The organism is Methylocystis sp. IM3, assembly GCF_038070105.1.
Lineage (GTDB): Bacteria > Pseudomonadota > Alphaproteobacteria > Rhizobiales > Beijerinckiaceae > Methylocystis.
This window is the reverse complement of sequence record NZ_JBBPBZ010000006.1, coordinates 1-56,490: the sequence shown is the minus strand read 5'-3', so window position 1 is coordinate 56,490 and position 56,490 is coordinate 1. Positions and strand designations below refer to the sequence as shown.

The 56,490-nt window shown below is 67.2% G+C and carries 50 protein-coding genes and 2 pseudogenes (1 of these 52 only partly in view); 28 read left to right on the top strand and 24 right to left on the bottom strand.

What is annotated here, in order from left to right:
• Positions 1-88 (bottom strand): annotated as a pseudogene (locus tag WOC76_RS23710) (SAM-dependent methyltransferase); its annotated part reaches 224 nt to the left of the window's first position; the annotation flags it as partial.
• Positions 89-121: 33 nt separating this feature from the next.
• Positions 122-601: a hypothetical protein gene (locus WOC76_RS23705; protein WP_341431632.1), complete on the bottom strand. Its 480-nt coding sequence runs from the start codon at positions 599-601 to the stop codon at positions 122-124.
• A gap of 228 nt (positions 602-829) precedes the next feature.
• On the opposite strand from WOC76_RS23705, the gene WOC76_RS23700 reads away from it, so the two are divergent.
• From WOC76_RS23700 to WOC76_RS23660, 9 genes are all read left to right on the top strand, one after another.
• Entirely contained in the window at positions 830-2,497 is a 1,668-nt protein-coding gene (locus WOC76_RS23700) for a hypothetical protein (RefSeq protein WP_341387424.1), read from the top strand.
• Positions 2,498-2,637: 140 nt separating this feature from the next.
• On the top strand, positions 2,638-4,221 hold the full coding sequence (locus WOC76_RS23695; protein WP_341387425.1) for a WD40/YVTN/BNR-like repeat-containing protein: 1,584 nt from the start codon (positions 2,638-2,640) through the stop codon (positions 4,219-4,221).
• Between the two features lie 140 nt (positions 4,222-4,361).
• Positions 4,362-5,843, top strand: coding sequence for a hypothetical protein (locus WOC76_RS23690; protein ID WP_341387426.1), 1,482 nt, complete (start codon positions 4,362-4,364; stop codon positions 5,841-5,843).
• Positions 5,844-5,930: 87 nt separating this feature from the next.
• Positions 5,931-6,512, top strand: coding sequence for a hypothetical protein (locus tag WOC76_RS23685; protein ID WP_341387427.1), 582 nt, complete (start codon positions 5,931-5,933; stop codon positions 6,510-6,512).
• Between the two features lie 104 nt (positions 6,513-6,616).
• A complete protein-coding gene (locus tag WOC76_RS23680; RefSeq protein ID WP_341387428.1) occupies positions 6,617-6,829 on the top strand; it encodes a hypothetical protein in 213 nt (70 codons plus the stop codon).
• Positions 6,830-6,835: 6 nt separating this feature from the next.
• Positions 6,836-8,080, top strand: coding sequence for a PqqD family peptide modification chaperone (locus WOC76_RS23675; RefSeq protein WP_341387429.1), 1,245 nt, complete (start codon positions 6,836-6,838; stop codon positions 8,078-8,080).
• The gene (locus WOC76_RS23670; RefSeq protein ID WP_341387430.1) at positions 8,077-9,159 is read left to right on the top strand and encodes a nucleotidyltransferase family protein; all 1,083 of its coding nucleotides are present in this window, start codon (positions 8,077-8,079) and stop codon (positions 9,157-9,159) included. Before WOC76_RS23675 ends, WOC76_RS23670 begins: the two co-directional genes overlap by 4 nt.
• A gap of 134 nt (positions 9,160-9,293) precedes the next feature.
• Complete coding sequence (locus WOC76_RS23665) at positions 9,294-10,445, top strand: STAS domain-containing protein (protein ID WP_341431631.1); 1,152 nt, start codon at positions 9,294-9,296, stop codon at positions 10,443-10,445.
• 52 nt (positions 10,446-10,497) lie between these two features.
• The gene (locus WOC76_RS23660; protein ID WP_341387433.1) at positions 10,498-11,073 is read left to right on the top strand and encodes a nucleoside deaminase; all 576 of its coding nucleotides are present in this window, start codon (positions 10,498-10,500) and stop codon (positions 11,071-11,073) included.
• Positions 11,074-11,220: 147 nt separating this feature from the next.
• Here the strand turns inward: WOC76_RS23660 and WOC76_RS23655 are convergent, their stop codons facing one another.
• From WOC76_RS23655 to WOC76_RS23640, 4 genes are all read right to left on the bottom strand, one after another.
• Positions 11,221-11,784 carry an SH3 domain-containing protein gene (locus WOC76_RS23655; protein WP_341387434.1) on the bottom strand — a complete coding sequence of 188 codons (564 nt, stop codon included), beginning with the start codon at positions 11,782-11,784 and terminating at the stop codon, positions 11,221-11,223.
• Positions 11,785-12,011: 227 nt separating this feature from the next.
• Positions 12,012-14,072, bottom strand: a complete 2,061-nt coding sequence (locus tag WOC76_RS23650) for an acyltransferase family protein (RefSeq protein ID WP_341431630.1) — start codon at positions 14,070-14,072, stop codon at positions 12,012-12,014.
• Positions 14,059-14,244 carry a hypothetical protein gene (locus WOC76_RS23645; protein ID WP_341387436.1) on the bottom strand — a complete coding sequence of 62 codons (186 nt, stop codon included), beginning with the start codon at positions 14,242-14,244 and terminating at the stop codon, positions 14,059-14,061. Before WOC76_RS23645 ends, WOC76_RS23650 begins: the two co-directional genes overlap by 14 nt.
• A gap of 321 nt (positions 14,245-14,565) precedes the next feature.
• A complete protein-coding gene (locus tag WOC76_RS23640; RefSeq protein ID WP_341387437.1) occupies positions 14,566-14,697 on the bottom strand; it encodes a hypothetical protein in 132 nt (43 codons plus the stop codon).
• 290 nt (positions 14,698-14,987) lie between these two features.
• Between WOC76_RS23640 and WOC76_RS23635 the strand changes: the two genes are divergently transcribed.
• On the top strand, positions 14,988-15,668 hold the full coding sequence (locus WOC76_RS23635) for a spermidine synthase (RefSeq protein ID WP_341387445.1): 681 nt from the start codon (positions 14,988-14,990) through the stop codon (positions 15,666-15,668).
• On the opposite strand, the gene WOC76_RS23630 is transcribed toward WOC76_RS23635, so the two are convergent.
• The 5 genes from WOC76_RS23630 to WOC76_RS23610 form a co-directional block, all read right to left on the bottom strand.
• Positions 15,665-17,365 carry a DEAD/DEAH box helicase gene (locus WOC76_RS23630; RefSeq protein ID WP_341431629.1) on the bottom strand — a complete coding sequence of 567 codons (1,701 nt, stop codon included), beginning with the start codon at positions 17,363-17,365 and terminating at the stop codon, positions 15,665-15,667. The genes WOC76_RS23635 and WOC76_RS23630 overlap by 4 nt on opposite strands.
• A 250-nt stretch (positions 17,366-17,615) precedes the next feature.
• A complete protein-coding gene (locus WOC76_RS23625) occupies positions 17,616-20,597 on the bottom strand; it encodes a trypsin-like peptidase domain-containing protein (protein ID WP_341387438.1) in 2,982 nt (993 codons plus the stop codon).
• Positions 20,598-20,734: 137 nt separating this feature from the next.
• Positions 20,735-22,348, bottom strand: a complete 1,614-nt coding sequence (locus tag WOC76_RS23620) for a GMC family oxidoreductase (RefSeq protein ID WP_341387439.1) — start codon at positions 22,346-22,348, stop codon at positions 20,735-20,737.
• 10 nt (positions 22,349-22,358) lie between these two features.
• Entirely contained in the window at positions 22,359-22,793 is a 435-nt protein-coding gene (locus tag WOC76_RS23615; RefSeq protein ID WP_341431628.1) for a sugar dehydrogenase complex small subunit, read from the bottom strand.
• Entirely contained in the window at positions 22,790-23,497 is a 708-nt protein-coding gene (locus tag WOC76_RS23610) for a transaldolase family protein (RefSeq protein WP_341387315.1), read from the bottom strand. The genes WOC76_RS23615 and WOC76_RS23610 overlap by 4 nt, the downstream gene beginning before the upstream one ends.
• Before the next feature lie 222 nt (positions 23,498-23,719).
• On the opposite strand from WOC76_RS23610, the gene WOC76_RS23605 reads away from it, so the two are divergent.
• From WOC76_RS23605 to WOC76_RS23570, 8 genes are all read left to right on the top strand, one after another.
• Positions 23,720-25,024, top strand: a complete 1,305-nt coding sequence (locus WOC76_RS23605; protein ID WP_341431627.1) for an urea ABC transporter substrate-binding protein — start codon at positions 23,720-23,722, stop codon at positions 25,022-25,024.
• A complete protein-coding gene (locus WOC76_RS23600) occupies positions 25,024-27,762 on the top strand; it encodes a response regulator (protein WP_341387317.1) in 2,739 nt (912 codons plus the stop codon). Before WOC76_RS23605 ends, WOC76_RS23600 begins: the two co-directional genes overlap by 1 nt.
• 17 nt (positions 27,763-27,779) lie before the next feature.
• Positions 27,780-28,154, top strand: coding sequence for a response regulator (locus WOC76_RS23595; RefSeq protein ID WP_341387318.1), 375 nt, complete (start codon positions 27,780-27,782; stop codon positions 28,152-28,154).
• Positions 28,151-29,779 carry an adenylate/guanylate cyclase domain-containing protein gene (locus WOC76_RS23590; protein WP_341387319.1) on the top strand — a complete coding sequence of 543 codons (1,629 nt, stop codon included), beginning with the start codon at positions 28,151-28,153 and terminating at the stop codon, positions 29,777-29,779. The genes WOC76_RS23595 and WOC76_RS23590 overlap by 4 nt, the downstream gene beginning before the upstream one ends.
• Positions 29,780-29,868: 89 nt before the next feature.
• Complete coding sequence (locus WOC76_RS23585) at positions 29,869-30,237, top strand: copper resistance CopC family protein (RefSeq protein WP_341387320.1); 369 nt, start codon at positions 29,869-29,871, stop codon at positions 30,235-30,237.
• Between the two features lie 2 nt (positions 30,238-30,239).
• Positions 30,240-31,865 carry a copper resistance D family protein gene (locus WOC76_RS23580; protein WP_341431626.1) on the top strand — a complete coding sequence of 542 codons (1,626 nt, stop codon included), beginning with the start codon at positions 30,240-30,242 and terminating at the stop codon, positions 31,863-31,865.
• 84 nt (positions 31,866-31,949) lie between these two features.
• Positions 31,950-33,377 (top strand): hypothetical protein, encoded by a 1,428-nt coding sequence (locus WOC76_RS23575; RefSeq protein WP_341431625.1) that lies wholly within the window; start codon positions 31,950-31,952, stop codon positions 33,375-33,377.
• A 20-nt stretch (positions 33,378-33,397) separates the two neighbouring features.
• The gene (locus tag WOC76_RS23570) at positions 33,398-33,952 is read left to right on the top strand and encodes an HD domain-containing protein (RefSeq protein ID WP_341387324.1); all 555 of its coding nucleotides are present in this window, start codon (positions 33,398-33,400) and stop codon (positions 33,950-33,952) included.
• A 33-nt stretch (positions 33,953-33,985) separates the two neighbouring features.
• On the opposite strand, the gene WOC76_RS23565 is transcribed toward WOC76_RS23570, so the two are convergent.
• The 3 genes from WOC76_RS23565 to WOC76_RS23555 form a co-directional block, all read right to left on the bottom strand.
• Positions 33,986-34,522: a c-type cytochrome gene (locus WOC76_RS23565; protein WP_341387325.1), complete on the bottom strand. Its 537-nt coding sequence runs from the start codon at positions 34,520-34,522 to the stop codon at positions 33,986-33,988.
• A 260-nt stretch (positions 34,523-34,782) separates the two neighbouring features.
• Positions 34,783-35,745: a hypothetical protein gene (locus WOC76_RS23560; RefSeq protein WP_341387326.1), complete on the bottom strand. Its 963-nt coding sequence runs from the start codon at positions 35,743-35,745 to the stop codon at positions 34,783-34,785.
• Between the two features lie 42 nt (positions 35,746-35,787).
• Positions 35,788-37,428, bottom strand: coding sequence for a formylmethanofuran dehydrogenase subunit A (locus WOC76_RS23555; RefSeq protein WP_341387327.1), 1,641 nt, complete (start codon positions 37,426-37,428; stop codon positions 35,788-35,790).
• Between the two features lie 116 nt (positions 37,429-37,544).
• Here WOC76_RS23555 and WOC76_RS23550 point away from each other — a divergent pair, with 116 nt between their 5' ends.
• On the top strand, positions 37,545-37,694 hold the full coding sequence (locus tag WOC76_RS23550; RefSeq protein WP_341431624.1) for a hypothetical protein: 150 nt from the start codon (positions 37,545-37,547) through the stop codon (positions 37,692-37,694).
• On the opposite strand, the gene WOC76_RS23545 is transcribed toward WOC76_RS23550, so the two are convergent.
• Together WOC76_RS23545 and WOC76_RS23540 are read right to left on the bottom strand one after the other, a co-directional pair.
• Positions 37,691-38,302 carry a hypothetical protein gene (locus WOC76_RS23545; RefSeq protein WP_341387329.1) on the bottom strand — a complete coding sequence of 204 codons (612 nt, stop codon included), beginning with the start codon at positions 38,300-38,302 and terminating at the stop codon, positions 37,691-37,693. The two genes, WOC76_RS23550 and WOC76_RS23545, sit on opposite strands and share 4 nt — an antisense overlap.
• Positions 38,303-38,492: 190 nt before the next feature.
• Entirely contained in the window at positions 38,493-40,754 is a 2,262-nt protein-coding gene (locus WOC76_RS23540) for a GumC family protein (RefSeq protein WP_341387330.1), read from the bottom strand.
• Positions 40,755-41,128: 374 nt separating this feature from the next.
• Here WOC76_RS23540 and WOC76_RS23535 point away from each other — a divergent pair, with 374 nt between their 5' ends.
• On the top strand, positions 41,129-42,382 hold the full coding sequence (locus WOC76_RS23535; protein WP_341387331.1) for a nucleotidyltransferase domain-containing protein: 1,254 nt from the start codon (positions 41,129-41,131) through the stop codon (positions 42,380-42,382).
• Here WOC76_RS23535 and WOC76_RS23530 read toward each other — a convergent pair.
• The 4 genes from WOC76_RS23530 to WOC76_RS23515 all read right to left on the bottom strand — a co-directional run bounded on the left by WOC76_RS23530 (position 42,282) and on the right by WOC76_RS23515 (position 45,822).
• On the bottom strand, positions 42,282-42,557 hold the full coding sequence (locus tag WOC76_RS23530; protein WP_341387332.1) for a PqqD family protein: 276 nt from the start codon (positions 42,555-42,557) through the stop codon (positions 42,282-42,284). The genes WOC76_RS23535 and WOC76_RS23530 overlap by 101 nt on opposite strands.
• An 81-nt stretch (positions 42,558-42,638) precedes the next feature.
• Positions 42,639-44,444, bottom strand: coding sequence for an asparagine synthase-related protein (locus WOC76_RS23525; RefSeq protein ID WP_341387333.1), 1,806 nt, complete (start codon positions 44,442-44,444; stop codon positions 42,639-42,641).
• Positions 44,429-44,869, bottom strand: coding sequence for a lasso peptide biosynthesis B2 protein (locus WOC76_RS23520; RefSeq protein ID WP_341387334.1), 441 nt, complete (start codon positions 44,867-44,869; stop codon positions 44,429-44,431). The genes WOC76_RS23525 and WOC76_RS23520 overlap by 16 nt, the downstream gene beginning before the upstream one ends.
• Complete coding sequence (locus WOC76_RS23515) at positions 44,866-45,822, bottom strand: hypothetical protein (RefSeq protein WP_341387335.1); 957 nt, start codon at positions 45,820-45,822, stop codon at positions 44,866-44,868. The genes WOC76_RS23520 and WOC76_RS23515 overlap by 4 nt, the downstream gene beginning before the upstream one ends.
• 111 nt (positions 45,823-45,933) lie before the next feature.
• Here WOC76_RS23515 and WOC76_RS23510 point away from each other — a divergent pair, with 111 nt between their 5' ends.
• A complete protein-coding gene (locus WOC76_RS23510; RefSeq protein ID WP_341387336.1) occupies positions 45,934-46,137 on the top strand; it encodes a hypothetical protein in 204 nt (67 codons plus the stop codon).
• 20 nt (positions 46,138-46,157) lie between these two features.
• Here WOC76_RS23510 and WOC76_RS23505 read toward each other — a convergent pair whose 3' ends face one another.
• Entirely contained in the window at positions 46,158-47,165 is a 1,008-nt protein-coding gene (locus WOC76_RS23505; RefSeq protein ID WP_341387337.1) for a radical SAM protein, read from the bottom strand.
• A 418-nt stretch (positions 47,166-47,583) separates the two neighbouring features.
• On the opposite strand from WOC76_RS23505, the gene WOC76_RS23500 reads away from it, so the two are divergent.
• Genes WOC76_RS23500 through scpB form a run of 3 tightly spaced genes read left to right on the top strand, consistent with a single transcriptional unit; the run spans position 47,584 to position 49,715 of the window.
• A complete protein-coding gene (locus tag WOC76_RS23500) occupies positions 47,584-47,880 on the top strand; it encodes a DUF2845 domain-containing protein (RefSeq protein WP_341387338.1) in 297 nt (98 codons plus the stop codon).
• 57 nt (positions 47,881-47,937) lie between these two features.
• The gene (locus WOC76_RS23495) at positions 47,938-49,029 is read left to right on the top strand and encodes a DUF1403 family protein (protein WP_341387339.1); all 1,092 of its coding nucleotides are present in this window, start codon (positions 47,938-47,940) and stop codon (positions 49,027-49,029) included.
• The gene (scpB, locus tag WOC76_RS23490) at positions 49,026-49,715 is read left to right on the top strand and encodes an SMC-Scp complex subunit ScpB (RefSeq protein ID WP_341387340.1); all 690 of its coding nucleotides are present in this window, start codon (positions 49,026-49,028) and stop codon (positions 49,713-49,715) included. The genes WOC76_RS23495 and scpB overlap by 4 nt, the downstream gene beginning before the upstream one ends.
• Positions 49,716-49,746: 31 nt before the next feature.
• On the opposite strand, the gene WOC76_RS23485 is transcribed toward scpB, so the two are convergent.
• Positions 49,747-50,160: a hypothetical protein gene (locus tag WOC76_RS23485; protein WP_341387341.1), complete on the bottom strand. Its 414-nt coding sequence runs from the start codon at positions 50,158-50,160 to the stop codon at positions 49,747-49,749.
• A gap of 4 nt (positions 50,161-50,164) precedes the next feature.
• Entirely contained in the window at positions 50,165-50,596 is a 432-nt protein-coding gene (locus tag WOC76_RS23480) for a regulator (protein WP_341387342.1), read from the bottom strand.
• A gap of 188 nt (positions 50,597-50,784) precedes the next feature.
• Here WOC76_RS23480 and WOC76_RS23475 point away from each other — a divergent pair, with 188 nt between their 5' ends.
• The 3 genes and pseudogenes from WOC76_RS23475 to WOC76_RS23465 all read left to right on the top strand — a co-directional run.
• The gene (locus WOC76_RS23475) at positions 50,785-51,351 is read left to right on the top strand and encodes a DUF4142 domain-containing protein (protein ID WP_341387343.1); all 567 of its coding nucleotides are present in this window, start codon (positions 50,785-50,787) and stop codon (positions 51,349-51,351) included.
• A gap of 49 nt (positions 51,352-51,400) precedes the next feature.
• The gene (locus tag WOC76_RS23470; RefSeq protein ID WP_341387344.1) at positions 51,401-52,951 is read left to right on the top strand and encodes an FAD-dependent monooxygenase; all 1,551 of its coding nucleotides are present in this window, start codon (positions 51,401-51,403) and stop codon (positions 52,949-52,951) included.
• Between the two features lie 469 nt (positions 52,952-53,420).
• Positions 53,421-53,888: pseudogene (locus WOC76_RS23465) on the top strand (DUF2778 domain-containing protein); the annotation flags it as partial.
• A gap of 24 nt (positions 53,889-53,912) precedes the next feature.
• On the opposite strand, the gene WOC76_RS23460 reads toward WOC76_RS23465, so the two are convergent.
• Positions 53,913-54,230, bottom strand: a complete 318-nt coding sequence (locus tag WOC76_RS23460) for a hypothetical protein (RefSeq protein WP_341387345.1) — start codon at positions 54,228-54,230, stop codon at positions 53,913-53,915.
• Positions 54,231-54,500: 270 nt separating this feature from the next.
• Here WOC76_RS23460 and WOC76_RS23455 point away from each other — a divergent pair.
• Positions 54,501-56,490, top strand: a 1,990-nt coding sequence (locus WOC76_RS23455; protein WP_341431623.1) for a copper oxidase, incomplete at its 3' end; no start/stop codon positions are given.

The following is a 56,490-nucleotide window of genomic DNA, read 5'->3' as shown; positions in this document are numbered from 1 at the left end:
GCCGCAGATCGACATGCGTCCCGCGCCCTTCCCTCGCCAGCACATCCCGTGCATGGGCGAGCTGCTCTCTCGATAGCGTCGGTCCGGTGAGGCGGGCGGGCGAGCGGTCGGCCTCATTGTCCTAGCGAAAAAACGCGAGGCCGTGCGCGCCCGCGACGGCGCCGAAGACGGTGACGAGACCTGCGGCGAGCAGCACGCGATGCATGCGCTCGATGAGCGAGAATGTGGCCTCGGGGTCGGCCTTGGCGCGGGCGTGAAACAGGCGGTGGAGAAAGAGCGGCTCGGCGACGAAGAGCATGAGCGTGAAAAGCGCCCACACGCCGACCATGGCGTGCATCCACCAGAAGGCCGGCGCGCGGAAACGGTCCCAAAGATCGAGCCGGTCGGTCATGTAGAAGCCCGTCGCGCCGGCAAGCAGCGTGGTCGCGCGGGCCTGCCAGGCGAAGCGGCGCTCGAGCGCGTCGAAGAAGCCGATGCGTTCGGCCGGTTCGACCATCGAGCGCACGGCGGGCAAGAGCACGGTGGTCACGAAGCCGACGCCGCCGATCCAGAGAACGACGGCGAGCACATGCAACCCCCTGGCGACGGCGAGTTCGTCCATGACGGTCCTTCCGATGGGCGCGGGCCGATCGTGACGGCGCGCGCCCCCGACATTCTGGGCGGGCGGGCGCGGGGACGCAACGCCCGCAAGCCGCGTCACGGGACCCGTTGCCTTTCCCCCGAATTCATGCATTTCTCGCAACAAAAAGTAACGTGTTTCTGTCCGCCCCCGCCTTTCCCCCTCTGCCGTTCCCATCCGGCGAGAATGGCCGTTCCGGAGCCCTTTTGCATGACCCGTCGCCGCACGAACGCCTCCCGCCTGCTCTGGATCGCTTCGAGGCGCGCCCTTTCGTCCTGTCTGGCGCTGTCGGCGCTGGCGGTCCTTTGCCTCATCGGCCCGCTTTCCGCCGTTTCGGCGCTCGCCGCCACGGGGACCACCTGGACCTCGAGGGCTTCGGCGAACGACTCGGCCGCCTGGTATAGCGTCGCCTATGGCAATGGTCTGTTCGTGGCGGTCGGCGCCTCGGGCGCGGTGATGACGAGCGCCGACGGCGTCACATGGACCAGCCGGACCGCCGCCGCGGCCAACAACTGGCGGTCGGTGACCTTCGGCCTCGGGCTGTTCGTCGCGGTCGGCCAAACCGGAACGGGCTCGCGGGTCATGACGAGCCCGGACGGCGTGAACTGGACGATCCGCGTATCGGCGGCCGACAACGACTGGCTCAGCGTCACTTACGGCAATGGCCTGTTCGTGGCGGTCGCCCAGAGCGGCTCCGGCAACCGGGTGATGACGAGCGAGGACGGGACGAACTGGACCAGCCGCGTCTCGGCCGCGGACTACTCCTGGTTCGACGTGACCTATGGGAATGGCCTGTTCGTGGCGGTGGCGGCAAGCGGCGCCAGCGACCGCGTGATGACCAGCCCCGACGGCGTGACCTGGACCCTCCGCACGTCGGCCTCGAACGACAACTGGTATGCCGTCACTTACGCCAGCGGGGTGTTCGTGGCGGTCGGCGGCGGCGGCGGCTCAGGCCTGCGGGTGATGACCAGCGCGAACGGGACGAGCTGGACGGGCAGAACGGCGGCGGCGGCGAATAATTGGGTGGGCGTCTCCTATGGCGCCGGCCTGTTCGTGGCGACGTCCAACTCCGGGACGGGCAACCGGGTGATGACGAGCCCGGACGGCGTGACCTGGACCAGCCGCGTCTCGGCCGCCAACAACAACTGGTTCGGCCTCGCCTATGGCAATGGCCGCTTCGTCGCGGCCGCTTCGAGCGGAACCAGCCGGGCCATGACTTCGGGCTCGGATTGCGGCGACGGCCTCGCCTATACGGCGGGGGACTGGCGGCAGTTCGCGACGCCCTGCACGGCGAGCGCCAGCCCGGCGAGCGTCGCCAGCGTGCTCGGCAACGCCCCGACCGCCAATCTTTCGGCCGCGACCTACGGTTCCCAATGGGCGCTCTACGGGCGCAACGCCACCAACAGCGGCAATACACTGCTGACCTCTTCAGCCGCGCTCGGCAGCGGCGCGGGCTACTGGATCAAGAGCTTCTCCGCGCCGGTCAATGGCGTGCTCACGGTCGCCGGCGCGGCGGCGGCGCCCACGACCGGCGTCTCCGGCTGCCAGTCGCTCGTCGGCTGTGTCGTGGTCGCGGTCGGTTCGACGACGGCGGGATCGCGGATGCTCGGCAACCCCTTCGGCTACGATGTCCCATGGTCGAAGGTCCGCATCCGCGTCGGCGGCTCTTCCGGCACGGTCTATACGCCGAGCGCCGCCGATGCGGCCGGCTATGTGAGCAAGCAGATCTGGATCTGGAACGGCAGCTCCTACGACACCTGGGACGACGCGACGACGCCCGGCAATCTGAAATATTCGCAGTCCTTCTTCATGAAGGTGCTCACGGGCGGCGCCGGCCAGACGATCGAGCTTTTGATCCCGGTCAACTCAACGATCTAGACCGCGCCGCCGATCTGGAGCGCGGGCTTGCGCCGCGACGAAACAGATTGTAACGGGACGTATCACGCCACGTCTTTCTCCGTGCGCCTTCGGCGCTGGGTCCAGCCGGGCGGGGATGCCCTCGAACCGCGAGCCTTGTCATGATTTTCCCGAGCGCATCCGGCCGGCCGCTTTTGACGAAAACGCGATGGCCGGCGCTCGTCGTCGCGGCTCTCCTTGCGCTCCTCGGCGCGTTCCCGGCGCGGGCGACGACGGGCGTCGACTGGACCGCCCGGACCGGAATCGCCGCCCCCTGGCGTGCGCTGACCTATGGCAATGGCCTGTTCGTGGCGACTGGCAGTGGCTCCACGCTGATGACGAGCCCGGACGGGGTCGTCTGGACCAGCCGCACGTTTCCCTTGAGCACCTGGTATGGCGTCACCTACGCCGCCGGCCAGTTCGTGGCGGTTGGCGCCAGCTCCACGGCGACGAGCCCGGACGGGGTCACCTGGACCAGCCGCACCGTCCCATCCAACAATTGGTACGGCGTCGCCTATGGGGCTGGCCTGTTCGTGGCGGTCGCCAGCGGCGGCGGCGTGATGACGAGCCCGGACGGGGTCACCTGGACCAGCCGCACGCCAGCTTCTGGCGGCGGCTGGCAAAGCGTCACTTACGCCGCCGGCCTGTTCGTGGCGGTTGGCGTCAGCGGCGTCGTGATGACGAGCCCCGACGGGATTTCCTGGACCAGCCGCACCTCCGCACTCAGCAGCACATGCTATGGCGTCACCTATGCCGCCGGCCTGTTCGTGGCGGTTGGAACCAACGGCGCGGTCATGACGAGCCCGGACGGGACGACCTGGACCAGCCGGAGCGGCCTCGCCTCCAGTTGGCGCTCGGTTACATACGGGAACGGCCTGTTCGTGGCGGTTGCCTACGCCGGCACCGGCCCCCGCGTGATGACGAGCCCGGACGGCGTGACCTGGACAGCCCGCACCGCGCCCGCGGCCACCACCTGGATGGGCGTCGCCTATGGCAACGGCCGCTTCGTTTCCGTCTCCTTCGATGGAACCAGCCGCGTCATGACCTCGGGCTCGGATTGCGGCGACGGCCTCGCCTATACGGCGGGGGACTGGCGGCAGTTCGCGACGCCCTGCGCGGCGAGCGCCAGCCCGGCGAGCGTCGCCAGCGTGCTCGGCAACGCCCCGACCGCCAATCTTTCGGCCGCGACCTACAACGCTCAATGGGCGCTCTACGGGCGCAACGCCACCAACAGCGGCAATACGCTGCTGACCTCTTCGGACACGCTCGGCAGCGGCGCAGGCTACTGGATCAAGAGCTTCTCCGCGCCGCTCAACGGCAAGCTCACGGTCGCCGGCGCGGCGGCGGCGCCCACGACCGGCGTCTCCGGCTGCCAGTCGCTCGTCGGCTGTGTCGTGGTCGCGGTCGGTTCGACGACGGCGGGATCGCGGATGCTCGGCAATCCCTTCGGCTACGATATCCCATGGTCGCAGGTCCGCATCCGCGTCGGGGGCGCGTCCGGCACGGTCTATACGCCGACCGCCGCCGATGCGGCCGGCTATGTGAGCAAGCAGATCTGGATCTGGAACGGCAGCTCCTACGACACCTGGGACGACGCGACGACGCCCGGCAATCTGAAATATTCGCAGTCCTTCTTCATGAAGGTGCTCACGGGCGGCGCCGGCCAGACGATCGAGCTTTTGATCCCGGTCAACTCAACGATCTAGACCGCGCCGCCGATCTGGAGCGCGGGCTTGCGCCGCGGCGAAACTGAATGTAACGGGGCGTATCACGCCACGTCTTTCTCCGTCCGGCTTCGGCGCTGGGTCCAGCCGGGCGGGACTGTCCTCGAACCGCGAGCCTTGTCATGATTTTCCCGAGCGCATCCGGCCGGCCGCTTTTGACGAAAACGCGATGGCCGGCGCTCGTCGTCGCGGCTCTCCTTGCGCTCCTCGGCGCGTTCCCGGCGCGGGCGACGACGGGCGTCGATTGGATCGGCCGGACCGCCTCGGTGAGCAATAGTTGGCGTGGGATCGCCTATGGCGCTGGCCTGTTCGTGGCGGTTGGCAGCACGAGGGCGATGACCAGCCCGGACGGGATTACCTGGACCACCCGCACGATGGCCGCATCGGTCAATTTGCAGGGCGCCGCCTATGGCAATGGCCTGTTCGTAGCGGTTGGCGGCGGCGGCCTTGCGGCGACGAGCCCGGACGGGATCACCTGGACCAGCCGCGCCGTCCCAAGCAACGGCTGGGCGAGCGTCGCCTATGGCGCTGGCCTGTTCGTGGCGGTCGGCGGCTCCGGCGCTGTGATGACGAGCCCGGACGGGATTGCCTGGACCGCCCGCACGGCGGCGGCAAGCAACAACTGGTATGGCGTCGCCTATGGCGCCGGCCTGTTCGTGGCGGTCTCGAACTCCGGGGCGGGCAACCGCGTGATGACGAGCCCCGACGGAATTGCCTGGACCAGCCGGTCCCCCGTCGACAACAACTGGAGAAGCGTCACCTATGGCGCCGGACAGTTCGTGGCGGTCGCCACCAGCGGGAGCGGCAATCGGGTGATGACGAGCCCGGACGGGATTGCCTGGACCGCCCGCACCGGGATCGCGGCCAACGTCTGGACGGGCGTCGCCTATGGCAGCGGCCGCTTCGTTTCCGTCTCGCTCGACGGAACCAACCGCGTCATGACCTCGGGAACGGACTGCGGCGACGGCCTCGCCTATACGGCGGGGGACTGGCGGCAGTTCGCGACGCCCTGCGCGGCGAGCGCCAGCCCGGCGAGCGTCGCCAGCGTGCTCGGCAACGCCCCGACCGCCAATCTTTCGGCCGCGACCTACAACGCTCAATGGGCGCTCTACGGGCGCAACGCCACCAACAGCGGCAATACGCTGCTGACCTCTTCGGACACGCTCGGCAGCGGCGCAGGCTACTGGATCAAGAGCTTCTCCGCGCCGCTCAACGGCAAGCTCACGGTCGCCGGCGCGGCGGCGGCGCCCACGACCGGCGTCTCCGGCTGCCAGTCGCTCGTCGGCTGTGTCGTGGTCGCGGTCGGTTCGACGACGGCGGGATCGCGGATGCTCGGCAATCCCTTCGGCTACGATATCCCATGGTCGCAGGTCCGCATCCGCGTCGGGGGCGCGTCCGGCACGGTCTATACGCCGACCGCCGCCGATGCGGCCGGCTATGTGAGCAAGCAGATCTGGATCTGGAACGGCAGCTCCTACGACACCTGGGACGACGCGACGACGCCCGGCAATCTGAAATATTCGCAGTCCTTCTTCATGAAGGTGCTCGCGGGCGGCGCCGGCCAGACGATCGAGCTTTTGATCCCGGTCAACTCAACGATCTAGACCTCGCCGCCGGCCGGGATCGCGGGCTTGCGCCGCGGCGAAACTGAATGTAACGAAGCGTATCGAATTGAAAACGCGAGCCGTGCCATGACCTTTCGGAGCCCACCCCGCCGGACGCCCTCGACCAGATCGGCGAAAACCCGGTTGGCGTGCATCGCCGCGGCGGTCGTCGCGCTCATCGCGCTCCCCGCGACTGCGCTCGTCCCGGCGGCGTCGGCTCAGGAGACGCCGCCGGGCTGGCGGGTGACGCTGCGCGTCGAGACCCCGGCGAAGGCCGTCAAGGCGCGGGCGACGCTGGGCCAGTTCCCCGGTTCGGTCGTGGGCTATGACGGGGCCGATCTGGCGACCATGGCGCCGTTCGCCGCGCCGTGGCTGACGCTCGTATTCCCCCATGCCGACTGGGGCGCGAAGGCCGGCGATTACGCCACCGACTTCCGCGCTTTCGACAATGCGCCGGGCCAGTGGCTTTTCGAGATGCGCGCCGACAGGGCGGGCGCGACTGTGGTGCTGCGCTGGGAGGGCGATCCGGCGATCCTCGCGCGCTCGCGCCTCACCGACAAATTCACCGGCCGCGTGATCGACCCGACCGATCCCGCCTACGCCAACGGCTATCCCGTGACCCTCAACCCGGCGATCCGGCCCTTCAGCTGGGACTATCTCGGGCCGTAGAGCTTTTTTTGAGGCCCCGGCGTCTCGTTTCATCGCGCTTTGCTCCGGGCAGGTTCCCGCTTCGGTGGAAAGCGCGCCAAGGCCCCCGGTAAGGAGCAATCCGTATGCGTGACCAGACTCATCCCGCTCATCCCGCCAGCGAAAACGAGACGCCCGGCGCGGCCGGCGACCCCGAGGCGGCCGACGCCGAGCGCCGGGCGATCCTCGCGGGTCTGGGCAAGCTCGCGGCGCTCACCCCGCCGACGGTCGTGACGCTGTTGATGTCGCAGCGCGCCTCCGCCCAGTCGATCAATCCGCCGCCGCCCGATCCGAACTGAGACGCGATGCTGAGGGCCGATCTCGGGAGCGCCCGCGTGCTGGCGCGTCCGGGCGATCGCCGGCTGTGGGTGCTCGACGCCGTCAGCGGCGCCCTGTGGGACGCGCAGGCGGCCGGAGTGGCGCCCGCCGCCATCGCAGACGCGCTCGCCAGACGTTTCGGCATGGAGATCGAGGCGGCCGGGCGCCACCTCGATCGGCTCCGCGACAGCTGGCGCGGCGCGGGTCTCCTCGACGCCGCCGTCGCGGCCGCGCGGGACGACGTGTTTCCCCCGCCGCCGGCCTTTCCGGCGCCGGGCGCGGCGCCGCCGCAGCCGCATTCCCTTCGGCTCGCTCTGCGGCTCGACATCGCCGGGCAGGCGATCGTCGCCGACATCGAAGACCCGGAGTTGCGCGCCCTCTGCGCGCCCCTACTGGCGCCGCTGGGCGCAACCGGCCGGCGCGCCGGCGCCGACGCGCCGGTTGCCGATCGCGTGATCCTCGCGGGCGATCCCATGCGCTGGCGGCTGACGGTCAACGGGGCGGAGATGGAGCGGTTTCCGCCCGCGCGGGAGCCGGTCCGGGGCAGCAACGGGCTTTCGACCGGATCGCCAGGAGCGCCTGACGCCGGCGCCGGGCGGGACGCGGCCGTCGTCGCCCTGATGACGACCCTCGCCGAGCTCGGATGCCGCACGAGGGATCGGCTCCTCGTCGTCCATGGCGCCGGCCTCCTGTCGCCGCAGGGCGCCGGCCTGCTGCTCGTCGCCCCCGGCGGTTCTGGCAAGACCACGCTCGCCATGGCGCTCGAGGCCGAGGGCTTCCGCTTGCTGAGCGACGATGTCGTGCCGATCCGCGCCGACGGCGCCGCGCTCGGCCTGGGCCTGCCGGCTTGCGTCAAACGCGGCGCCTGGGGCGCGCTGGCCGGCCGCCGGCCGGATGTGGCGCAGGCGCCGGAGGTCTTTCGCTTCGGCCAGGCGGTTCGCCTGCTGACGCCGCGAAACCCGCCTTTCACCGGCGCCGTCGCGCCCGGCGTCCTGCTCTTCCCCGCCTATCGGCCCGGCGCGGCGCCAAGCTCGTCGTCGCTGACGCCCGAACAGGCGTTGCGCGGCCTCGTCGAGGCCGAAGCGGTGATCCGGGATCTCACCCAGTCGCGGCTCGACGCGTTGTGCCGCTGGATTTCCTCCATGCCGGCCTTTTCGCTCGCCTATCCGGACCTCGACGCCGGCCTCTCGCTGGTTCGCCGCGCCCTCGCCGCGCCAGCGGCGTCACCATGACGGCGGCGGACATTCCGCAAAACTGGCGCGACCTCGCCGCCCTGCTCGATCCGGCCGGCCTCTGTCCCGATCCGCTCGAGGAGGGGCGGCCCCTCGACTGGCATGGCCTTTACGCGCTGGCCGCGGCGCAGCTCGTCGCGCCCGCGCTCCACGCGGCGCTCGAAGCGACCGGACGCTTGCGCCGGGCGCCGCCGGAAGTGCGCGCCGCCCTGGGCGAATTGCGCCGGCTCAACGAGGCGCGGAACCGGCGCCAGAGAGCGATCCTGCGCGACGCCGTGCGCCTTCTCAACGCGCAGGGACTGGAGCCGCTGCTCTTGAAGGGCGCCGTCGCCTTGCTGCCGGACCAGCCGCCCGTCGCGCGCGCGCGGATGATGAGCGATCTGGACATTGCGCTGCGCAACGCCGATCCGGAGCGCGGCGAGGCGGCGCTTTACGCCGCGGGCTATCGCTGCGCGGGCGGCGCCTTCGAGCTTTCGCATTACCGCCGCTTTCATCATCACCTCGCGCCCCTGTTCCCTCCCGGCGGCGCGGGCTATTTCGAAATCCATCGAAGGCTGTTTGCCGACGAAGCGTCGGCCAGGGCCCTGCCGCTCGCGGACGTCTGCGCGGCCGCCGAGCCGGCGCAATGGGAGGGCCTGCGGCTCTGGATTCCCTCGCCCGAGCACCGTCTGCTCCACAATGCGCTCGGTCACCAGATTCAGGACGCGATCATCCGCGCCGACACATGCGCGCTGCGCCCGCTGATCGAATTCGCGCAGCTGCGCGCCTCGCCCGCTGCGGCGGGGATCGACTGGAGCGATCGACTGAGACGCCTCGACGCCGTCGGCGTCGGCGACCCGCTGCGCGTCTACCTGCTTCTGGCCGAACGCCTCTTCGGCCAGAAGCTCCCGGCCGGGGTGACGGCGCGCCAGGCCAACCGCCGCGCCGAACGCCGCGTGTGGATCCTGATCCGCCGCCCGCGTCTCTTCCGCGCTTACGCTCTCGCCGGATATGTCATGCGCCTGCCGCGGCGGCTGCTGACGCCGGGCTGGCGCTCCGCAATCGAGTTGCGGCTTCGCCGCCGATGGATGACGCCCTGACGCGCCCGCCCGCCCGCGAATTTGAGGGCCTCTTCGCTTTATGTTAATCCGGCGACAGGGAAAGGACGGGCAAGGAAAGGCAAGGCCGCGCCGTGCTCCCCCTTTTTTGAAGAGTGTTCAGCCGCGGGATGTGCATGGGCCTCGAGATCCTCGCTTCCGAAACGGGTTCGTCCGCGCTGCTGCGTCTCGATGGCCGTCTCGACATGGAGACGAGCGCATCTCTCGCATCCGCTCTCGCGGGCGCCGGCGCCCGATCGATCGTCCTCGACATGGCCGAGTGCGGATATGTTTCGAGCGCCGGTCTTCGCGTGCTGCTGATCGCGCATCGCGATCTCGCCCGGACGGGCCATTCATTGTCCCTGATCAACGTCACGCCGCTGGTCCATGCGGTTTTCGAAACCACCGGGCTGGACCAGATCCTGCGCGTCGGCCGGGCGGCGCGGTCCATTTCTCTCGACGGCGCGGAGCTGATTTCGAGCGGCGCCTGCGGGGATTGTTATCGTCTGGACCGCGAGACCGTCGTCAAGCTCTATCGCGCGGGCGTCGATCCCGCCATTGCCGAAAAGGAGAAGAGATTCGCCAAAGCCGCCTTTCTTCTCGGCGTGCCGACGGCCCTGTCTTATGACGTCGTCGCTTGCGGTTCGCGCACGGGCGTCGTCTATGAAATGATCGACGCGACGCTGTTCAGCGCCATCATCAAGGCCGATCCGGCCAATACGCAGCACCATGCCCGCCGGCTCGCCGAGATCGCCAAAGGCGTCCACGCCATCAAGGGCGACCCCGCGGTTTTTCCGCGCCTCAAGGATCAGCTCGCCGATTACATCAAACGCATGGACGCATTTCTCGACGCGTCGGACGTCGCCTATCTGCTCCAGCGTCTGGAGGCCATCCCCGACAGCGAGAATTGCGTTCATTTCGATTTGCATTCCAGCAATGTGATGATCCGCCAGGACGAGGCGCTCATCATCGACCTCGGCGATTTCTCGCGTGGCGGCTATCTCTTCGATATCGGCCTCATCTGCTTCATTTACGCTTTTCCCGAATTCGGCGTCTGTGAACTGGCGACGAAGATTCCGGCCGGGCAGGGCGTGCAATTCTACGAAAGTTTCATCGAGGCCTATTTCAGCGACCTGCCGGCTTCGGAAGTGTCCGTCTTCCAGCGCAACAGATATTTTCTCGCGTCGCTGCGCGCAATTTACACAGTGACGTTTCTGCCGCAGCTGCAATCAAAAATGGTCGAGATCGTTCGGGACGGGCTCCTGCCGAAGATGCGTCTCGAATCCTGATCGTGTCTGGCGTAACGGCGTTTCTGCCCCGGAGCGCTGCAAGGAGGAAGCATTGTCCACCCTTATCGAGGAAGACGCCGCGGCGACGGATGCAATCCTCAACGCGATCGCCCATTTTCCCACGCGCAGCCTTCCGTCCGTCGTCGCGGCGGACTTCTTCAGAAAGCTAGGCGATCAGGCGTTCATGCGCATCGCCGTCTGGCTGGCGCAAAAGAGTTATGACGAGGGCGGCTGCCCGATCGGGGCCGTCATCGTCGACAATGAGACGAAGCAGATCGTCGGCAAGGGCCACAATACGCTCGTGCAGGGGAACGACCCTTATAATCATGGCGAAACGTCCGCGATCCGGGACGCGGGGCGGCAGGATTTCAGCCGCACGACGCTCTACACCTCGCTCAGTCCCTGCGATGTCTGCGCGGCTCTGCTCTACATGCGGCAGTTCGAGCGCGTGGTGGTCGGCGACATAACGAATGCGGCGGGAAATGAAGCAGTTTTGCGCGCGAAGGGCGTCAAGGTGGACATCCTCGAGGATCCGATGGGTGTCGCGCTTTACGGCAAATATCGACGCCACCATCCCGATCTCGATCTCGAAGATTGGAAAGGGCTCGGGGCGGTTCGTAAGGGCTAGAGCCTGAGTGACGCCGCGCGCCCCATGGCCTTTGCGACGCGTTTGAGCGTGAGGCGGAGGGGAGGCAAGGCAAGGGTAACGACCGCTTGCGGGCTCTGCGCCGGAGCGCCTGTCCTCGGCGCCCGGCGCTTCGATCCGATCTCCTGCTTATTGCGACGGCGCGGCGACGAGAAACGCCGCAGGACCGGCGAGGCCGGCGACCACGAACAGCAGCCCTCTGGCGTTGAAATGCGGGCCGGTCGCGGCTGCGCTCGTGGGGGCGGCGCCGAGCGGCGGTTGCAGGGCCGACGCATATCTGGCGGCCCGTAAAGGCCCCAGCAGCGCCGCTGCGACGAAACCGGTTCCCGCCGGCGAAGCGACGCGGCACCAGCCATGCATGCAGCGCCCGACATCGACCGAGGTTTGCGCCGGGAGCTCCGCGAGGGCGGCGGAGGCGACGGCCGGTCCGGCGCGCAGATAGGCCGCGTCGATCACCATGCCGGGAGAAGCGGAGGCGGCGTTCACGGACGCAGCCAGGGTTGCAGCAGCGACGAAAGAAACGAAAACGGGCCGCATGACGACCTCCCATTTTTCACTTCGATAGACGGCGAAACTAGCGCGCGCCACGGCGATCGCCAGAGGGAATGGCGCGGCGCAAACCGTGCGAATGGCGCGGGTCTGCGCGGCGCTTGCCTCGACCGCCGCCGCCACGGCGCCGCGGCGCCACGACATCGCGACCGAGTGGCGCCAGGCGCGCGGGCGGCTCCACCGGCTTGGACTGCCGGTCCATCACGCCGATTGCGCAGACCGAGCCGCCTGCAACGCGCGGCCCGGCCGGGCATTGACCGCGCCTCTCGCCGGCGATCGCAGATGGCCGTCCTCGGTGAGGGCGCGCGGGCCGCAGGGTCTCTTGCAGGGGTCGAGGGAATCGGGCGCGTCAGCTGGCCTGATTCTTTCGGTTATCGCTTCTGTCCTTCATTCGCCTCCGTGGGCGCAATCGGACTCGCTGCGGTCTGGCTTTGCTCCACTTTGACCGGCCCTGAAAGCATCGAAACCAGTGTCGATTTCCAGAACGATTTCAGGATTGCGGAGTTGGAGCGGAGAAAGTGAGGCGATGTGTCTCCATAAATCAAATTGCCGCCCTGCAAAGTTAAAGAACAAGCTCCACGCTCACAAAGTTCGTCGTGGGGGTCTAGGTAAACAACACCCGGTTCCACCAGCGATTTATATAGCTCCGTGAGCCCGGCTCGATCTGATTTGGATGTCTCGACCTGCACCTGACAGGCTTTGAGATTTCCTCTTTGGGCGATCTCTGTCTCAAAGTAAATCGCTGGGCCACAAGGCTTGGGAATGTCATCCACCAATATGAGCGTGGCATGATGGGCGAGGACAAGCGATTTGAGGACGTCAATTTTGCCTTTCAATCGGTCGATAACATGGCTGTTTGGCCTTCGCGGCATCTTGTCTCCCTGATCGACGCGATCCCTCGACCAGGAAAACACGACGACGTCGCCGGATCGCAGATAATGAGAAAAGAAATCAATGTGGGCCTGCATGCTGTTTTCCAGACATGCGGTAGCACACTTCTTCCCTTCCAGATCGTTGATGAAGCCGTATTCGACGAGGTATCGCACGCCTATTTCCGTGCGATCTTGAACCGCTTCCTGGATGCTGGCGACGTGATTCGATGAATGACTGTCGCCGATCACATATATGTTGTTCGAAGAGCTTTTTTCAGGAAGCAAACAGTCTTGAATGGCTGTCTCGACTCTTTGCGGCGTATGACAAGGCAATGAGCGCTGCATGATTTCGAGGCCGGCGTAGGCCGGCGGATTCACGCGATGCGCTATTTCGGCCAGCGGTCGCTTCAAGGGAAACGCGAGGCACAGTATCAATATGGCGACACTGGCCGACGCAGCGAACCCGTAAGCGATTGTGCGCGATCTGCTCTGCGGCCATTTTGAATGACGCGCCGGATTTTCCACGAGCCAGTAGGAGCCGAGCGCAAGCAGAAAAATAACCGCGAACTGCCAAGGGGCGGTCCATGCGTTTACGCCCGTAGTCCATCTGCCCAATGAGATGACAACCCAGTGCCACAGATACAGCGAGTATGAGATGGCGCCGATAAATTGTGGAATCGGGTGAGACAGTATCTTGTAGGACGTATCCTGAACTCTGATATTCGCAATCAGAATGGCAGTCGAAGCAACAGCGATCAAAGTTGCGATGACCGCTGCACTGACCGGCAGCCACAGCGATGAGATCAGCAATATCAAGACAAAAAACGATCTGTTTCTCAGAAATTCGATATGCCGAAAGGCATCCCTGAATTTTTCCAGCGCAAGAAAAGAAAGACAGCCTATGCCCAGTTCCCACCATCTTGTCGGCATGAGGAAGTAGGCGGCTGGTTGGTAGACAGTGTAAAAACGAATAAAAGCTCCGAGCGAAATCACCGAAAGCGCGGCTACTGCAAGCGCCGTGCCTCGACCTTTTATGTAGGTATTGCCAAGCCAAAATAAAAGCGGAAACAAGAAGTAAAATTGCTCTTCAACCGAAAGAGACCATGTGTGCAGGAAGACGTTTGTTTCAGCGGAAGGCGCAAAATAATCGGTAGCCTGACGCAGCAAGTAAAGATTCGAGAAGCCAAAGACCGAAAAAACCGCCGTCCTCAAAGATAGCTGTGGATCCGATAGGAGCAGGCTTGCGAGCACAGAGGATATAGCGACGCACAAGAGAAGCCCCGGCAGCAGACGCTTCATGCGCCTTACGTAGAAAAGTTTCAAAAAATCTGCCAGACCGGCTTCTCTCGACCGGGATAAAGATGCGGTAATTACAAAGCCGGAGATCACGAAAAAAATATCGACCCCCAGATATCCACTTGGAAGAAACCCTTTGTCGAAATGATTCAGGATTACTGCAATAACCGCCAGAGCACGGAGTCCTTCAATTTCCGGTCTGAAATCTGATTTCTTCGATATAGAATGATTTTTGCCCTCGCTCGAGCAGTTATCTTTCAGCATCGGCGCCTATCATCTCGAAAGAGGTTTCCCGGATATCAGCAGGGCGCGGCGCGACTCCATTTTCTTTTCGCGCTCCGCTAACCCCATAGATTTCACCATATTTGCGAACCTGCCGGAATAGGAAAACGAAAGCCGGCAGTTTTAGGGCGGTGACATTATCCAGATGGTTCATTATCTCGATCGTCGGCCTTTAGCGTGAGCTTTTCCGGGCTTGTTCGACACGAACCTCAAAACGAAAAGACCCCGCATCGGGCGAACCGATGGGGGACCTTTGTCGCGCGTGGCAAAAATTTTGGCGACGGCCTGAAGCTCGCAGGCGCGTCGCCAGGTCGGGCTGGGCCGTCGCAAGATCCGTCTTTGGGGGCGGATCCCCGGAGCTTTCCACCGCTCGATCGCCTCGCCCCGAGGGGCGTGCAGGCGAATAATGAATTGAACGCCTTGATGTTTCATTGCTTGCGAAAATTTTTCGCCACCCGGGCGTCTCGTCGCGCCGTCACGGATCGACGCAATAGCAGGCGGCGCCGTCGAAATTGTTGAAGCCTTCGGGCGCCGCGGAGGCGGTCGTGGCGAAGCCGACGCTCAGGGTCAGGGCGATGGCGGCGAGGATGGCGCTCAGCTTGGTCATGATCGGCTCCCGTTGGGTCTTTGTCGTCTGTCGATGATCCAAACATAACCGAAGGCGCCGAGGCCCGACGTGCGCCGGCGCACGCGGCGCGCCCGCCGGCGATCCCCGCGACTCGGTCGGGTCGGCGTTACAATACGTTGCACAATGCGGATAGCCCGCCTTGCGAAGAACCGCTATCCCCAAGGCGCCGGTTCCGGCGGCGCGCCGATCGTGCGATGATCCCGTCTGTCGCGCAGCGCGAGGGGTCGCGCCGACGGGCGTGGAAAACCAAAGGCGTGGAGAGGCTTGGCGTGGTTCCCTGGTCCCTGATCGACACGGCGCAGATCCCCGGCGGCGACGGCATGCTGCGGCTCATGCGTCGGGGCGCCGAATTCTCGATCATGCTGGGCGCCAATGAGCTGATGAACAGCCGCCTGAGCGGATCGGAGCAGGCGCTCGCCACGCTCGCCTGCGAGAGAATTCAATCCAATCCGGCGCCGCGCATCCTCGTCGGCGGTCTCGGGATGGGCTTCACCCTGCGCGCCCTGCTCGCGGCCGTCGGCCCAAAGGCCCAGATCGTCGTCGCCGAACTCGTTCCCGCGGTGGTGGCGTGGGCGCGCGGACCGATGGCCGACGTCCACGGCGCAAGTCTGACCGACCCGCGCGTCACGATCCGGGAGACGGATGTCGGCCGGCTCATCGACCCGGCGCGCGCCGTCTATGACGCGATCCTCCTCGACGTCGACAACGGCCCCGAGGGGCTGACGCGGGAGGCCAACGACGGTCTTTACGACAGGGCGGGACTGAGCGCCGCGCGCGGCGCCTTGCGCCCCGGCGGCGTCCTCGCCGTATGGTCTTCCGGCCCGGACCGGCGCTTCACCCAGCGACTCCACAGGGCCGGCTTCGGCGTCGAGGAGATCAGGGTGCGCGCCAATGGCGGACGAGGCGGGGCCCGGCACGTCGTCTGGATCGCGACGCGCCCTGTTCCTTAGTCCCTCTTCGGCTTCGGGCTTCTTTTCGAGCCGTCGGGCGATGGCGCGCGTCGCGGCGCCGTCGGCGCGCCGGATCTCTCGGCGCGGATGCTGTCGCCGCTCGGGAGCGCCATGTTGGCGATGAAGGCCGCGGCCACGCGCTCGGAAATTTCCACTTTCGTCTCATTGTCGAAAATGCGGATGGCGCCGATGTCCTGCTTCGTGATGTTTCCGCGCCGGCAGAGCATCGGCAGGAGCCATTTCGGATCGGCGTTCCTCTTGCGGCCGATGTTGAGGCGGAACCACGTCGCCTCGCCCGGCAGGCTCGCGGCGTGCGGACGCCTGTCCGGCCCGCCGCGGCGGCTTGCGGCGGGGCCCGCCGCCGCGCGCTCGCGGCGCTCGGGCTCCTGTCCGGGGTCCACCACCTGCTCGATCGCCGGAAGACGCGATCGGTAGAGACGGACCAGCGCCGCGCCGAGCTGCTCGGGGGTGCGCTCGGCGAGCAGCAGCCGCGCAAGGCGGGAATCCTCTTCGCTCTCCGCCTGCGTCAGCAGCGGGTCCTGCAGCAGGCGGGTCTGGTCGAGATCGTGGATGTCCTCCGCCGTGGGCGGCCCGCTCCATTGCGCGACGACGCCCGCGTCGGCAAGCAGGCGTTCGGCGCGACGGCGGCGCGACGCGGGCACGAGCAGCGCGCTGACGCCCTTGCGCCCCGCGCGCCCCGTGCGTCCGCTGCGGTGCTGCAAGGCTTCCGTATCATGCGGAAGCTCGGCGTGGATCACGAGGCCGAGATTGGGCAAATCGATGCCGCGCGCCGCCACGTCGGTCGCGATGCACACGCGCGCCCGCCCGTCGCGAAGCGCCTGCATGGAATGATTGCGCTCGTGCTGGCTCAGTTCGCCCGACAGCAGAACGGCGGAAAAGCCGCGTTCGAGCAGGGTCGCGTGCAAGTGCCGGACGGCTTCGCGCGTGTTGCAGAAGACGATCGCCGTCGGCGCCTCGAAATAGCGCAGGAGATTGACGGTCGCGAGCTCGGTCTCGTTCGGCGCCACGCGGACGGCGCGGTAGTCGATGTCGGCGTGTCCCCGCTCGCCGCGGGCGACGTCGATCCGCCGCGCGTTGCGCTGGTAGCGTTTCGCGAGCGCCGCGATGCCTTTCGGCATGGTCGCGGAAAACATCAGGGTTCGCCGTTCCGGCGGCGTGGCCTCCAGGATGAATTCGAGATCCTCCCGAAAGCCGAGGTCGAGCATTTCGTCGGCTTCGTCCAGGACGACGGCCGCGAGCCCCGCCGTGTTCAGTCCGCCGCGCTCGATGTGATCGCGCAGGCGCCCCGGCGTGCCGACCACGATGTCGGCGCCCTCCGACAGCTTGCGGCGTTCGAGGCGCGCGTCCATCCCGCCGACGCAGGCCACGATGCGCGCCGACGCATATTTGTAGAGCCAGCCCAGTTCTCTCTCGACCTGCAGGGCGAGTTCGCGCGTCGGCGCGACGACGAGCGCGGCGGGCTCGCGCGCGTCCCGTCTCTCGGCGGCGCTCAGCACGACGGAGGCGACAGCCAGTCCGTACGCAATGGTCTTGCCCGAACCGGTCTGGGCGGAAACAAGGATATCGCCGCCCTGGGACTCCTCCGCCAGAACCGCCGACTGCACGGGCGTGGCGGAGGTGTAGTTGCGATCCGCGAGCGCGCGGGCGAGCTTGGCGTCCGTTTGAAAGAAAGTCACTTTGGTGTTTGGCCTGCTATGTGGGAGACCCGTCGAATGTCCTTCGACGCAATGGACAGGGGGCACCGTCCTCGACGGGCTGCTCGCGTCAGATCGACGATTCAAATCGACGAGGAAGCAAACGCGGCCCCGGCTGGGCGCCTCGGGAGGGTCGATAAACCCCGAGCGCGATCCAACCCCCGGCGATTGCTCTTGGAGCACGCTTCCCGCCTTTGCGCAACTTCGATTTCCGCCGCCGCCGCGCCGAAGCCTATTTGCCTGTCCCGCGGGGCGACGCGCGCGGCGTCTTCCCGTCGTCCTCCTCCTTGCAGCAGGGATCGTCGATGTCGATCTCGACACAGACGCTCTTGACGTGAACGCGACGCGCGTGACGACCGTGGAGGCCCATGCAGTCGAGCAGCGCCGATGCGGCGTCGCGGCATTCGTCGTCGCGATCGCAGGGCGGCGCGCCGCCGCCCGACGGCGTGATCGGCGCGGGATCGCGGCCCGGCTGCTGAATGATGACGCCGGGCGGCTCGATGACGCCCGGATCCCAGGTGACGCCGACGCCATAACTTCCGTCGCCATTGTCCGTGGCCGCCCCGCCGATCGTGACGCCCGGCATCGGCGATAGGGTGAATCCGTCGCCGCGTCCCGGACCCAGCGGATTGCCATAAACGTCGCGGGGCGTGATGACGAGAACGCCGTGACGGCCGTCCGGCAGATCGACGACGCCCGTCAGCGTCGCGCCCGTGCGGCCGGGATCGACGCCGCAGACGACGTGAATCGACCAGATCGCCTCGCGCGCGGCGCGGCAGCCCTGCCCATAGGACGCCACCGCCCGGAAGTGGTAGGTTCCTTCCGCGCGCGTCAGATCGAGAAGCGGATTGTTGAAGATTCCGTCGGGCTCCAGCGCGCCGTCGTCATGCGCGCCGTCGTCGAACAGCGGCGTGCTGATCGTGGTCGTCGCCACCGGCAGCGCGCCGCCGTTCTTTTTCGCGACGGCTTTGAGCGTGGCGTGGAAGCTGTTGACCGGATCGGCGGAGACGGTCGGCGGATGCAGCCCCTCCTGCGTCGTCAATTGTCCGAGCGCCACGCGCGGCGCCTCGATGAAGAGCTCGACTTTCGCATCGCGCGGCGTCGTCCGATTGGGATAGTGCAGGCCGACGCGCGGATCGATACGGTCCCCGGTGTAGAGCCGCCGCGTCGAGAGCAGCGGATAGAGCTTCGGGCCGCCCGCGCAGACGACGAGGTAGAAATACCGCACATCCGTGCGCGGCGGCGGAAATTCGCCGCCGGTCGGCAGGCGGTCGACGGTCACCCGCCAGGTTCCGTCGCGCTCGCCGAGATAGGGCAGGGGCACGCGCGTGAACGCCCAGCTTTCGCCGCGCACTTCCGGCGTCGTCCTGCCGCCGATCAATGTGCCGCCCGGCGTCGTGATATGCGCGCGCAACGGCGTCGCGGGATCGTCCCAGCCGATCACGACAGTGATGCGCTCTTCGCCGCAGACGTCGAACAGATGCGGCTCGGAGACATCCTGACTGGCGCGCAGGATGAAATCGGGATCGCTCAGCGCCCCGCTTTCGAAGATGTTGCCGAAGGACAGGGCGAAGAACTTGCGCAGCGCCAGACCATCCGTCGCGCGCGTGAAATGCCCATTGTGCGCATGGGCCAGCCTGTTGAGCAATGGCGCGTCGATATCGGCGTCGGTGCCGAAGCCGACGACGCCGAGCGTCACGCCGCCCATGTAGGGCTCGATCTCCTCGACGAAGGGCGGCGTATTCTGCAACCCGTCCGTCATCAGCAGGATGGCGCGGCCATTGGTCGACGCGCCATAGGTCAGCAGCGCCGCGCCGACGCCCGCGCCGATGCTCGTGCTGCCGCCGGCCGCGATCGCCCCGATCTTTCCGCCGGTGAACGGCGCCGGGCCGACGAGCGCGGGCTTCGCCGCCGCCGCCGGCAGCAGCCCCTGATCGAGCGCCGCGGTCGAACTGAAGGTCACGAGCCCCAGCCGATCGCCGGCGCCCTCGCGCACGAGCTGCACGAAGAGAGCGGCCGCGTCCTGCGCTTCCTTCAGCTTTGGCCGGCCGATCGGCGGGGCGGCGTCGCTCATGCTGCCGGAACGGTCGAAGACGATCGCCACATCGAGAGGATTTGGCGGCGGCGGCGGCGCCGCCAGAGCCGATTGAACGGGCGCGACCGGCGCGTAGCCGACCGAGCACCCGGAGCCCGAATGCAACGCCGCGCCGACGACCTGCCCGAGCGCGTCGAACAGGCCGGAGCCCGAACTGCCGCCGGCAAAGTCGAAGCCCGTCACCGATCCGCCGCCGAACGTTCCTTGCTGCGTCTTTTTCGCCGCGCCATTGGGGTGGTGCATGGTGAAGATCGTCTCGCCGGTCATCAGCGCCGCTGCGCGCAACGGCGCCGGCGCCGGCAAGGCGCCCGGCGCCGCGTCGAGCCGCACGACGACCCAATCGGAGTTTTGCGGCACATTCTCCGTGCCGGTTGGCGGCGCGCCCGACACAACTTCCTCGAGAACCTTGAAGAAGCGCGTCTGGTGTCCGGACGGCCGACTGAAGTCGCAGGCCGTCGCATAATCGAAGGTCACGGAGGAACTGCGCAAATCCTCGCCATTCGGGTCGGTCAGGCAATGGCGCGCGGTCAGAAAGAGATCGGCGCCGATCAGCGTTCCCGAACAGCTGGTGCAGTGGTTTCCGTCCACTTCGACGATGATGCCGGTCGCGGCGGCGACGCGATCCTTGACCGCGTCGGGGATGGTCGCCAGCGCGCAGGCGGCGTTGCGCCAGGCGAAGCCCGGCGTGCATTCGAGCCGCGTTTCGAAAATCGGATCCTGATAGACGGCGGCGGACAGGAACACGTCCGGATTGCTCTGGCTGCCGATCGTGGTGCCAGGCGCGCCGCCGCCGATCTCGCTGCTGCGCGTGGGCTGTCCCACGCCATATTCCTTGAGCCGCGCCGTCCCTTTGCCGCCCGTGATGCGGATCTTGATCGGGCCCTTGGAAACATCCGCCGGCCGTGACCAGAGGTCCGCGCCCGCGCCCGCGCTGAACACATCGGTTCCGTAGCCGAGCTCCACGGTCAGTTTCGCGGCGCCTTTCAGATTGACGCTATCGAAATGAAGGATGACGAAAAGCGGGCTGCCAATCGGCCCCGACACGGGCGTGAGATCGACGCCATTCGTTTCGTTGAAGGTTCGGCCGTCCTGGACAACGCGGCCAAGATCATGCGTCATGGCGGACCTCAAAAAAATAAATAACGCGCGACGATCGTTTTTCGCGCCAAAGAACTTTTTCACACTAACATGACTGGCGATTGTTTTGAAGGATCGTCTTTCAGCTCGGCCACGAGCCTGAACGGCGCCTTGCGCGTCTATTCCGCAAGCGCCGAGAGAATGGGCCGCGCCGCGCGAAGGGCGAGCGCCGCGATGGTCAGCGTCGGATTGGCGGCTCCTCCGGTTGGAAAGACCGCCGCGCCGACGAGAAACAGATTGCGATGGTCGTGCGCGCGCAGATTTTTGTCGACGACGGACTGCGCCGGATCGTCGCCCATGCGCGCCGTGCCCATGATATGGCCCGCCGCTTGCGCGTCGTCCTTGTGCCAAAACGACGTCACGCCGACGCGCTGGAACATCTCCTCATGCATGCGCCGCGCATTGACGAGCGCACGCTGCGTGTAGCCATCGAGACGATATGAAATCTGCACTCCGGGCAAGCCCGTCGGCTCGGTCCGGCTCCAGTCCAGGGTCACACGGTTCTCTTCCAGCGGAAGTTGCTCCGTCAACGCCGCGATACGGATGTGCCGGGATGTCTGATGTTCGAGCGCAGCGTAGAGCGCCTGTGCGCGCAGGCCGCTCATGGCGAGATCCCGCGCCGTCGATTCCGGCGCCCCTGTCGGCCAGGTCCACCCCTCGTTTCCGATTTCGAATCTCAGCGCCGAGTCGGTCGCGCGCCTCGACGAGCGCCTGAACTGCTCGACGCCCGACGTCGAACCCGGTCCTCGATAAGGCCAGACCGGATCACGGGCGAGGGCCCAGCTCAGCTGGATCGGATGATCCATCAGATTGCGGCCGAGCTGGCCCGACCGGTTCGCGACGCCTTCCGGACATTCATTGGATCTCGAGGCCAACAGCAGACGCGGCGTCTCCATTGCATTGGCGGCGACCACGACGATGCGCGCCAGCACGCGCCCGGTCGATCCGTCGCGACGCTTGAACCGCACCGCTTCGACGCGCCCGTCTTCCCGACACTCGACGAAGGTGGCGCAGGTCTCGGCAAGTAGGCGCACGCCGAGGCGCTCGGCGCGCGCGACATGTATGGTCGCGTCATATTTCGCCTGGATGGGGCAGACGGGGATGCAGCTCGCGCTTCCGTGGCAGGATGGACGGCTCGACGACGCCTGCGAGCGTCGCGCCTGTGGCGTGGCGCGGACGTCGAAGCCGGAGCCGCGCAGCGCCTTCTTCCAGTAGAGGTCCAGAAAGCTTTGTTGGACGGCGGGCAGCGGATAGGGCGCCGAGCGCGGCGACCCCAGATCGTCGGCGTCGTCGCCCGAAACCTCGAGTTCTTCTTCCGCCTTGCAATACCAGGGTTCGAGCTCCTCATAGGACATCGGCCAGTCGACCGCGAGGCCGAAAAGCGACTTCAGGCGGAAGTCGTCGGGAACGAGGCGTATCGCGGTTCCCAGCCAATGCCAGGTCGTTCCGCCGACTTGCCGCAGATAGGTCGAATTGAAGATATCCGCGCCTTTTTGAGCGTAAAAACCGTGGGGGTTCTCGGTCGTGGGATGCGGCGTGAACTCCGACTGTCGATACGCCGACTCGGGCGTCTTCGGATATGCGGCGTGAAATCGTTTGACGGCCTCCGCGCGGTCGACGCGCGGCCCCGCCTCCATGAGAACGACGCTTGCGCCATTTCTCGCAAGCTCGCAGGCGAGAAGCGCCCCCGCGACGCCCGAACCGATGATCAGCGCCTCCGTGCGAATGTCCATGTCGGCTCCGTCAGGATGGCGCCAGGGCCCAGCGCCCCGCCTCGGCGTCGGGAACGCCCCTCGGTCTGGCGAAACCGATCGCGTCCCACAAAAGCGCGCCGGCGTAATCGATGCAGACAAGTCCCTTCGGCGTGAGCGTCTGCCCCGAACACCAGTCTGCGACAATTCGGGATTCGAGGGCGGCCCGCTCGTCTGTCGTCGAGCCGCGCGCATTCTCCCACCGCTTTCGCAAGCCTTCGTCGCCGACAATGTTTTGAAGATACATCCTGCCGATTTCCGGCGGGAGGTTGGGACGCGCGGTCAGTTTCTCGCTCAGCCGCAGAAAACGCGACAGATCGAGGCTTCGGGCGTCGGCGAATGCTGTGGGGACGGCGAGAAGCAGGACGTTGACGGCCGCGCCCGCCAGAAGCTCGCGTCGCGCGATGCGGTTCGCCGGGAAAATCACTGCCCCATGTCCGACGTCGTCACGTCCGACGCGACGTCCTCGCCGACTTGCGCCGTGAAGGTCGCGATCGCCTCGTCGGAATGAGGAGAGCGGAGCAACTGGTCGATCATGGCGAAGGGAACGGTGATGTCCGCGCTGTAGCGCAGGGCCGCCTCCACTTTCCACGCATCCGCCAGGCTCGCCATGAGCAGCATCTTCTCGCGCGGCAAAACCAGGCGCGCGATTGACTCGAGCGTCGTTTCCCAATCGTCCTGCTTCATCGTTCTCCCGAGATAGACGGCGACGCCGTCCGCGCCGCTTTCCATCGCGGCGCAGGCCTGGGCCGGGGTGAAAACGGCCGTCACCAGACTTTTGCACCCGAGAGACGCGATGTCCGGACAAAGGGAGAGATGCTCACGCGTCGGCAGCAGCTTGATCCACAGCGTCGTGTCGCGAACGGCGCCGAGCGCGTCCCTGTAGGCGTGAAGCTGCGCCAGGACCTGCCCGGGCGCGCCGACGCCCTGGATCATGACGTCCCGCGCCTTCGCGTCGCCTGCCGCAAAATCGACGAGGCTCCGGGCCGCCGACACATATTCGGCGAGGCTCAGCTCCTGAACGCCGAGGGCGCGCAGGAAGAGCGTCGGGTTGGTGGTGAATCCCTTGCAGTAGGGGAGCGAAAGCGCCTGAGAGAGCTCCGCCCGGTCCGCCGAGTCGATGAAGATCATGCCCAGTCGCCTTTCGCACGCAGAGGCGCGGCAGTGTACACGGACGCGCGCGACGGTCCACTCCCGGGCGCAGGCAAATGAGATGGGCGACAGCGTGAGCGTAGCAATGAACGCTTTTCGCGAAAACAGACGCGCGCCTCTCTGGAATGCGCGGGGGCGTTCAAATAAATTGGACCGCTCAGGCTCCATCGCGACCATGATTCTCGTCACTGGAAAGGCGCAATGCCGATCGTAACTTCCAAGGCTCCCCCCAGCGCCCCGAAAGGCGCCGTCGCCATCGCCGCGGTCCTTGCCGTCGTCCTTGCCGCCGGCGCGGTTCTGGCCGCCGCGGTTTACCCCTTCGCGGAGGAGCGCGCCCCGATCAAGGTCGGAATCCTGCATTCGCGCTCGGGCGCCATGGCGATCAGCGAGAATTCCATGGTCGACGCCGAGCTTCTGGCGATCGACGAGATCAACGCCCAGGGCGGCCTGCTGGGCCGGAAAATCCAGCCCGTCATTGCGGACGGCAAGTCGGATTGGCCGACGTTCGCGAAAGAGGCGGAGCGGCTGATCACGCAGGAAAAGGTCTCGGTGATCTTTGGATGCTGGACCTCCGCGAGCCGGAAGACGGTCGCGCCCGTCATCGAGAAATACGGCCAGCTGATGGTCTATCCGATGGCCTATGAGGGCCTCGAGCAGTCCCCCAACATCATCTACACGGGCGCGGCGCCCAATCAGCAGGTCATTCCGGCGATCAAATGGAGCCTCGACCACATCGGCCGCAAATTCTATCTGATCGGTTCGGATTACGTCTGGCCGCGCAGCATCAACGAAATCATGAAGGATACGATCCGCGCGCTCGGCGCGGAGCTCGTCGGCGAGGATTATATTTTCTTCGGCAGCTCCAATGTGTCGAAGGCCGTCGAACGGATAAAGGCGGCGCAGCCCGACGTCGTTCTCAGCTCCGTCGTGGGCGATTCCAACAAGGCCTTCTATCGCGCGCTGACCGACGCCGGCCTCACGGCGCAAAGGCTCCCCGTGGTTTCCGTCAGCATCGGCGAGGAAGAACTGCGCAGCCTGCCGATCGAGAGTTTGCAGGGCCATTACAGCGCGTGGAGCTATTTCGAGGCGGTCAGGACGCCTGAAAACGAGCGGTTCATCCGCGCCTTTCGCAGCAAATACGGCGAAAACCGCGTCACGGGCGACGTGATCGCGACCTCCTATTTCAGCGTGAGGCTATGGGCCAAGGCGGTGCAGGAGGCGCAGACGCTGGATGTCGAGAGGGTCCGGCGGACGATGCTGACCGAGACGCTCGACGCGCCGGAAGGACTCGTTTCCGTCGATCCCTATACGCAACACAGCTGGCGTTCCTTCTCGGTGGGCAAGATCCGTCCCGACGGCGGCATCGAACTGGTCTGGACGGTGGACCACCCGATCCGCCCGGTTCCCTATCCGCCCTCCCGCACCAAGGCGGAATGGGAGGCGTTTCTGGCCGCGATGTACGATGGCTGGGGCGGCCGATGGGCGAATCCGACGGAGGCGCAGTGATGACGTTCCTGAGGAGCTCCATCGGGGCCAAGATCATCTTCTGGTTTCTGGCGATCAATATCGTGTCCTGCGGTCTGCTCGCCTGGCGAACCTATGACATTTCGCGAGAATCTCTCGAGCAGACGGTGCAGACCTCCTTGCAGGTCGTCGCCAAGAAGAAGGTCGAGCAACTGGAGAATCTGACGCTCGAGAAGATCAGGAGCGTCGAGTCGCTGATGCACAACCCCTCGGTCGGCGAAGCCGTCCGCGAATTGAGCGCGGCGCTGCGGGCGGGCGGCAGGGGATCGGACGCCTATCGCGAGGCCGTCGCGAAACATGGCCCGACGCTGGGCCGCTTCGCCGACACCTTCAACTATGTCGATTGCGCGCTTGTGTCGCCCGCCGGCGAAACGCTCTTCGACCAGGCGGGCGTGGCGCTCTTCGATGAAAATCTGCGCGGCGGGAAGGAGCTTTCCGGCGCGGTCGAGCGCGCCCGCACATTGTTGCAGGCGGAAATCTCGGCCTTCGACATCTATCCGGGGTCGAAAGAGCCCGCCGCCTTCATCGCGGGGCCGGTGCTCGACAATGGCGTCGTCGTCGCCGTCGTCGTCTTCAAGCTCGACAACAAGGAGCTTTACGGCGTCGTCAATGATTACACCGGTCTCGGCGAGACGGGGGAGGCGCTCGTCGCGGCGCATTACGGCCGGGATCAGATGGTCGTGGTCAATCCGCTGCGACACGACGCCTCCGCGCCGTTCAGCATCCGCACGCCGCTCTCCGGCGGCGCGTTTCCGGCGCTCGCGCGGGCGCTCGCCGGCGTGCATGGCTCGGGCCTGTTCGACGATCTCGACGGAAAGCCGGTCGTCGCCTCCTGGACCTATGTGCCGTCGTTTCGCTGGGGCATGGTCGTGCAGCAGCGCACGGAAGAGGCCTTCGCGCTCACGCGCGCGCAAAGAGACGCGACGCTCTGGCTGCTTCTCTTCATGATCCCGCCGATCATCCTTCTCGCCATGGCGGTGGCGCGCACGATCACGCGGCCGATCAAGACCGCCGTCGGGGTCGCGGAGCGGGTCGCCGGCGGCGATCTCGAGGCGCATTTCGAGATCGAGAGCCGCGACGAAACCGGCCATCTTCTCACCGCGATCCGCTCCATGACCGGAGAATTGCGCGAGCTCTACGGCTCGATGGAGGACAAGATCCGGGCGCGCACGCGCGAGCTGCAACGCGCCAATGAGGAATTGTCGGTCGCGCGCGTGGCGGCCGAGGAGGCGAGCAAGACGAAAAGCGCCTTTCTGGCGAACATGAGCCACGAGCTGCGCACGCCGCTCAACGCCATCATCGGCTACAGCGAGATGCTTCAGGAGGACGCGCTCGACAAGGGCGACGAGGAGCCGATCGAGGATTTGAAGAAGATCGAGAGCGCGGGCCGGCATCTGCTCGGCCTGATCAACGACATTCTCGACCTGTCCAAGATCGAGGCGGGCAAGATGGAGGTGTTCATCGAGCGGGTGGAGATCGCGCCGCTCGTCCGCGAGGTCGCGTCCATCGTCCAGCCCCTGGCCGACAAGAACGGTAACCGCCTCGAACTCTCGTGTCAGGAGGATATCGGCGGCTTCCTTTCGGACGAAACCAAGGTGAAGCAGTGCCTGCTCAACCTCATGAGCAACGCCAACAAGTTCACGAGCCAGGGGACGGTGGCCCTGAGCGTCGAGAGGGACGCGGACGCCTGCGTCGTGTTCCGCGTCTCGGACACGGGGCTCGGCATGAGCGAGGAGCAGCTCGGCAGGCTGTTTCAGGCCTTCACGCAAGCCGACGCCTCGACGACGAAACGCTTCGGCGGCACGGGGCTGGGCCTCGCGATCACGAAGCATTTCTGCACGGCGCTCGGCGGCGACATTTCGGTCGAGAGCGCGCCGGGCGCGGGCTCGACCTTCACCATCAGGCTGCCCGACCAGGAGCGCGCGCCCGTCGCCAGGAAGCCGCCCGAGGCGGTCGCGCCTCATGCGACCATCCTCGTCGTGGACGACGACGCCACGGCGCGCGAGCTGCTGACGAGAACGCTCGAAAACAAGGGTTATCGCGTGATCGCCGCGCGCCACGGGCTGGAGGCGCTGGCTTTGGCGCGCCAGCACCGGCCGCAGGCGATCACGCTCGACGTGATGATGCCGCAGCTCGATGGCTGGAGCGTGCTCAAGCAGCTCAAGGAGGATGACGAGCTGCGCGGCATCCCTGTCATCATGGTGACGATCCTCAACGAGCGCGGGCTGGCGATTCCGCTCGGCGCGGCGGAGCTACTGACGAAGCCCATCGACCGGCGCCGCCTGACGGCGCTGCTCGAAAACTACTGCGGCGGCGGCGGAGAAAATACGGTGCTCGTCATCGAGGACGATCCGGCGACGCGCGAGCTTCTCTGCCGCTCCGTCTCGGGCGCGGGCTACAGGGCGGAAGCCGCCGTGAATGGACAGGACGGGCTCGACTGGCTATCGGTGAATCCCGCGCCCGATCTCGTGCTGCTCGATCTGATGATGCCCAATCTGGACGGCTTCGGCTTTCTGCGGGAATTGCGCAGGCGGCCCGCCTTCGACCGGCTTCCGGTCATCATCGTCACGGCCAAGGAGCTGAGCGAAGAGGACATTCGCAAGCTGCGCGCACTCGGGGCGGACATCATCACGAAGGATCACGACTATCTCGAAGAGCTGGTCGGGATCATGCGTCAGTGCCTCGTTCCGAGCGCCGCCGACGCCGTTCATGCGCACTGACGAGGGAGAGCGACCAGGTGGCGAAGATTCTGCTTGTCGAAGATAATGAGATGAACCGGGACATGCTGTCGAGACGCCTCAAGCGCAACGGCTACGACGTCGTCATCGCCGTCGACGGACAGCAGGGCGTCGAGATGGCCGCTTCGGAAGCGCCCGATCTGATCCTGATGGACATGAGCCTGCCGGTGATCGACGGATGGGAGGCGACGCGGCGGGTGAAGCAGGACGACGCGACGCGAAAGATCCCGGTGATCGCGCTCACGGCCCACGCCATGGCCGGCGATCGCGAGAAGGCGATGGAGGCGGGCTGCGAGGACTACGACACCAAGCCGGTCGAGATCACGCGGCTCCTGGGCAAGATCACGGCGCTGCTCGCTTCCGGCGCTTCGTGACCCGCGTCGCCGACAGGACGGATCGCGCGCTGATCGCCTATGTGCGGCAGGAGCTGAGCGCGCCCGCCGAGGCCATCGCGGGCTATGTCGAGATCCTGCTCGACGAAGCGGGAAAGAACGATCAGGCCCAGTTCCGGGAGGATCTCGAGAAGATCAGGCTCGCCAGCCGCTCGCTGAGCACGCTCATCGCGTCTCTCGTCGATCCGTTCAGCCCGCTCCGCGCGCGCGAGAAAGAGGCTGACGAGGATCCGGAGGACTATCGCCGGCGCCTGCGGCACGATCTGCGCACGCCCATCAATGCGATCAAGGGGTATGGCGAGATGCTGCGCGAGGACGCGGCGGATCTCGTCGACGCCGGCGGCCTCGTCACGGATCTCGATCGGCTCCTCGAGGAGGCGTCCCGCTTTCTCGAACGCATCGACGGCCTCGTCAGCTTCTCGCTGCCCCAAAGCGAGGGCGCGGACCCGGCGGAGGCGGGCGCGGGGCTCGTCTCGGCGCGGGTGGCGGACCGCTTCGTCGCATCCGTGCAGCCGATCGCGGAAGGCGAGGCCGACGACGCCGCGCAGCTGCCGAGCCGCATTCTCGTCGTCGACGACAACGCCTCCAATCGCGATCTTCTGAAGCGGCGTCTCGAACGGCAGGGCCATGCGGTGACGCTCGCCGAAAACGGCGCGCGCGCGCTCGCGCTCGTCAGGGAGGCGCCGTTCGATCTCATTCTGCTCGATCTGCTCATGCCCGACGTGAGCGGCTTCGACGTCCTTTCGGCGCTCAAGTCCGACGCGTCGCTCAGGGACATTCCCGTCATCGTGATCTCGGCGCTCAACGAGATCGACTCGATCGTCCGATGCGTCGAAGCCGGCGCCGAGGATTATCTCGCCAAGCCCTTCGATCCCGTGCTGCTTCGCGCGCGCATCGGATCGTCGCTGGAGAAGAAGCGCCTGCGCGACCGCGAGCGCGAGGCGCTGGAGGCGCTCAGGATCGAGAAGGAGCGATCCGAAAAGCTTCTCCTCAACATTCTCCCGGCGCCGACCGTCGAGCGTCTGAAGGGCGGGGAAACGGTGATCGCCGATCATCTCGACGACGTCACCATCCTGTTCGCCGATTTCGTCGGCTTCACCGAGTTGTCCTCGACGCTGCCGGCCGCCAGGCTCGTGGACATATTGAGCCGGGTCTTCTCGGCCTTCGACGCGCTCGCGCTCAAATTCGGCGTCGAGAAGATCAAGACCATCGGCGACGCCTACATGGCCGCCTGCGGGCTTTTCGGCAAGCGGGAGGATCACGCCCACGCCGTCGCAGACATGGCGGTGGAGATGATCGAAACCCTCGGCAGGCTCAACGCGGAACTGCCGGCGACGCTGCAAATCCGGATCGGCGTCAATTCCGGCGACGTCGTCGCCGGCGTCATCGGCGCGCACAAGTTCATCTACGACATCTGGGGCGATACGGTGAACGTCGCGAGCCGGCTCGAGGCCAACAGCCTGCCCGGCCGCATCCATGTGTCGAAATCCACCTGCGAGCGCCTGGGCGGCGCGTTCGTTCTGGAGCCGCGCGGCAGCCTCGAGGTCAAGGGCAAGGGCCGGATGGAGACCTGTTTCCTGATCGGGAGAGCGCCCCCGCCCGCCTGACGCGCAAAAGGCGCCGCTTGCCTCGAAGAGAGACAGCGAAACTTACCTCGAAGCCGCGAGGCCCCGAGCGGCTGCGGGGGAGGTTGGCGATGGCCTGGCGTGCGCGCGTTCTTTCGATGATCCTCGCGATGATCCTCCTCGCCGGCTCCGTCGCCGACGCCGCGGCCCATGCGTCGCTCGTGTCGTCGGCTCCCGCTGCGGGGGCCGTCGTCGCCGGCGGCGAGGTGTCGATCGAACTGCGTTTCGACAGCCGGCTCGATCCGCGCTTTTCGCAACTGAAGCTCGTCAGGGAAGATGGCGCGGCGGCCGTCTTGCGGATCGAGGCCGGAGGCCCGTCCGACGCGCTGAAGGCGACGGGAACCGGCCTTCGCGAAGGACGTTACCGTCTTCATTGGCAAGTCCTGGGCGTCGACGGCCACGCCAGCCGGGGCGACGTCGCATTTCAGGTGGGGCGATGAGAATGCAGGCGTTTCTCTCCATCTACGGCATGGCCGACTGGATCTTGCGCGGCGTCTCGATGGTCGCGCAAACGGTTGCGGTCGGCGGCGCGCTCTATCTGCCGTTCATGCTCGCGCCTCTCGAGGGGCCGGCGTCGGGGCGCGTCGGTCTGTGGCGCTTCTGCCGGCGCGTCCTCGTCTCTTCGGCCCTCGTCCTGTGCCTGGGGCAGGCGCTGACGGCCGTCGCGCTGACGGCCTTTCTCATGGGCTCGACGGGCGCGGACCTCGCAACGGCGATGAGCGCCGACGCCGTGATCTTCGATCTCCTGTCCGCCTGCGCCGCCCTTGCGCTCGCCTCTGTGGCGCGCCGCGCCTCCGGCGCGACGGCGGCGCTCGTTCTGCTGTCCGTCGTTCTCGTCGGCGCCCATGCGGGCGTGACGCACGCCGCGAGCCGGTCGCAGCCCGCCGCGGCGCTGCTCGCGGCGGAGACGCTGCATCTCTTCGCGCTCGCGGCCTGGATCGGCGGCGTTCCCTATTTCATCGCCTCGCTTCGGATGCTGGAGGATCGCGGCCAGCGCGCAGCCGTGGCGGCGCGTTTTTCGCTCGTGTCCCTCGCCGCCGTCGCGCTTCTCGTCGCGACCGGCGTCTTCATGTCCGTCCCTTATGTGGGAACGCCCGAGGGGCTTTATCAAACGACCTACGGCCTGCTGCTCGGCGCGAAGGCCGTGCTGCTCGCCCTTCTGCTGTGCATGGGCGCGGTCAATCTTCACGCCGTGCGCAGGCAACGCCGCGACGGATGCGCGGCCCTCCGCAGCCTTCCCGTTCTCGCGGAAGCGGAGGTCGGCGTCGGCGTCATCGCCATTCTCTGCGCGGTGGCGCTCGCCTCGTCGCCGCTCGCCGCGGACACGCGCGCCGCGCGGCCCGATGCGTCCGAAATATCGAAACGCTTCGAACTCGCCTGGCCGCGGCTCGCGAGCCCCGCCCCGCCGCCGCTCGCGGCCGACGGCCTTCGCGGACCCTCGCCCGCGTCGGCGGCCGGGGGCGACGTCTTCGAGGACGAGACGGCGCGCAGCCCCTTCGACATCGCCTGGTCGGAGGCCCATCATCATTATGCGGCGCTCTTCGTCGTCGCGACGGGACTGGTCGCGCTCGTTTCCCGGTCCGGGCGTCTCGGGCGCCTCGGGCGGCGCTGGCCGTTGCTGTTTCTCGCGCTCGCCGCCTATCTCTTCATCGTCGCGGATGAAGACGCCTGGCCGCTCGGCCCCACGGGCTTTTTCGAAAGCCTCGCCAATCCGCGCATCGCGCAGCACAAGCTCATGATCGCGCTCGTCGCGGCGCTCGCCCTGGTGGAATGGCGCGCGCAGGCGAAAAAGTTTCGCGCGGCGTGGCCGTCGTTCATCTTTCCGCTGACGATCGCCGGGGCGGCGGCGCTGCTTCTGACCCATTACGGCCACAGCGGCGACAAGCAGGAGGTGCTGGTCGAGATCAGCCACACGCCCGTCGCCCTGCTCGGCGTGATCGCGGCGGCGGCGCGCTGGCTGGAGCTGCGCCTGCCCTCCCCGGCGCTCGGCCGGGTCGCCGGCCTCGTCTGGCCCGTCGCCTTCATCGCGGCCGGCGCCGTCCTGCTGCTGTATCGCGAGAGCGCGTGAAACCGGTTCGGTCCGATCGCAAAAGGCTTTAGTCTGCGCCCGGCTGGCGTGAGGCCGGCGCGTCGGGCGCGAGAGAAGCCGCACATGAAGAAGACCGATCCCCGTCCCTGTGAAATCCGGATTTCGCTGGAGAGGAGCCGCGGCGAGCTGCTTCGCGCCTTCGTGCGGGAGGCCGCCCTGCTGGAGGGCGCGCCGCCGTCGGTCGCAAGTCTCCTGGCGGAGGATGCGCTCTGCGCCTTCACGGCCCTGTGCGCGCTCGCGTCGGGTCACGACATCGCGGACATCGACGTGTCTTCGTCCCGCCGCGACCTGCGCTGCCGGATTCGGCTCAAGGGACATGCGCGCTTTTCGTCGATCGCGGGCGCGCTCGGCGATCTGGCGCGGCGGGACGCGGGGCTTTCGGTCCGCGAGCGCGGCGTCGACGGTTTCGAGGCGAGCTTTCATCGCGGCCTGGAGGCGGAGAGCGAAGCGCCCGTTTCGTTCGATCCGGCGACCGCGCCGCCGCCGGCCGAGGCGCCGCCCGCAGGGGACGTCTCGATCGATCTGCCCCGGCGCGAGGACGCCGCCGCCATCGCCAGATGCTTCCTTGCGATCTACGGCCACAATTACGTTCATACGGAAGTGTTCTCGCCGCAGCGGTACTGGAGCAGGGTCGAAAGCGGCGCGCTGCTTCCGGTGGTGGCGCGGGACGAAAAGGGCGAGGTGATCGGCCATGTCGCGCTCGAACGCGAAAACGGCGCCGTCATCGCCGAACGCGGCGAAGCGGTCGTCCTCGACTCCTATCGCGGGCGCCATCTGCTCGAACGGATGACCGAGCGGCTCTCGCAGGAGGCGCGCAAGCTCGGCCTGACAGGAGTCTATGCGCTCCCCGTCACCCTCCACACATTCTCCCAGCGCAACGACGAGCGGGCGGGAATGCCCGTTTGCGCAATCCTGCTCGGCAAGGCTCCGGAGGCGGCGCATCCAAAGGGCGCGCCGCCGCCGACCGCGGGACAGCGGCAAAGCTATCTCCTGACCTTCCGCTTTCTGGCGGAGCCGCCGAAGCGGGCGTTTCACGCGCCGCAAGCCTATCGCGAGATCATGCTGGGCATCTACGAGAGCCTGGGCGTCGCGGCGTCGCCCTGCCCGCCCGGATCGCCTCGCGCCGGCGCGTCGAAAACGCGCATCTCGATCGACCAGCGCGGATACGGCAAAATAGAATTCGAGGAGGTGGGGCTCGACGCCGGCGTGGAGCTCGCGCAGGCCCTTCAGGATGTGTGCAGCCTCGGCGCCCGCGCGACGCAACTGCTGGCGCGCGTCGCCGACCCCGGCCTGCCGCATATCGTCGAGAAAGCGCGCGGCCTCGGCTTCTTCTTCTGCGGCGTCGGGCCGGCCGTTCTGGACGGGGAAGACGTGTTGATGCTGCAGTATTTGCGCGATCCCCTCGATGTCGGAAAGCTTCAGCTCTTCACGGATCAGGCGCGGCGGCTCGCCGCGTTCATCGCCGACGACCGCGCGTCCCGCGCGCCCTGATGACAGAGGGGGAGGGCTTTATGGAAAAAATGCATTTCTCGCGCATGGATCAGGGCACGGACGCCGATTTCGAGACGCTCAGGCATGTTCACGAACAGACCCTGGAAAAGCTGCCCGACCGGCTCTTCGGAGTGCTGCGCGCGCTGCGCGACGACACGGCCTACAACATCAGCCGATATGATCACTGTCTCCAGACGGCGACGCGGGCGCTTCGCGACGGAAGGGACGAGGAATATGTCGTCGTCGCCTTGATGCACGACGCCTGCGAGCCTCTCGGCCCCTTCAATCATGGCGAGGTGATCGCCGCCATCCTGCGCCCCTTCGTCTCGCGCGACAATTGCTGGATGCTTGCAAAGCACGGGCTGTTTCAAACCTATTTTTATGCGTCTCATCTGGGGCTCGACCCCAATGCGCGCGATCAGTTCAAATCCGATCCCGCCTATGCGCGCACGGTCGAGTTCTGCGCGAAATACGATGAGATTTCTTTCGATCCCGACTATCAAAACGAGCCCTTGGCGACCTTCGAACCAATGGTCCGGCGCGTGCTGAGCAAGGAATGGACGCCTCCGAAATAACCGCGCGCGCGGTCGTTCCGGGCGCCTGAGAGATCACGGTCTGCCGTGACGGGTTTCCTCCTCGCGCCGGGTCGCGGCGGCGCGGCTCTCCATGTCCCGATAGGTCTGCGCCGGGATTTTCGGAAGAAGACGGACGAATCCGACGATGTTCCAGATCTCGGCGTCGCCGTGCGTCCGGCCGAACGCGGGCATCCCCGTCATTCTGACGCCATTGCTGATGATCCAGAAGAGCTGCGCCGTCGTCCATTGCGTCGAGGCCTTGGCAAGGTCGGGAGGCTGCGGCTGCAGTCCCTTGCTGATGGGCGTCCGCTCCTTTCCAGGCGCCGAATGGCAGATGACGCACATCTCGTCATATTCCTCGAACCCCTTTTGCAACTCCGCCGGGCTCCAGCTTTCGCGGCCCGCGGCTGCGGCGCGGGCTTGCACCGAATGCCTCATGACGGAGTGAAGAATCGAGGAGACGGCCTCCGGCTCGGGCGCGGAGGCGGCGACGTCGTAGAACAGCGCCGTGATCGCCGCGCCGACCGCGATGACCACGACCGCGACGATGAATCCGAGAGCGAATTTCATGGCCGGCATCCCGTTCGCGCGGCGTTGCGGTCAAACTAAGCGACGCCGCCCGCGCGGCAAGGCGCGACGGCGCGCGTCCGGGCGTCGCTGGTCTCCGCTCGCCCGGCGCCTTTCGACCGCGCCTCACCATGATCATCGGCCCGAATTCCATCGCAATGTTCACGGCGACGCCCGCCAACGGCCAATCGTCGCGCAATGAATCGACGGGGACCGGCTCGATGAGCGCCAAGCGCTAGAATGCGGCGACGGCGTCGGAGGGGCTAGGGCGCGAGGCCGAAGCGGCGGCGAACGGCGTCGAGCGGCTCGTCGGCGATGGTGAAATAATCGATCCCGACGAGCGGATCGATGCGGCATCTCTTCCCGTTCAAAATGGCCGCCGCGACGCGCTCCGCGCCGCCGGGCGCCGACAGCGTTGCGGAATAGCTGTGCGTCACGACGCTTTCGAGCAGGCCCGTTTCATAGAGACTGACCGCGCCGACGAATCCGAGCACCGCGCCCGGAGAGCGGCTGGCGCTCGCGATGAAGGCGGTCACCTCGAGCTCGCCGATGGCGGTCGTGTCGTAATCGGCGATCACATGCACCCAGTCGTGCTGCGCGAGCGCCGCATTGGCGCCGCCGATCTCTCCGGGAAGCTTGAAGCCGCGCTGTTGATAGAATTGCGCGAGCGCCCGTCCCAGGCTCGCCTCGGGACAGTCCGCGAGCCGCGCCCAGCGCGCCCGCTCCTGCGGGTTCTCCTCGAAGGTCAGGGCGTAGGCCGGCGCGCCATGGCGTTCGAGAGACTGGCGGAAGCTTTCGTCCTGCTGCGGATCGGCGTCGCCGATCCAGTTCAGCCGGTAGAAATCCGCCGTGGCGCGCTGCCGCGCGTCGCATGCGAGATCGCGCGCGAGGGTGAGCGTCCTGTCCTCCACGCCGAGCGCCCTCGCCCAGCCGTCCACCGACGCCTGCAAGGCGGGCGGGATGGGCCGGCACATCATCTCCATCGTCGCCATCAGCTCGATGAGTTCGCGGCGTTGCTCCGGGTCGGGCAGCAGGGCCGCGGCCTCGGCGGGCTCCGCCGGGGCAAGCTGCTCGAAATCCGCATGGAAGCCGAGCAGCCTGTCGAAGAGAACCTGCAAGACCTGCGGCTGGGCGGGCGCGGGCCAGCCGTCGGGCATTCGGCAGGCGGAAACGATCGCGGCGGCCAGCAGGGGCGCCTGCTCGGGCGAATTGTGCACGAGAAACATGAGGCTTTTCGGTCCTGGTCGTTTTGGAGTTTTCGGCGCGCGTCAGGCGCGCCGGCGGGAGGGAACTTCCTCGAAAAAGTCCCGGTTCGGCAGCGCCGCGTCACAGACGCCGAACATGGCGCGCGGAAGGCCGTAGGCGTCGGCGTACCAGGCGTCGAGGCGCCTGTCCATCTGGTCGTCGTAACCGGGCCGCACGAAGAGCGTCCGGCCGCGCGTGAAGCGGAGCGCCTCGCCGTCGCGCACGACCAGCTCGCCGTCCTTGAAGACATAGGCCGCATCGCGAAACATCGCCGCCTTGTCCTTCTGCGTCCTGTAAACCGCAATGTCGGCGACGGCGCCCTCCCCGAGCGTCCCGCGATCCTCGAGACCATAGAGCTTGCGCGGCGCGGCGCGCGTCATCGCAGCGATCTCGTAGAGCGTATATTCGCGCTTGATCGAGGGCAGCGTCGTCATCTCCAGCACCTGCGCCGGGAGCCGCGACATCCATTGCGCCCGCTTGTCCGCGCTCATCAGGAGGGCGAAGACTTCCGGATAGGTCGTGAACGGCGCGCCGTTGGGATGATCGGTCGTGAAGAAGACGCGCATCGGATCATGCGTGAGCAGGAACAGTTCGAGGCCCGCCGCCCATTGCACGGCGTTATAGTAATCCGAGATGCGATAGGAATAAGGGACGACGCCGAGGCCGCTGCTGTCGCCGTCGTAGATGACGCCCTTCTTCGGCCTTGCGCTCGGCAGGCTGTTGAGCTGTTTCATCACGTCGGTGGAAATCGTCACCGTCTCGGCGAACATCACCTGCCCCACGTCGAGCGTGACATTCCTGTTTGCATTTATTTTCTCGGCGAGTCGCGCGGCCGCCGAGGAGAAGCCGTGCGCGCCCTCCTTGCCATAGGCGTAGAACTGGGCGTGCGCGAGATGCAGGGGGAGGCCCTCTGCGGCGTCGATGGTGTCGAGCGCGGTGTCGATATTGCCGCCGAGCCCGAGATTGCTCATGTGCAGATGCAGCGGATGCGGAATGCCGCTCGCGACGACGGCGCGCTGGAGACGCGTGAAGATGTCGCGACCCGACACGCCATATTCGGGAACCTCGTCGTCGAGCGAAAACGAGCGCATGTTCTGCTTGCATCCACAGACGCCGCCGGGATTGGCGCATTTGACGCCGATCCCTCTGGTCGCTGCGAGCGTGGCGCCGACATAATCGGCGAGCGCGCTGTCGCTCTCGCGGCCGCGCAGCGCGCCGAGCAGAATGTCGTCATTGCCCAGAACCGTCAGAAAGCCCTTGTCGATGATCGGAATGTCGGCCATTTCGAGATGGGCGTGCAGGGCGTGATGCGGCAGCACCGCCGGCTCGATGACGGTGGTGAAACCCATGCCCGCATAGAGGCGGCCCGTCTCGAAAGCGGTCCAGCCCGCTTCTGACAGCGGCGTGCTCGCCGGGCGCGGACGATGCCCCGGATGGGTCTCGGGCAGAAGCAGCCGCGCCGTGTTCACGCCGCCGCCGGCGATGTGGGAATGAACGTCGATGGCGCCGGCCATGACGACGTGTCCCGAGAGATCATATTCGGCGTCGGCCTTTCGGCCTTGCGGCCGCGCGACGATGCGTCCATCCTCGATCCAGAGGTCTTCGACGGCGTCGCGTTCAGTGGCCGGGTCGACGACATGGCCGCCGCGAAGACGGGTCAGCATGGGCTTCTCCAAAAACGATCGGGAACGTCTCGCCGTCCTCCAGCGCCTGCCGCGCGAGCGGGCGCGCCCGGAGGCTAACGCAAGACGCGCGTCCTGTCGCGTTACAAGTGACGAAAATGTTTCTGCACGCAACGGAAGGGGCCGATATGGCTTTGGGGCGCATCCGCCGCCTGTGGGCGCGGGCCACCTTGTTTCTGGCGGCGAACAGCCGCCTCGTGCGCCTCGCGCTCTGGCTTTCGCGCGCCATGGGCGGGCCGGGACGCTAGCGCGGGCCGGATTGGCTCCCGCCCATGAGCCGCGCGGCTTCGGCACGCAGCCGCGCCCAGATGGCGAGCGCGTGCGGCTTCGCCCAGTCGAAAAAGGCGGCCATCGCCTTCACCGCCAGGCGAAACGCCGTCTTCGCCCCCTCCACCGTCCGGTCGAACCAGGGCAGCAGCGCGCTGTCGGGCGGGAGTTTCGCGCGCAGCCAGGCGACGGCGTCGTGAAGGATCTGGGCGAGGGCGGCCCACAGCAGACCCCATGGGTCGTCCTCGATCCGATGCGCGGCCGTCTCGCGAAATCTGTCGAATTCCGCGGCGAGCTCGTCCCGCCTGCGGCGCTCTTCGTCGAGCTGGCGCACGAGATCTTCGGCCCGCGCCGCCTCCGCCTCCGCCCGGCGCGCGCTGTCATGCGCCTGCTGCGCATTGTGCTGCGCGTCGAGCTGGGCGTCGTCTATTTCCCTGACGGATTCGTCCACCTGCAGCGCCATGGCCTCGAATTGCGACAGCAGCTTGTCGCGCTGGTCGGTCACGTCGCGCAGGCGCGTGAGCAATTCGTCGCGATCGAGTTTCTCGTGCGCGTCCTCGGCGGGGCGGGGCGTGGAGCCATCGGACAATTCTTCCTCCTGCGGCTGGTTCGGCGCTCGGCCGAAGCATGCGACGCGCCAGAAGTCGATCAAGGCGGCGTCCGGTCGTCCGCTCTTTCGAAGACAGTGAAAGAAACGATTTTCTCTTCGAGAAGGTTGCACCTCTCTCTCTTCGAGAGGGCTGCGCCCGCCGACATCTCCGCACGGGCGCAAGGCGCGCTCATCCCATGAGGGGCGGCGCGTCGGACGACGGCCGCGCCGGGGAAGCGAGTTCCTCCGGCGCGTCCGCGCCAGCCTCTTCCCTGTCCTCGCGCCCGTATCCGTATCCATAGCCATAGCCATAGCCGTAACCATAGCCCGCGCTGGCGTCGAATTTGGTGAGCACCACGCCGAGCGTCGTGGCGCGGGCCTGTTGCAGCAATCTGACCGCATTATGCGCCTGGTCGATCCGCGTCTCTCCGGCGGCGACGATCAGCACCGTGGCCGCCACCGTGTTGGACAGCAGAAGCGTCTCCGCCGGCCCCATCACCGGCGGCGCGTCGACGACCACGAGATCGAAGACCTCGCCGCTTCCCGTAAGCAGCGAGGCGAAGCGGGGGCCGCTGAGAAGCTCCACCGGATTGGGCGCCGTCGGGCCCGAGGTCATGACGAAGAGATTGTCGCGTCCGGACGGCTGAATGGCGTCGTTGACCCCGCAATTGCGCGACAGATAGGTGGTGAGCCCGACGCTGTTGCCGAGCCCGGTTTTGACATGCAGGGACGGCTTGCGCAGATCGGCGTCGATGACGAGCGCCTTGAGGCCCATGGCGGCGAATTCGCGCGCGATGCCGAGCGAGGCGCTCGATTTTCCCTCGGCCGGATTGGCGCTCGTGACCATCAGCGTTTTCGGCACGCCGTGTTGCGTCGAGAAGCGCAGCAGCAGGCAGACGGCGCGAAAGGCGTCGGAGACGGCTGACGCGGGATTCTCGGCTTCGGTTTCGAAACTGTGCTTGCGGCTCGGCCTCGGAATGACGCCGAGCAGCGGCAGGCCCGACGCCTGTTCCGCATCGGGCGGCAGATGGACGCGGTCGTCGGCATGGTCCAGAGCCCAGGCGAGGGCGACGCCGACGCCGAGCCCGAGCGAAAGGCCGATCAGAAACCATTTCAGGGGATCGGGCCGGATCGGCGCGCGCGGGAGCCGCGCCTTGCCCACGACAAGCACCCGGCTCGCGCCGCCGCCGCCGATGTCGAGCTGCTTGTACTGCTCGAGCAGACTGTCGTAGAGCGAGCGCGTCGCGTCCGCGTCGTGTTTCAGGATGTTGTACTGAATGCCGTGTCTTTGCAGTTCGAGCATCTCGCCGCGCAGCTTGTCGACTCTCTGCCGCATCTCGCCTTCCTGATGCAGCGAGGCTTCATAGGCGGCTTTCAGCGAGGCTCTGACGGTTTTCACCTCGGCGGCGAGCTGGCGGTCGATTTCCTGGAGCTTGCCCCTGAGCTGGATCATGGTCGGATAGTCCGAGCGAAAGGTCTCGGACTTTTCGCGATACTCGGCGAGAATCTGTCGGCGCTGGCTGCGCAGCTCCTCGACGGCCTTGTTGGCGAGGATTTGCGGCAGGTCCTTCGATTCGTCTTCGACCTGGCGCCAGAGCTCCCCGTTTCTGATGCGCTCGGCGATGAGGCCGCTCAGCGCGGCGCTGGCGGCGGAGAGATTGCTCTCGGCGACCGAAACCTTGTCGTTGGTGCTGACGATGCGTTCCTTTTCCGCAAAGGCGAGCACGGCCTTGTCGGCGTCCTCGAGCCGATGCTTGAGCTGCTTGATCTGATCTTCGAGCAGGGTCTTGGCGTCGGCGTTGGCCTCGAGCCGCTTGTCGCGATTGACCGCGAGGGACGCCTCGCCATAGGCGCGGGCGATCCCTTGCGCGCGCGCCGGATCGCGATCGGTGACGGTGATGTCCACGAGATGCGTCGGCTTGAGCGCCGCGACCGCGACATGGGCGAGGATCGTCTCGGTCGCAAGCTCCTGCTCGGATGGTTCGGCTGTGCGTACCGCGCGGCGCGGGCCGCCGGACGCCACGCCGCCGCCGCCTCGCGTCTGCGTCATGGCGGCCACCCGTTCGGCGAGATCGCGACTCTTGAGGAGCTCCACTTCGGTGTCGAACCAGGACTCGTCGATTTCGAGGAGCTGGAACCCGCCGTTCTTGCCGAAAGTGGAAATGCCGCGGTTCAGTTGCAGCCGAACCGTCGATGCGTAGAGCGGCTCCTGCATGAGCGCCCGCATGAGTCCCGCGAGGCCGACGACGACGGCGATCCCGCAGATCAGCCATTTCCGCTTTTTGAGCAGGCGCAGAAGCTTGCGCAGATCGGCGGCGGGGCCTTCCACGAGCGAGGCGGCGATGTCGGCGTAACGATATCCCTCCCGCGGGCTGTAGGACCCGCCCACCGTCAGGCCGCGCGCGGGCGCGTCGCGTTCGGCCGGCGGTTGGCGGCGAGGCTCATCGCTCATCTCGCGGTTTCCGTTCGCGCGCATCTTGCCTTTCGTGACGAGCCTTGCGGCCGCTGCTGTAACGGGACAGGCGACAGAAATTCGTGTCCGCCGCTCAAGGGCTCGTCCGATCGTTCGATCGCAACAAGAAGCCGCAGCTTCGCCATGAGACTCGCTTGGTGAAGGTCAAGTCGTCGCCGTGTAAAGGAAGCGCGTCGAACGCTCCCGTGAGGACAAGGACAAGAGGTTACGCTTACGCTTTACATCCATCCTGCCCCGCGCCGAGGAGACGCACAGCAAAACTACAGTTTATCGTTTAATTTTTATCTCGTCCCCGTCAAGCTCTCATGTAATCCTACAGCTCATGTAAGCGAGCTTGGACGCCGCCGATATTAATGAGCGCATGGGCCGGTTTGGATATTCTGCCAGAACAACGCCTCCTTCTGTTTTGCATCAGAACGCGTCTCGACGCCCATGCGCGACGTTGCGCGCAGGAGCTTGCGGCGCGCCGCGACCTCGACTGGAGCCGTTTTGTCGCGCTCGCGATCCGGCACGGCGTCGCGCCGCTCGCGCACGCCCACATCGACGCGCTCGCCTGCGGAAAAATGCCGGCCCCGCTTCGCGGCGAGCTTGAAACCCGCAACAAGGCGGTCGCTTTCCGCAATCTCTGGCTCACGGGCGAACTTCTCCGGCTGGATCGCGCCTTCGCCGCGAAAGGACTCCGGCCGGTTTGGTTCAAGGGTCCGGTTCTGGCGCAACAGATTTACGCCAATGTTCTCATGCGGGAATTTTCGGACCTCGACCTTTTCGCGCCGCCCGATCGCCTCGGATGCGCGACGCGCGCGCTGAAGGCCTGTGGCTATGAGCCGGTCCATGCGCTTGCGTCTTCGCGCCATGAGCGCCTGCTGCGGAGACTATCGAACGAACTCTGCTTCGTGAATCCGGTCTCCGGCGTCTGCGTCGATCTGCACTGGGCGCTGACCGAGAATGATTATTCCTTCGCCGCGCGCGCGCCGCTCGCGACATGCGCGATCGAACTCGGCGGCCGTTCCATCCTCACCTTCGGCCCCGAGGAGACCCTGTGCTATCTCTGTTTCCATGGGTCCAAGCATGGATGGGCGGCGTTTCGTCACATGAGCGACGTCGCCGATTTCATTCGCCGGCGTCCCGATCTCGACTGGGACCGGCTGATGTCGGGCCGATTGCCGATCGGCGCGCCCCGGATGCTCCAGCTCGGACTTGTCCTCGCGCGCGCCTCTCTCGCCGCGCCTCTTCCGCCGGCCGTGGCGGCGTGGGCGGAATCGGATCGACGCGTTTGCGCGATCGCGCGCCGGATTCGCGCGCGTCGCGACCTGCCGGCGACGCTTTTCGAACCGTGGACCTATCTTGCCGTCATGCCGCGCGGCGACAGGCTGCGCTATCTCGCGGCGGCCGTCCTGCGTCCGACTCCGCTGGAGCTCGACGCCGTCCTTCTGCCGGATCGCCTCTTTTTTCTGTATGCGCTGCTGCGTTATCTGCGGCTGGCGCGCAAATACGGCCTGACGCTTCTCACGCGATCACGTCGAGCAGGCCCGCCGCGCGCAACCGGTCCAGAAATTTCGCCACATCGGCGCGGCAGCGGTCTTCGTCGACCTCGAAGCGCTCCATGACCGCCGCGCATATCTCGTCGATGCGGGCGGGCCGGCGCAACGCCTCCCAGATGCAGGCGCCGACGCGATCGGTTCCGTAATAGAGCGAATTCTCGAGGTGGAGGATCACGGTTTCCTCATCCAGATCGCAGGAGACCTGATTGTTCGCCTGCCGAATGCGGGCGGCTGGATCCATTGAGTTCACCTCCTGTGGCGCAGGTTACGGCCTTGCGCTTTCGTCTCCTAACCGAAGCGGCGCGTTGCGTCTCGTTCTTTCTCATCGCGGCCGGTCGCGGAGCCAGGCGTCGAGCAGTCTGACTTTCTCGAGGGACTCGACCGCCGTCGGCGCCGCGCCGCCGATCTGCAATCGCGCCGCGTCCACGTAGCGCGACAGCGCCGCGTTTGCAGAAAGGGGCCTTGGCGTCGCGGCGCGCGCGGCGACCGCGAGAGGATCGACGGCGAGGGGCGTTTTGTCGCGCGAAAGGATTTCGTCGGGAAGCCTGCCGCGCATGGCGTCCCGGATCAGGCGCTTGCGCCTTGCCCAGGGGATCGGCGGCGTCGCCAGCATGAAGGTCAAAACGTCGAGGTCGAGATAGGGGTGGCGATAATCGAGCGCCGAGCCCGCAATCACGGGGTCGATGTGTTCGAAAAGCCTTTGCCAGACCGGGCTGGCGAAGGACCGCATGGCGGCCGGCCGCCAGGGGTGAGACGCTGTCGCGAGCCTTTGCGTCCGGCGTTCGGCAAGACCGGCGCGCCGCGCGAAATCCGCGTCGATCCACGGCGGCGGATCGTTTGGCGGCGCGCCGTCGATCCGCCGCGCGAGACGTCCCGGCGCCTCGAGGACGCGCATCCAGTCGCGCGGCGGCTTGTCTCGAATGTAACGCCCCACGGCGCCGGCGAATCGGCGCCAGTCGCCCTGGCCGGCGAGCCAGCGCAGATAAGACAGCCATTCGAATGTCAGCGCATTGTCCGGCCCTTCGCCGAAGAGCCAGACCGTCGTCTGCCGCGCCATGTCGGTCTCGATCGCCTGCCGCGCGGGCGCCTTCGCCGTGGGGCCGCCGGGCTCCGCCGTGGGGAGATGCGGCGCCTCGGCGTGCAGCTCGCAGATGCGGTCCATGGCGGCGAATTTTTGCGAGAGTCCCAGCCGCGCCGCGACGAGCGCGCTGAAACGCGCTTCATCGTCCTGAATGAGCCGTTCGAAATGGCTCGTGAAGGCGACGACGCGCGCCGCGTCGCCCGCGACCTCGACGGCCTTCGCCGCGAGCGTCGTCGAATCGAGGCCGCCGCTCATCGTCACGCCGACCGTTCCCGGCGGAAGGCGATCCCTGACGGCGCGCGCCAGCGTCTCGTGGAAGCGATCGAGATAATCCTGCGGCCTTTGCAGAAAAAGCGGCGTTTCGATTTCGAGCGACCAGTATCGCCGTATGGCGCCGCCGTCGCGCGACGCGATGAGCAGATGCGCCGGCGGCAGGCGCTTCACATGGCTGTACACCGTCCGCTCGAAATCCTGACAGAAAGGTTCGAGCAGGAAATCCGCGATCCACGCGTCGTCGAGTTCGTTCGTGAGGCGCGACGCGCGCGCGACGACGTCGAGCGAATCGCCGATGACCCATCTCCCTTTCGCCTGCGCGTGAAACAGCGGCCGCACGCCGAGCTGATCGCGCGCGCAGAACAGGCGTCGGCGCGGCGCGTCCCACAGGACGAAGCAGAAATCCCCGCGCAAATGATCGACGCAGCCGTCGCCCCATCGGCCATAGGCGCGCAGGCACAGCGCGGCGTCGGACGCCGACGCCGGCGCCCCCAGCGCCGCGCGAATGTCGTCGCGCCGGTCGAGCCTGATCCGGCCAATGAGCTCGAGCCCGTGCAGGGAGGCGTCGTGGGCGTCGTCCTTGCCCGCCTGTTCATGGCGGGCGCGGCCGGCGTCGCCAAGCTCCGCCGGGTTCGACAGGAACATGGCGAGCTGCGGCGCGCCGGCCGATGCGCGCTCGACGCGCTCGACGCGCCCGGCGCACGCCGGCCAGAGGCCGCGCAGGTCGTCATCGACCGGCGCGCCGTCTTCGTTGAAGATTACGAGAAACGCCATTCGTCCTCGCTCCGGTCGGACCGCCAGGCGGCGAGCACCGTGTAGCCGGCCGCCTCTGGGCCGCCGACCAGAGCGGCGCCGTCGTGGACGAGCCACGCATGGGCGAGGAGCGCGCCACCCGATTTATCGACGCCGATCCTCAGCTCCGAGACATGGCCGGCGCGCGTCATCATGCGCTGAAGCGCGAGCGCCTTGCACAGGCAGGTCACGCCGCCCAGCCTGCGCGCCGCGGCTTCGACCGCCCAAACGAGCCGCTCGACTGGCGCCGCTCCGACGCGCCGCGTCGGCCGGACGGCCCAGGCGCCCGTCTTGGTGAAGTCTCGCCGCCGCAGAGAAAGGCGGCAGATCACGATCGTCGCCGCCGCCTCCGTGAAGAGCCGCCAGTCCGATGCGCTCCGGCGCCGGGCCAAAGCCGCGCGCCTCATGCGCCCGTCCCTGCTGCGTCCGCCGTGCGGAAGATCGCGGCGGCGACCTCTTCGAGCGAAACGAAATCGCGCGGATAGGCGAGCGCATGGACGGGCAGGCGTCTCGCCAGGCGTTCGACGAAGCGGAAATGACGTTCGAGCCGGCCGGGCGTGCGCAGCGCATTGTTCATCGTCGATCCTCCGATCGTGCGAAACAGCTCCAGGCCGCGCAGGCGCGTGAGCGCGATCCGGCCGTCGCCGCCGCTCTGCGGCGCCCGCAGATGATAGAGGGCGACAAGGGGCTGCGGATCAAGGGCGGGCTCCGCGAGGCCGAGATCGTAAACGAACTTGTCCCGCATCGGGCTCCATCGCCCGGACGGCGACGCGCCGGCGAGGAAACGCGTCGCGGATTCGTCGAAGAGCTTCAGCCGATGCGGCCCCGGATAAGCGCGCGGCGCGTCGGCGCCGCCGATGCGCAGAACGTCGTCGGTGACGATGCGCGCGCCCTTGGTTCTCAGGAACGAGGCCAGCGTGGACTTGCCCGAGCCGCTCGCCCCCAGCAGGCCGACGACGCGTCCGCCGATATCGACGGCGGTGGCGTGCAAGGTTTCCTCGCCGCGCAGGAGAAGCGCCGCGCTGACGGCGTAATTGAGCAGATAGGCTTCGACATAGTCCAGCGCATGCGCGCCGAAGCTGCGGCACGAGATGCGGCCGCCGTCGGGCGCGACGAGGAGGTCGAAGACGCCCGACCAACGCATGTAGAGGCCGCCGTCTTCCAGAAGAAGCTGGTGGACGGGCGCGTCGGCGTCGAGGGCGAGACCGGCCAGACGGGTGTCGAATTCGCGGCCCCGTCCGCGCGCGATCCTGATCCTGTCCCCCGTCGCTCCGTCGCGCGCCGCGGGCAAGGCGAAGCTGACGTCGGAGTCGAGCGTCACGCCGTAAACACTGTAACGGAACGGGAGCGCCGCGGCCAATTCTTCCCCTTGCAGTTGAGAGCAAGCAAGTCATATGTCATATTCAGCGTGATTTTAAGCAGACAGTCACGCGGTTCGATCTGCTCGGGAAATCATGCGGAGATAGCCGGCATGGACAGTTTTTCCGCAAGCGGTCCGGACGGTCCGGGCGCGGCGCCAAAGCGGGTGCAAAAGCAGGTCTACACTACGCCCGAACTCAGGGAATATGGCGACCTCAAGGAGATAACCCTCCGCTTGAGCACAGCGGGAGCCCTGGATGGAGGCTTGCTTCTCTCGATCCTGCAATTGTTGCGCACGAGCGGTCTGATCCTTTAAGGCGCCGGTCCGGGATCGGCTCATCCCGGCGCAAGCTGCTGCGCCGCGCCGAATGCGGCGGTTCTCCACAATCTCGACACCGCGAGAAGCCGCGAGGCGTCCCGTCCGCTGAGGATCTCGCGAAGGGCGCTGACCAGTTCGGGGGAGTCGGTGATGTCGAGGCACAATTCGCAGATGCCCGTATATTCCGCCCGGCGCGTGAATGCGCTCATGTCGGCCCCATGGCTTTTCAGCAGGTGGTAGAGTCCGTAGGGGCCGAGATTATAGATGATCTCCAGGATTGGATCCTCGAGCGCGCGCGACAATATCCGTTCGAGCGGCTCTTGCCTGGCGTTTCCTAGCAGCAGAGGCGACGGCCTGCGGCAGAACCGCGCCGGCCCGCAGCAGACATAGACGTTTCCGTCCGGCTCCACCACCGGCGAAAACACCGTGTTGCAGACCCCGCGCGGCGGCTCCTCCTCGAAACTGAAATGGTCCTCGGGAAGGGACGTCGCGCGTCCCAGCCGGATGACCTCATGTCCGTCCGGCGAGACCGGCAGGCCGTCGAAGGTCCTGTGATAGGCGTCCATGTCGCCCTTTGCGGCGACGACGGCGCGCACATTGACCTTGACGCCGAGATCGACGGCGATCTTCGCAAGCGTCGCCGCGCCGTCGGCCTTCGCAAAGGCTTCGTGATAGCGGTCCCATGAAATGCACAGCCCGTCGAGTCCGGCGTCGACCAGCGTTTGGAGCCTCGCGCGCATCGTCGCTTCCGTGCGCGCCCAGCCGGCTCCGGTGACGAGCGACACGTGCAGGCCGAGGCGTTTCGCCTCGCGGATCAATTCGGCGATGTCCTTGTAATGCAGGAAGGGCTCGCCGCCGGTGAAACACAGTTGCGCGCCGAAACCGGCGATGGCCGGCAAATAGTCGCGCGCCTCGCGCAGACGCATCCGCTCCTTCGCCTGCGGCGACGACTCCGTGATGCAATGGGCGCACGCGAGCGGACAGGCGCGCGTGTAGAGCAATCCGACGACTTTGTATTCAGGCAATGAAACGCTCCGCTCGACGGCGCCCCGATCCGGTTGGACGCGCCGGCGACCCTTGCGAAACCTAGCGATCTTCGAATGTAACGGCAACTCGAACCGGATCGCTTGTCGAACGCGTATTGTTTGGGCGCCCGGCCCCGCTTGCGCTCCGGCGTCGTTTCGGGGCGGCGCGCCGCGCGACAGGGGACGCCCGCGCGCGCCGCCCCGGCCGGGCGCGGTCAGAACCAGCCCAGAAGGGCGGCGAGAAAATCCCTGAGAAAATCGAGCATTGCAATTCCCCCTCTTCGCTCGCGTCCAAACGCTCCACGCAAGACAACGTCCAAGCGCCGCAAGGGTTGCAACCAAGCGGCGGGCGCCCCCAAAGCGCCGCGGAACATCCCGCCTCCTCGCCCGTTGAGCGGCATTCGGCGCGGAGAACGACATGACGGGCAGGCTGGCGGCAAAAGCGGCGGGCAGGCTGGCCGTGGGGGCGCTCGCCTGCGCCGCGTCGGCCTGTCCGGCCTTCGCTTTCACTTGCGGCGCCCGGCTCGTGACCGAGGGGCTGAGCGCCTATGAGGTGCTCAAGATCTGCGGGCCGCCGGCATGGATCAGCGCCCCCGCCAATCCGATCGAGCAGGAGGCGTGGATCTATGACTTCGGGCCGACGAAATTCCTCAGAAGACTGACCTTCCAGAACGATCGTCTGGTTCGGATCGAGGAGCTGGGGCGCGGCGGCTGACGGCGGATCGGCGTCGAAATCGAATGACAAAGCGCCGCCGGCGGCTACGATTCGCCCATGAGCTCCCTTGATTCGACGGCGGCCCCAACCGGCGCCCCAACCTCTGCCCCCGCCCCAACCTCTTCTGCCTTTGTCCCAACCGCCCCTACCCCTGCCCGGCGACGCGGCCACGCGCGCCGGGCCGCGGCCGCGCCGGCGGAGCTGGCCGAGCCTCAGCCCTTTCCGCAATGGGCGCGGGTTCCGGACGCGGGCGACGGCGCGGCGGCGTTTTTCGCCGGGGCGGGCCTCGCCCGTTTCGACGCCGTCCTGCGCGGCGCCGCCGCGGGCGCCGAGCCGCCTTTCGCGGGGGTCCTGCGCCAGCGGCTCGCGCTTTCGGCCGCCGCCGCCTGCGCGGGCTTTGCGCGGCTGCGCGAGGATGCGGGCGCCCTGCGCGACGCCGAGCATCTGGCGGCGGCGGAAGGCGGGGCGACGAGCCCGGCGGGGCGGCTGCACCGGCTGTTCCGGCTCTGCGCGGCGCGCCCCGCCGGTCTCGACGCGCAGACGCTGGCGCGCGCCGGCGCGCTGCTCGGGCCGCTTTTCGACGCCGACGCGGCCGCCGCGGCCTTGCGGGAGAGCGTGGCCGCCGCGCCCGATCCGCTCGCCGCCGCGGCCCGCGCCAGCGCGGCGGCGCCGGCGCTCTGCGCCGCGGGCGGCGGCGTCGAGGCGGAGATTTTCGCCCTGTTCGTCGCCGATCTCGCCCTGGCCGCCCGGCTCGGCTGGGCGCGGCCGGTCCCCTTGCTGGCTGTCGCCGTCGCGCAGGCGTCGCCGCGGCGCGGGCCCATCGCCAGACGGCCGCGCCCGGCCGACGCCGACTGGCCGGAGGCGGTCGCCCGCGCCTATGGACTCGCCGCCGCGCAGGCCCATGCGCGCGCCGCCGATCTGGCGCGGCGGGCGGACAGGCTCCTGCGCGTCGCGCCGGGATTGCGGGCCAGGGGCGCGGGCCGCGTCGTCGAGATGCTGCTCGCCGACGACGGCGCGACGCCCCTGGCCGCGGCGCGCGCGAGCGGCATGTCCGACCGCGCGGCGCGGCGCCTCTTCGACCGCCTGGTGGCGCTCGGGGCCGCGCGCGAACTCACCGGGCGCGCGGCCTTCCGGATTTACGGCCTGTGAGCCGCCGTCCCGCGAAACCCGCCAGGGGCCTCGACCGCGACCTCGCCGACCTGCCGGAGGGCCTGCGCTGGCGCGAATGGATGGGGCGCGTCGAGGCGGCGATCTTCGCCTCTTCGGGCCCGGCGTCGCGCGAGACGCTCGCGGCCCTCGTCGGCGACGCCTGCCGGCTCGACGATCTTCTCGCCGACATCCGCGCCGAACTGGGCGGGCGTCCCTATGAGATCGTAGCCGTCGCCGGGGGCTTTCAGTTTCGCACGCGCCCGCGCTACGCCGAGGCGCTGCGCGCGCTCGGCGAGGCGAAAGACGCCGGGCCGCCCGCCTTCACCAGGCTCGAAATGCTGGCGCTCTCCGGCGTCGCCTATCAGCAGCCCGTCACCCGCGCCGAACTCTCGCGCCTGCTCGGCTGCGAGATTTCCCGCGACATTCTCGGCCGCCTGAGCCGCGCCGGCGTCATCGCGCCCGGTCCGCGCGCGCCCGCGCCCGGCGCGCCGGTCGCCTGGGTGACGACGCCGCGCTTCCTCGAGGTCTTCGCGCTCGCGAGCCTGTCCGATCTGCCCGACATGGACGCGCTCGACGGCGCGCTCGGACAGGCGGCCGACGCGGCGATCGAAGCCGCGCTCGACGACGCGCTCGGAGTCCACGAGGCGGAAGACGCCGCCTTCGACGAGACCGAGGCCGAGGGGTGAGCGACGGCGCGCTTGGGGGGCGCCGTCCTCATCACGAAAGGACGGCGGCCGCCGCGAGCGTCCACGCCGTCGCCGCGAAGCCGATCGTCGTGGCGACGCAGCTTGCGACGATGGCGGCGAAGAAGGGCGCGGGCGGCGCCTCCTTGAAGGCCGGCCGCGCCGCATGGACGAGAAAGGCGAAGGGGTTGAAGACGGCGCCGAGGCAGGCCGCGGCGATCAGCCAGCCGGCGGGCGCCGCGCCCGTCGCGCGGCACAGGCCGTAGAAGACGAAGAGAAAGAGCGCCATCATCAGATAATCGATATGGGAGCGCACGAGATCGGCCCGGTTCGGCAGGAGCCGCGCCAGCGCGTCGCCGGGGGCGCGCAGCGCGACGAGCAGCCAGGCTTCGATCAGCGCCATCGACAGGCAGAGGGCGCCGCATAGGGCGAAGGCGGAGAGCGGCATGGCGCTAGTTTCCCTCCCGGTCGAAGAGGCGCGCGAAATCCTGCGCGCAGAGCGTGCGCAGGACGCTCAGCCTGTCATCCAGCGCCTCATAGAGCGCACCGTCGCCGTGGATCGCGAAGAGAACGATGGCGTCTTCCGCGCCGCCGCCCTCGCGATGGGGTTCGTCCGAGGGCGGCGCGACCGTGAAGCGTCCCGCCGGCCGGATTTCCTTCAGCCGCCCGTCCGGCTCGTAGATGCGATGTTCGCCGCGCAGCGTCATCGTCTTGTTCATCGTCAGATGCCGGTGGAGAAGGATCTTCCGCCCGGCGGCGAATTTGAACAGGACGTGACTGACGCGGTTCGTCTCATCCATGTCGAGAACGGACAGCGCCAGATGGTCGATTCCCTCGATCTCTTTCCATCTGACATGTCGATCGTCGAAGGCGAAGGCGGTCATATGTTCATCTCCACTGTCTCGAAGCGTTCTGCGCGGTCGAGACTGGCGCAGGCGGGCGCGCCGCGCCTAGGGCGGAACGCCCCGGCGCGGCCGGGCAATTTGCCCTCGCGGCCCGTCGTCGATCGGATCGGACAGGAACGGCGGGGCGCATGGCGCGTTGAGCGCGGGGGGCGACAAGGGAGTCCCACATGAAACTGGCAATCGCATCCAGCGCCGTCCTCGCCATCGCTCTCTCGACGCCGCTGCAGGCCCAGACGATGCGCCAGCAGAGCCAGCAAAATCCCGCCGCCACGGCGCCCCTGACCCAGGCCGAGCGGCTCACGACGGATCAGTTCATCACCCAGGCGTGGAACATCGGCCAGTTCGAAATCCAGGCCGGACAGGAGGCCGAAAACAAGGCGACCGGACAGGGCTTCAAGCAATTCGCCCAGATGATCATCAACGATCACACCAGGATGAACGACGAGCTGAAGTCGCTCGTTCAGAAGGCGGGCGGAATGCAGCTTCCTGGCGCGCTCGACAATGAGCGGCAGGCGGAGCTCAACCAGCTCAGGGCGAGCGCCGAGCGCAACTTCGACAAGACCTTCCGCATGCAGCAGATCAAGGGCCATCAGGAGGCGCTGAGACTCTTCCAGAGCTACGCCTCGAACGGCGACGACGCCGGGCTGCGCAGCTTCGCGCAGAATTCCATCGCCATGCTCCAGAAGCATCTGGACCAGGCCGAGAGTCTGCGCGAACCTTCGGGCGTGATGTAAACGCACGCGCGCCCCGAAGGGCCGAAATGACCGCCGCTGGAGGATCGGAATGAACCGCACGGGCGTTCTCGTCGTCGGCGCCGGACCGACAGGCCTCGCGCTGGCGCTGTGGCTTTCGAGACTGGGCGTCGCCGTCAGGATCGTCGACCGCGACGCGGGGCCCGGCGAAACCTCGCGGGCGCTCGCCATCCATGCGCGCACTCTTGAGCTTTATCGCCAACTCGACCTCGCCGAGGCGGTGCTGGCGCGCGGCCGGCGCGTGCCGGCGGTCAATCTCTGGGCGCGCGGCGAAAAGGCCGCGCGCATTTCCTTCGACGCGGTCGGCGCGGGCCTCACCGCCTTCCCCTTTCTGGAAATCTTTCCGCAGGACGAACATGAGCGCCTGCTGATCGACCGCCTCGCGACATTCGGCGTCGCCGTCGAGCGCAACACCGAACTGATCGGTTTTTTCGACGAAGGCGACGGCGTCGGCGCCAGGCTGCGCGGCCCGGACGGAACGGAGGAAATCTGCGAGGCGACCTATCTCGCCGGATGCGACGGCGCGCATTCGACCGTGCGCGGGCTGTTGCAGGCGGGCTTTCCGGGCGGAACCTATGGGCGCGTGTTCTATGTCGCCGATGTCGAGGCGTCCGGGCCGGCGCTCGACGGCGAGCTGCACATCGACCTCGACGAGGCCGATTTTCTCGCGGTGTTTCCGCTGGCCGGCGCGGGACGCGCGCGGCTCATCGGCACGGTGCGCGACGAGCGGGCCGCGCGCGCGGAGACGCTGACATTCACGGATGTCGGCGCGCGCGCCATCGCGCACATGAAGGTCGCGGTCGAGACGCTCAACTGGTTCTCGACCTATCGCGTGCATCACCGGGTCGCGGAGCATTTCCGCTTCGGCCGCGTGTTCCTGCTCGGCGACGCCGCGCATATTCACAGCCCCGCCGGCGGCCAGGGCATGAACACCGGCATCGGCGACGCGATCAATCTCGCCTGGAAATTCGCCGCGGCGCTCGGCGGCTTCGCGCCCGACAGCCTGCTCGACAGTTACGAGGCAGAGCGGATCGGCTTCGCGCGGCGGCTCGTGGCGACGACCGATCGCGTCTTCAGTTTCGCGACCGCGGAGGGACGCGTCGCCGATCTGATGCGCACGCGCCTCACGCCGCTGCTGCTGCCGAGGCTCATGGCGCTCCAGCCGGTGCGCGATTATGTCTTCCGCACGGTTTCGCAGATCGCGCTGAACTATCGCGGCGGCCCGCTCAGCGAGGGCTCGGCCGGCGCCGTCGCGGGCGGCGACCGTCTTCCCTGGGCGCCCGACGGGACGCGCGACAATTTCGCGCCGCTTTCGGACATGTGCTGGCAGGCGCATGTCTATGGAGCGGCCGGGCGCGCGCTCTCGGCGTGGTGCGACGATCGCGGCCTGCCGCTTCATGTCTTCGGCTGGGGGCCGGCGCCGCTTGCGGCGGGCCTGGCGCGCGACGCGCTCTATCTCGTCCGGCCGGACGGTTATGTCGCTCTCGCCGATCCCGCCGGCCAGCCCGCCGCGCTCGAGCGCTATTTCGCCCGGCAGGGGCTCGTCTGGGCGCGGCGCGACCGCCGGTCGGCGGCGGAATAGGCCACGCATGTGATGGATATGCAACGATATGAAATAAACCATCGCGGACGGCGCCCTTCGCGCCGCCGCCGCCGTTGACCATGGACAGCATCGCCGGCAAGACTGCACGACAGTCATGGACTCGTTATGAAAACGGTGGAGTCCAATGCACGGCGTGGAATTCTTTCTGATCCTTCTCGTCGGCGCGCCGCTCGGCGCGGCGATCTGGCTTGGCGCGACGGTCTGTCTTGGTGCGACGGTCTGGCCTGGCCGGCGGGCAATGTCCCCCGGGCGTCTCGGAGCGGGTCTCCTCCTTGCAGGAGGCGCCGTCTGGGCGGCGTTCACATTCGATCTCTTCGGCCCGGCGCCCATGCGCACGGCCGGTCCGTCGTCGGCCGAACCTCTGCCGGCCGAGGATCTCGCGCCGCGCACGACGCCGGCCGAGGCGGCGTCTTTCGAAGACGACGGTCCGGCGCTCCTGCCCGGCCTGGATCGGTGGACGGCCGTCTACGACATTGCGACCCATACCGTCTATCTCCCGAATGGAACGATGCTCGAAGCGCATTCGGGACTGGGCGCCAGGATGGACGATCCCCGCTATGTGCATGAGCACATGCGCGGGCCGACGCCGCCGAGCGTCTACGCGCTCGAACTGAGGGAAAAGCCTTTCCACGGCGTCCGCGCCCTGCGCCTCAAGCCGCTGGACGAGCGCGAGGTCTATGGACGCAAGGGCCTGCTCGCGCACACCTACATGCTCGGGCCGAGGGGCGACTCGAACGGATGCGTGGTTTTCAAGGACTACAGCGTCTTCTTGCAGGCCTTCGACGCCGGCGAGCTGAAACGCCTGGCCGTCGTCGCGCGGCTCGACAGGGCGATTCTTCTGCAACTCGCCCAGGGGCCGCAGCAGCGCCGCCCACAGGCGAGCGTCGCGGCCTCTGGCGCCGTATCGACGCAGTAGAAAGAGCTTACTTCTAAAGCGTCTTCATTTCGGCTTGGTCGCCTTCGTGACGCATTCATGCTCTTCGCATGCGGCCTCGGTGTCGTGCAGGCTCGAGCCGAGGCAGAACGGGTATGTCTCGACGAGACGCTCCCGCGCCTGCGCGGCGTGGCGCGCCGCCACCGCAAGGTCCGACTGGCAGGGGACCGAAACCATTTCGCACTCCTTCGCCGACCCGCATGTGAACCATGCGGCCGGCAGATCGGCGTCCCGGCGCAGGCGCCTGTCGTAATCGTCGAGATGATGCGCGAAGGCCGGCCGCGCAAGCGCGACGAGGGCCAAGGTCGCCCGCGCCATCTTCATGCCCGCGGCTCGCGCGGATTTTGTCGCAGCACGTTTCATTGCAAGGCAAATGTCACACAGCCGCGTCGTCGAGCTTGCCATACGGCGCCGTCTCCGATTCAATAAGATGCTGACCTGTATCGTCTAATGGGGGCGGACATGTTTTTGGGCAAAACGCGATTATTTCTGACAGCCTTCTGTATCGGAGTGCTCTTTTCCTCAGCGGCTTATGCCGCACCCTTCCGGGAGCCGCCGGTCTTTGCAAGCCGCAACGGCCGTCTCGATATTGTCATGATTGCAAAACCCAAGCCCGTCGAGGCGATCGATTTCCTTCCGCCGGGCGCGCGCGCGCCGATCCATCCGACCGGATGGGTCTATGACATCTGTTACCGGATGCGCGACGAACAGACGACGTGCCCCGCCTATGCGGCTCCCTCGTCGGACTTCGGCGGCGTTCGCCTCGCGCTGAAAAAGGGCGATCTGCTGAAAGTTCGGCTCGTGAACAAGCTGCCGGCGCAGGACAAGGCGAAAGTGTCGCATTACTGGAATCTGAGCCTGCCGTCGGTTCCCGATCCGCACGGAATCAACCTGCCTCTGACGCCCCTCAATCTGCATACGCACGGGCTCGTCGTCGAGGCGCGGGCGCCGTCGCCCAGGAACCCGACCTGGGGCGACAACATCTACGTCGATCTCTACAATCCTCAGAACGGGCGTCCGCTGCCGCAGCCCCATCAGCATGGCGCGGTGGTCGATGGCGGCGTTCTCGATTATGAAATCGACATTCCGCGCAACGAGCCCTCGGGCGCCGACTGGTATCATCCCCATGTTCACGGCGTCACGGCGGACAGCCTGTCGAGCGGACTGGCGGGCATCATCTCGATCGGCGGCGTCAACGACTATCTCGGCGGCGGATCGAAATGGGGCTTTTCCTTTCCCGAGAGCCAGGTGCGTCATCTGACCCTGAAGGACATGCAGGTGCTCGCCGCGGGCGCCATCCAGTTCGCACAGGGCACGGCGAATGTCACGCTTCCCGTCTCCAATGGCGAGGTGCTGAACGATCAGCAGGACCCGGCCTTCTGCACGCAGCTGCCGGGCGCCGGAGAAATCCGGCGGGGCTCCTGCCCCGGCGCCGACAATACGAGTTCGGGCGACAATAATTACACCGGCGGACGTTGGTATTTCCCGGTCAGCGGCACGGTCTTCCCGACGATCGAGGTGAACCGGCCGGGCGGCGAGATCTGGCGCATCAGCAACATCGGCGCGAGCGCAACCTACAAGCTGCGCATCCAGGACAATCGCGGCGCCTATCCGATCGTGGTGCAGCTCATCGCCGTCGACGGCGTCAGCATTCACGTTCCCGCCGGCACGTCGCAAGGCGACGAGGTGACGCTCGGCGGCGCGCGCTTCACCGTCGTCCCCTGCCCGGTCAAGACGCCCCTGGGCTTCAAGGCCGATCCGATCTGCGTCAAGGATTTCGTGATGATGCCGGGCGCGCGCGCGGAGGTGTGGGTCACCTATCGCGACAGGGACGGCAGGATCGCGACGCCGCCGGGCGGCGGCGCGACGGCGACCTTCCAGACCGTCGGCATCACCACCGGCGCGAGCGGCGTCGGCGATCCCTGGCCCGCCGTCGATCTGGCGGAGGTGAGATTCGGCCGGGGCAATGTGAGCAACGGCCTCGTCGCGCTCGATCTGCTCGGCGACGCGCTTGCGGCGAACCGCCCGCAAGGCATTTTCTTCGAGAAAGTGCCCTATGCGCGGCCCGCGCCGCCGCCGCAAAACTGCGCGCCGCTGCCGGAGGGCTTCCGGCGCAGGATCTTCTTCGGACTCGTCGATACGTCCAATCCGAACGTCTTCGGCCTCGGCTATGAAATCCTCGACAGAAGCGGCGCCGTCGTGCCGAACTCCTCGCTTCCGGTCACGGCCTTCGATACGTCGAATCCCTTCATCTGCCTGCCGCTCGGCGCCGGCCAGACGCCGGTCCGGGAAGTCTGGGAGATCGTCAATCTCGCAACCGAGAACCACAATTTCCACATCCATCAAACCAAGTTCCGCGCCATTCAGCCAAACGCCGCGAACTCGCCGCTGTCGCCGACGCTCGATCCGCGCATCGGCGCCGGCGTGATGGAGGACAATGTGCCGCTCCAGATCACGACCTTCAGGACTCCGGCGATCCGGGACGCCGTCATGAACACTCAGAACGGCTATTGCACGATCGGCCAGTGGCGCAGCGGCGACTGTCTCATGAAGCCGCAGATCGTGGACATTCCCTTCGCGGAGC

Excerpts from the sequence above, each read along its gene's own strand:
- WOC76_RS23705 (WP_341431632.1), bottom strand. The coding sequence starts at position 601 with ATGGACGAACTCGCCGTCGCCAGGGGGTTGCATGTGCTCGCCGTCGTT.
- WOC76_RS23700 (WP_341387424.1), top strand. The coding sequence starts at position 830 with ATGACCCGTCGCCGCACGAACGCCTCCCGCCTGCTCTGGATCGCTTCG.
- WOC76_RS23695 (WP_341387425.1), top strand. The coding sequence starts at position 2,638 with ATGATTTTCCCGAGCGCATCCGGCCGGCCGCTTTTGACGAAAACGCGA.
- WOC76_RS23690 (WP_341387426.1), top strand. The coding sequence starts at position 4,362 with ATGATTTTCCCGAGCGCATCCGGCCGGCCGCTTTTGACGAAAACGCGA.
- WOC76_RS23685 (WP_341387427.1), top strand. The coding sequence starts at position 5,931 with ATGACCTTTCGGAGCCCACCCCGCCGGACGCCCTCGACCAGATCGGCG.
- WOC76_RS23680 (WP_341387428.1), top strand. The coding sequence starts at position 6,617 with ATGCGTGACCAGACTCATCCCGCTCATCCCGCCAGCGAAAACGAGACG.
- WOC76_RS23675 (WP_341387429.1), top strand. The coding sequence starts at position 6,836 with ATGCTGAGGGCCGATCTCGGGAGCGCCCGCGTGCTGGCGCGTCCGGGC.
- WOC76_RS23670 (WP_341387430.1), top strand. The coding sequence starts at position 8,077 with ATGACGGCGGCGGACATTCCGCAAAACTGGCGCGACCTCGCCGCCCTG.
- WOC76_RS23665 (WP_341431631.1), top strand. The coding sequence starts at position 9,294 with ATGGGCCTCGAGATCCTCGCTTCCGAAACGGGTTCGTCCGCGCTGCTG.
- WOC76_RS23655 (WP_341387434.1), bottom strand. The coding sequence starts at position 11,784 with ATGTCGTGGCGCCGCGGCGCCGTGGCGGCGGCGGTCGAGGCAAGCGCC.
- WOC76_RS23650 (WP_341431630.1), bottom strand. The coding sequence starts at position 14,072 with ATGCTGAAAGATAACTGCTCGAGCGAGGGCAAAAATCATTCTATATCG.
- WOC76_RS23645 (WP_341387436.1), bottom strand. The coding sequence starts at position 14,244 with ATGAACCATCTGGATAATGTCACCGCCCTAAAACTGCCGGCTTTCGTT.
- WOC76_RS23640 (WP_341387437.1), bottom strand. The coding sequence starts at position 14,697 with ATGACCAAGCTGAGCGCCATCCTCGCCGCCATCGCCCTGACCCTGAGC.
- WOC76_RS23625 (WP_341387438.1), bottom strand. The coding sequence starts at position 20,597 with ATGACGCATGATCTTGGCCGCGTTGTCCAGGACGGCCGAACCTTCAAC.
- WOC76_RS23620 (WP_341387439.1), bottom strand. The coding sequence starts at position 22,348 with ATGGACATTCGCACGGAGGCGCTGATCATCGGTTCGGGCGTCGCGGGG.
- WOC76_RS23610 (WP_341387315.1), bottom strand. The coding sequence starts at position 23,497 with ATGATCTTCATCGACTCGGCGGACCGGGCGGAGCTCTCTCAGGCGCTT.
- WOC76_RS23605 (WP_341431627.1), top strand. The coding sequence starts at position 23,720 with ATGCCGATCGTAACTTCCAAGGCTCCCCCCAGCGCCCCGAAAGGCGCC.
- WOC76_RS23600 (WP_341387317.1), top strand. The coding sequence starts at position 25,024 with ATGACGTTCCTGAGGAGCTCCATCGGGGCCAAGATCATCTTCTGGTTT.
- WOC76_RS23585 (WP_341387320.1), top strand. The coding sequence starts at position 29,869 with ATGGCCTGGCGTGCGCGCGTTCTTTCGATGATCCTCGCGATGATCCTC.
- WOC76_RS23580 (WP_341431626.1), top strand. The coding sequence starts at position 30,240 with ATGCAGGCGTTTCTCTCCATCTACGGCATGGCCGACTGGATCTTGCGC.
- WOC76_RS23575 (WP_341431625.1), top strand. The coding sequence starts at position 31,950 with ATGAAGAAGACCGATCCCCGTCCCTGTGAAATCCGGATTTCGCTGGAG.
- WOC76_RS23570 (WP_341387324.1), top strand. The coding sequence starts at position 33,398 with ATGGAAAAAATGCATTTCTCGCGCATGGATCAGGGCACGGACGCCGAT.
- WOC76_RS23565 (WP_341387325.1), bottom strand. The coding sequence starts at position 34,522 with ATGAAATTCGCTCTCGGATTCATCGTCGCGGTCGTGGTCATCGCGGTC.
- WOC76_RS23560 (WP_341387326.1), bottom strand. The coding sequence starts at position 35,745 with ATGTTTCTCGTGCACAATTCGCCCGAGCAGGCGCCCCTGCTGGCCGCC.
- WOC76_RS23555 (WP_341387327.1), bottom strand. The coding sequence starts at position 37,428 with ATGCTGACCCGTCTTCGCGGCGGCCATGTCGTCGACCCGGCCACTGAA.
- WOC76_RS23550 (WP_341431624.1), top strand. The coding sequence starts at position 37,545 with ATGTTTCTGCACGCAACGGAAGGGGCCGATATGGCTTTGGGGCGCATC.
- WOC76_RS23540 (WP_341387330.1), bottom strand. The coding sequence starts at position 40,754 with ATGAGCGATGAGCCTCGCCGCCAACCGCCGGCCGAACGCGACGCGCCC.
- WOC76_RS23535 (WP_341387331.1), top strand. The coding sequence starts at position 41,129 with ATGAGCGCATGGGCCGGTTTGGATATTCTGCCAGAACAACGCCTCCTT.
- WOC76_RS23530 (WP_341387332.1), bottom strand. The coding sequence starts at position 42,557 with ATGGATCCAGCCGCCCGCATTCGGCAGGCGAACAATCAGGTCTCCTGC.
- WOC76_RS23525 (WP_341387333.1), bottom strand. The coding sequence starts at position 44,444 with ATGGCGTTTCTCGTAATCTTCAACGAAGACGGCGCGCCGGTCGATGAC.
- WOC76_RS23520 (WP_341387334.1), bottom strand. The coding sequence starts at position 44,869 with ATGAGGCGCGCGGCTTTGGCCCGGCGCCGGAGCGCATCGGACTGGCGG.
- WOC76_RS23510 (WP_341387336.1), top strand. The coding sequence starts at position 45,934 with ATGGACAGTTTTTCCGCAAGCGGTCCGGACGGTCCGGGCGCGGCGCCA.
- WOC76_RS23500 (WP_341387338.1), top strand. The coding sequence starts at position 47,584 with ATGACGGGCAGGCTGGCGGCAAAAGCGGCGGGCAGGCTGGCCGTGGGG.
- WOC76_RS23495 (WP_341387339.1), top strand. The coding sequence starts at position 47,938 with ATGAGCTCCCTTGATTCGACGGCGGCCCCAACCGGCGCCCCAACCTCT.
- WOC76_RS23485 (WP_341387341.1), bottom strand. The coding sequence starts at position 50,160 with ATGCCGCTCTCCGCCTTCGCCCTATGCGGCGCCCTCTGCCTGTCGATG.
- WOC76_RS23480 (WP_341387342.1), bottom strand. The coding sequence starts at position 50,596 with ATGACCGCCTTCGCCTTCGACGATCGACATGTCAGATGGAAAGAGATC.
- WOC76_RS23475 (WP_341387343.1), top strand. The coding sequence starts at position 50,785 with ATGAAACTGGCAATCGCATCCAGCGCCGTCCTCGCCATCGCTCTCTCG.
- WOC76_RS23470 (WP_341387344.1), top strand. The coding sequence starts at position 51,401 with ATGAACCGCACGGGCGTTCTCGTCGTCGGCGCCGGACCGACAGGCCTC.
- WOC76_RS23460 (WP_341387345.1), bottom strand. The coding sequence starts at position 54,230 with ATGAAGATGGCGCGGGCGACCTTGGCCCTCGTCGCGCTTGCGCGGCCG.